This is a genomic window from Collimonas sp. GW821-FHT07E08, assembly GCF_059418905.1.
Map to the genome: position 1 here is coordinate 1 of NZ_JBWKQR010000025.1, position 41,391 is coordinate 41,391.

The following is a 41,391-nucleotide window of genomic DNA, read 5'->3' on the forward strand; positions in this document are numbered from 1 at the left end:
TTTTGCGCTTGCTTGTACGTCATCTCGCCTTTTTCTACTTGCTCGACAACGCTCAATTTAAAAGCCAGGCTGTAATCCCGTTGGCTACGCCGTATCGCTTGCTCCATCTGACACTCCTTCTCTTCATCGAAAAAGTGTCAACCTAATTCAGGACGGGTCATGACCCAAAAAAAAGCCTTGGTAAAAACCAAGGCTTTTTGCATACCACCGCTACTGCTTATTTTTTGGTTAAACCACCCAGCAAGCCGCTCAGCAGCCCTGAGGTTTGGCCGCTGCCTGTGGTGCTGGCAGCGCCGGAGGACACCGTCGTGGTCAAGCCGGCGACCAGGTTGGTCACTGGCGCCAGCAGGTTGCCAGTGCTGCCGCCGGTGCCGGCCACGCCGCTCGCGCTGCCGAGCAGGCCGGTTACCGGAGCCAAGGGATTGCTGCTGCCGCCGGCGCCGCTCACAGCGCCGGTCAAGCTGCCCAACAGGCCGGTGACAGGCGCGAGAGGTCCGCTACCGCCGGCTGCGCTGCCCAGGCCGCCGGTCAGGCTGCCAGTCAGGCCGTTGACCACGCCGACCACTGGAGCCAATGGCCCGGCAATGGCGCCAATCAGCGCATTGTCAGCCGGCTGCAAGACGCCGCCGGTCTGGTTGCCCAGCAACGGCTGGCCGGTGGTGGTTATGCCGTTGACAGCAAGGCTGCCCACCAGGTTGCCGGCGTTGTTCACGACCGGGCCGACATTGCTGACGACAGGCACGCCCGAGTTGGTCAAACCGCTGCCGACGCTGGCGACAGTGCCGCCCACCACGCCCAGCAGCAGATTGGCCGGCTGGTTCAAAGCAGTCGCGTTACCCGCGGTCTGGAGCAAGGTCGCCGCAGTGTTGGTCAATGGCACGATCGCGGTACTCACCGCTTGCGTGACTTGCTGTACCGGGCCGGTGGTCAATGCGGTAGTCAGCGTTGGCGCTACGGTGCCGGAAATGGTGTTGCCGATGGTGCTGACCAGGCCGCCGACCGGTGCTGTCACCGGCGCCAGGGCGCTAAGCGGGCCGCTGCTGCCGAGGCTGGTGACTACCTGGCCGGCGCTGTTGACGGTAGCACCGACCTGGGCCACCACTCCGCCAGCGCTGCCGGCCGTGATGCCGATCGGATTCTGCGCCGTGCCGATTTGGCCCAGGCCATTCGCCAAGCCGCCGCCGAGCACGGTGACAATGCCGCTGGCATTGTCAACCACGCCGTTCAATGCAGTCTTGGTGGCAGGTGTGACCAGCGGCAGCTGGTTGATCAGCGTGCTGCCGACACCGTCTACCGCTGTACCTACGCTTGATACGGTGGTGCCCAGGTTCGAAACCAGATTGGATGAACTGGCAGCCGGCGTGACTGGCGTAACTGGATTGGTAGGCGTACCGCTGCCATCAGGGCTACTGCCTGCGGGCGTCGCGGTATGGCTAAGCGAACCGTCGCTGGTGCCGCAACCTGCCAACAATGCCGTCAGCAATATGGATGCTGCAAGCACCCCGTTCTTTTTCAATGCTTTCATGATCTATCTCCCTTTTTGATGAATCGGATAAAGCTCTGCCTACTGTCTTTTCGCAAAGAGCGTGCCAGCCAGAAATACCCTCGAAACAGCTGTCCGCGCAGCTCATCCAATTTCACAAATCGAAAATAAATATCTTTAAAATCAATGACTAACAGCGATTTCCAATAACCTTCCAGGAAAATGCCGGCCGTTACTGCGGAGGCCTTTGACACGTTACATGTAACGTAACAGCAGGGAACATGCCGCCTTCAACACGGCAAGAATCATTGCAAAAAACACCACCAGACAAACTCGGCCTTGCTGCCCCGTCGGTGCCTAAGCAAGCGCCTATAATGAGCGCTCCCGCTACATCCTTAAGACCACCGCCCATGCCGCAGTCCTTAGATAATTTGCTGGTGATCGGGATTTCATCCCGCGCGCTATTTGACCTGGAGACCGAAGAGGCCATCTTTCGCCAGCATGGCCTGGAAGAATATCGCCGCCACCAGCTGCTCAACGAAAATGAAATCCTCAAGCCGGGAGCCGGGTTCGCCCTGGTCAAAGCGCTGCTGAAACTGAACCGCCTGACTGGCCAGCGTTTTGTCGAAGTGGTCGTGATGTCGCGCAATTCCAGCGAGACCTCGATGCGCATCTTCAATTCGATCAAGCATTACGGCCTCGACATCACGCGCGCCGTATTGTCCGGCGGCGCTTCGCTGGCGCCCTACCTGCAGGCTTTCAATGTCAGCCTGTTCTTGTCCTTGCATGAAGATGACGTGCAGGCAGCCGTCAACTCCGGCGTGGCGGCGGCCTTGCTGTACCAAAAGCCGGAGAACGCGCTGGAAGAGCTGGAACAGATCCGTATCGCTTTCGACGGCGACGCCGTGATCTTTTCGGATGAGTCGGAAAGGATTTACCAGACCGAGGGGATTGAAGCCTTTGAAAAACACGAGCGCGAAAACGCCTTGCTGCCGCTGCCGCAAGGTCCGTTTGCGCGGCTGCTGCTGGCGCTGTCCTATATCCAGAATAATTTCAAGAATCCGGACGGACATGCGGCGCCTATCCGCACAGCACTGGTCACGGCGCGCTCTTCGCCGGCCCATGAACGGGTGATCCGCACCCTGCGCGCCTGGAATGTAGCGATCGACGAAACCTTTTTCATGGGCGGCATCGTCAAATCGGATGTGCTGTCCGCCTTCAAGCCGCACATGTTTTTTGACGACCATCCCGATCATTGCGATCGCGCCGCCAACAAGGTACAGACCGGACGCGTGCCATGGAAACAGGCGGGAGAATTTGAATAAACCCGCCGGCGCCAGGCGTCAGGCGGTTGGCAAGACATATCCTTTGAACTGTTCCCGCAATTTGTTTTTCAGCAGCTTGCCGGTGGCGCCCAGCGGCAAGGCGTCGACAAACGCCACATCGTCTGGCGTCCACCATTTGGCGACCTTGCCCTCGAAAAATTTGAGCAGCTGCGCGCTGTCCACTTCCATGCCCGGCTTCCGGACCACCACCAGCAATGGCCGCTCATCCCACTTCGGATGAAAGATGCCGATGCAAGCGGCCATCTGTACTGCCGGATGCGCCATCACGATGTTTTCCAGGTCTATGCTGCTGATCCACTCGCCGCCTGACTTGATGACGTCCTTGCTGCGGTCGGTGATCTGCATGTAGCCGTCGGCGTCGATGGTCGCCACGTCGCCGGTAGCGAACCAGCCATCCTGCAGCACCGCCCCGCCCTCATTCTTGAAATAGGTATCGATGATCCACGGCCCCTTGACCAGCAGATTGCCGTAGGTTTCGCCATCCCACGGCAGTTCCTTGCCGGCGTCGTCGACAATCTTCATGTCGACCCCGTAGATCACATGGCCCTGCTTTTGCAGCAGCAATTCCTGCTGTTCGACCGGCAGCGACAGATGCCTGGTCTGCAGGCAGCAGGAGGTGCCCAATGGCGACATCTCCGTCATGCCCCAGGCGTGCACCACCTCGACGCCATGACGATGGCGCAAAGCCTGCATCATCGCCGGCGGACAGGCGGAGCCGCCGATGATGGTGCGCTTGAAACTGGAAAATTTCAGCTGGTTCTGGTCCATGTAATTCAGCAGGCCGAGCCAGACAGTCGGCACGCCGGCGGAGATCGTCACCTGCTCCTGCTCGAACAGTTCATACAGCGATTTGCCATCCAGCGCGGCGCCCGGAAACACCATCTTCGCGCCGGTAATCGGCACCGCGTACGGCAAACCCCAGGCATTGACATGGAACATCGGCACCACCGGCAACACGGCGTCGCGCCCCGAAATGTTCATGGTGTCGGGCATGATCGACGCCAGCGAATGCAATACCGTTGAACGATGCGAGTACAGGGCGCCCTTGGGGTTGCCGGTGGTGCCGGAGGTATAGCACAGGCTGGAAGCTGAATTCTCGTCAAACAGGGGCCAGTCGTAGTCGTCCGAACCGGCCTCCAGCAGCGCTTCATAGCACAGCAGGTTGGGCAGCTTGCTCTCCGGCGGCATGTGTTCAGCAGCACACAAGGCTATGTAGCCCTTGATGGTCTTGGCCAGCGGCGCGGCCGCCTCGACCAGCGGCAGGAAGCAGATATCGAACAGCAGGTACTGGTCTTCGGCGTGGTTGGCGATATAGCCGATCAGGTCGGGGTGCAGGCGCGGATTGATGGTGTGCAGCACCGCTCCCGACCCGGACACCGCGTAGTACGCTTCCATGTGCCGGTAGCCGTTCCAGGCCAGCGTAGCGACCCGCTCGCCCATGCCCACGCCAAGCGCGGCCAAGGCATTGGCGAGCTTGCGCGCGCGCCGGTGGCAATCGCTATAGGTATAACGGTGGAGATCACCTTCGACCCGCCGCGACACGATTTCATTGCGGCCGAAATAGCGGTCGGCGTGCTGGATAATGCTGGAGATGAGCAATGGCTGGCTCATCATCTGCCCCATCAGCGGGCTCTTGGGATATTGGGGCATCGCATCTCCTGGCGCGTATCTTTTAACATGGGAATGCCACTGTTTTTATTGCAATTTACACGTTTTATCCGCGCCGGAGATGTATGGCACAAAAAAAAAGACCCAGCTTTGCCGCCGGTCACTTGGCGGTAAAGCTGGGTCCTTCTATTCCTGCCGATGTTTTATTGCTGTTCCTGGCTTAGCGCGCGGAAATCGCATCCACCACGCACAACGCAGTCATGTTGACGATGCGGCGCACGGTGGCCGACGGCGTCAGGATATGGACCGGCTTGGCGCAGCCGAGCAGGATAGGACCAACCGCAACGCCGTTGCCGCAAGTATTCTTGAGCAGGTTGTAGGCGATGTTGGCGGCGTCGATGTTAGGCATCACCAGCAGGTTGGCGTCGCCTTTCAGGGCCGAATCCGGCATCACTTTGCGCAGCAGCTCGGTATCCAGCGCGGTGTCGCCGTGCATTTCACCGTCCACTTCCAGATCCGGCGCCTGCTCCTTGATGATGGCCAAGGCATTCCGCATTTTTTGCGCCGAAGCGCTGTTGCTGGTGCCGAAGTTGGAGTGAGACAGCAAGGCAGCGCGCGGCTTGATGCCGAAACGCAGCATTTCTTCCGCGGCCAGGATCGTGATTTCCGCCAGCTGCTCGGCAGTCGGATCTTCGTTGACATGGGTATCGACCAGCACCAGCTGCCGGCTCGGCAGGATCAGCGCATTCATGGCGGCGTAGACATTGACGCCATCGCGGCGGCCCAGCACCTTGTCGATATAGTTCAAATGCAGGCTGGTAGTGCCGTAGGTGCCGCAGATCATGCCGTCGGCATGGCCCTTGTGGATCGCCATCGAACCGATCAGCGTATGGCGGCGGCGCATTTCGAGCTTGGCGTATTGTTCGGTCACGCCCTGGCGCTTGGTCATCGCCAGGAAAGTCTGCCAGTAGTCGCGATAGCGTTCGTCGAAATCAGGATTGATGACTTCAAAATCGACATCCGCTTTCAGGCGCAGGCCAAAACGCTCGATGCGCTGCTGCAGCACCGCCGGCCGGCCGACCAGGATCGGACGCGCCAGGTTTTCGTCAACCACCACCTGCACTGCGCGCAGTACGCGCTCCTCTTCGCCTTCGGCGTACACGATGCGCTTTTTCTCGGCCGACGTCTTCTTGGCGGCCTGGAACAGCGGCCGCATGAACGTGCCGCTGCGGTAAACGAACTGCTGCAGCTTGTCGATGTAGGCTTCCATGTCCTTGATCGGACGGCTGGCGACGCCGGATGCCTCGGCAGCCTTGGCCACCGCCGGCGCGATCTTGATCATCAGGCGCGGATCGAACGGCTTTGGAATGATGTACTCGGGGCCGAACGACAGGTTGGTGATGCCATACGTCGTTGCGACGATGTCCGACTGCTCGGCTTGCGCCAGCTCGGCGATCGCATGCACCACCGCGATTTCCATTTCACGGGTGATGGTGGTGGCGCCGCAATCGAGGGCGCCGCGGAAAATGTACGGGAAACACAGCACGTTGTTGACCTGGTTCGGATAGTCCGAACGGCCGGTCGCCATGACGGCGTCGTCGCGCACCGCCTTGACATCTTCCGGCAGGATTTCAGGCGTCGGGTTGGCCAGCGCCAGCACCAGCGGCCGTGCCGCCATCGCCTTCACCATGTCTTGCTTGAGCACGCCGCCGGCCGACAGGCCGAGGAAAATGTCGGCGCCGGGAATCAGTTCGGCCAGGGTGCGCGCATCGGTCTCGCGGGCGAAACGTTCCTTGTCCGGATCCATCAGCTCGACCCGGCCTTTGTAGACCACGCCGGCCAGGTCGGTGACGAAAATATTTTCGATCGGGAAGCCAAGGTCGACGATCAGGTCCAGGCAGGCCAGCGCCGCGGCGCCCGCGCCCGACACCACCAGCTTGCAGCTCTTGATGTCTTTGCCCACGACTTTCAGGCCGTTCAGGATCGCGGCGCCGACGATGATGGCGGTGCCGTGCTGGTCGTCATGGAATACCGGGATCTTCATGCGGTCGCGCAGCTTGCGTTCGATCTCGAAGCATTCCGGCGCCTTGATGTCTTCCAGGTTGATGCCGCCGAAGGTCGGCTCCAGCGAAGCGATGATGTCGCACAGCTTTTCCGGATTGGTTTCGTTGATTTCAATATCGAAGACATCGATGCCGGCGAATTTCTTGAACAGCACGCCCTTGCCTTCCATCACCGGCTTCGACGCCAGCGGCCCGATGTTGCCCAGGCCAAGCACGGCGGTACCGTTGGTGATCACGGCGACCAGGTTGCCGCGCGCGGTGTAGCGGAAAGCATTGGCCGGATCGGCCACGATTTCTTCGCAAGCGGCCGCCACGCCTGGCGAATACGCCAGCGCCAGGTCGCGCTGGTTGGTCAATAGCTTGGTCGGGGTAACGCTGATTTTCCCCGGGGTCGGAAACTCGTGGTACTCAAGCGCCGCCTGACGCAATTGTTGACGAAGTTCTTCTTTTTTATCGATCATCGAATCCATATGCGTCTGTCCCCAAGCGTAACAAGTGAAAGTCATTGATTTTATCAGACTGGTCGCGGCCGACCATGTGAATTTCGCATGGTGAATGGCTATTTCATAGGGCGATTTATAAAAACTATTTGATTATAGAAATTTAATCTTAAAAACTATCAGCCCTATATAGATAATCAATTTTCCATATTAATAAATAAAAACTATCATTAACTCTCGATCAATTGCAAAACACTTCCTTCCCGGGATCAACTGAGAGATCATCATGGCAAACCAAGGCAACAGCAATAAATCAGTCACCATCGAAAACCTGGAAGCAGCCTTCGCCGGCGAGTCCATGGCCCATATCAAATACCGCTATTTCGCCAAGCTGGCGCGCGAAGCCGGCGCCGACGACGTCGCCAGGATTTTTGAAGATACCGCCGACCAGGAAGTCATGCATGCTTTCGGCCATCTCGACCTGCTGTATCCAAAAGCGCAGCTGACCCCGGCCAAGTCGCTGGAAATCGCGATCGAAGGCGAGACTTACGAATATACCGAGATGTATCCGAAATTCCGCCACCTGGCGATAGAAGAAGGCAACCAGGCCGCCGTCGCCGAATACGACGAGCAGATCGCCGAATCCAGGGAACATGCGGAAAACTTCAAGCGCACCCTGGAAAAGGCCGCCAAGCGTTTCGCCGCGCTGGCCAAAGTGGAAGAACGCCACGCCAATCATTACCAGAACGCGCTCGACGCCCTGCGTGCAGCATAATCACGGCAAACATCTGGCGGCCGCCGCATTGCAATACCATTGCGCCGCCAAGCCTCATCATATTTCGACACTCACAGGAACAAAATGAAGACTTACCAATGCATCGTTTGCGGACTGATCTATGACGAAGCCGCGGGCTGGCCCGAAGACGGCATCGCTGCCGGCACCAAATGGGAAGACGTGCCCGCCGGCTGGGAATGCCCGGATTGCGGTGTCGCCAAGGCTGATTTTGAAATGGTTGAAATCTGAGCGCGTGTTGTAAAATTAGCCGCCGCACACGTTGCGGCGGCCGGCACCACGCATCGCGCTCGTCACTATCCCAACCATCGTTCAGGACATTCATGAAACCCATCATCATCATCGGCGCCGGCATGGCTGCATATTCTCTGGCGCGCGAGGTGCGCAAGCTGGACAAGGCGGCCGCGCTGCTGATCATTACTGCCGACGATGGCGGTTTCTATTCCAAGCCGATGCTGTCCAACGCTTTCGCGCAAAAGAAACTGGCGGCGCAGCTGATCTCGCAAAGCGCGGTGCAGATGGCGGAACAGATCGGCGCCAACATCATGACCAAGACCCGCGTCAACGGCATCGACACCGCGGCCAAGGTGGTCGATACCAGCATGGGCGCTTTCGAATACGCGCATCTGGTGATTGCGGTGGGCGCCCAGCCTATCCGGCTGAACATCGCCGGCGACGCCGCCGACCGCGTGCTGTCGGTCAATCACATCGAAGACTACGCCACCTTCCGCGCCAAGCTGCTGCCTGACCAGCAGGCAACGGCGCGCGTGGCGATCCTTGGCGCCGGCCTGATCGGCTGCGAATTCGCCGACGACCTCGCCGCGCATGGCCACACGGTGACGCTGATCGATCCCAATTCGCTGCCGTTGGCTGCGCTGGCGGCGCCGGCTTTATCGGAAGGTTTGCATGCCGCGCTGACTGCGCGCGGCATCGCCCTCCAGCTCGGAACCACCGCCGCCAGCATCGACCACGCCGACGGCGCGATCAAGCTCACCTTGTCGAACGGCGAAGTGGTGATTGCCGATGTGGTCCTGTCCGCAGTCGGCCTGCGTCCTGACCTGGCGCTGGCGCAAGCAGCCAAATTGGCTACCGGCCGCGGCATCATGATTGACAGCCATGGCCGCACCAGCGCCGCCGACGTGTATGCGCTTGGAGATTGCGCCGAGTACCGCGTCGACAGCGAAGGCCGCACCAGTCCCCTGCCCTACATCGCGCCGATCCTTACCGCGGCGCGCGCGATAGCCAAGACCCTGACGGGCGAAGATACCGCGATCGACCTGAAACATTCGCCGGTGATCGTCAAGACCCCGAGCTATCCGCTGGCGCTGGTGCCGCCGCCGTCGCACGCAGTGGCGGCCGGCCGCTGGGAAACCGAACTGGATGGCGCGACTACCATTTGCCGCTTCTTTGATGCACAGGGCGTCATGGTGGGTTTTGGCGTAGCGCCGCAAGAAGCGAAAATCCGCCAAGCCTTGATGGCGGCCTTGGGCACTACGGTGTAAGGAATTGGGCGGCGCTGCTGTCGAGCGCCGCCGAGACGTCAGGCAAATTCGGCGATCAGCTCAACGATTTCCGCACCGTAGGTCTCCAGTTTTTTCTCGCCGACGCCGCTGACGCCGCGCAGGTCATCCAGCGACGACGGCTGCGCCTTGGCGATTTCGCGCATGGTGGCGTCGTGGAAGATGACGTAAGCGGGGACATTGTGCTTGCGCGCAGTCTCGACCCGCCACCAGCGCAGCTTCTCGAAAATCGCCTGCTCCAGCGTCGACAGGTCGGTTTCGACATAACCTTTTGGCTTGCTGCCGCTGCGCTTCTGCTTGACCGGTTTCTGGTACTCGCGCAACTGCACCTGCTGCTCGCCGCGCAATACCGGCCGCGCCGCATCGGTCAGCTTGAGGGCGCTGTATGCCTCATGGTCGACCGTGATCAGGCCCAGCGCAATCGACTGCCGCAGGATCGCCCGCCATTCGGCTTCGCTGCGGTCGCTGCCGATGCCAAAGGTGGAAAGCTGGTCATGGCGCCACTGCTTGATCTTGTCGGAATCTATGCCGCGCAACACATCCATCACATGCATCGCGCCGAAACGCTGGTCGACCCGGTAGATCGTCGACAGCAGCTTTTGCACCACCACGGTCGCATCGAACGATACCGGCGGGCTCATGCAGGTATCGCAATTGCCGCAGCGCTCGGAACCCTGGCCGAAATACTCCAGCAAACGCACGCGCCGGCAATGCAAGGTCTCGCACAGGCCGAGCATCGCATCCAGCTTGACGCCCAGCACCCGCTTGAAGATTTCGCCGGCCTCGGATTCGTCGATCATGCGCCGCTGCTGCACCACATCCTGCAAGCCGTACGCCATCCAGGCATTGGCAGGGGCGCCGTCGCGGCCGGCGCGGCCGGTTTCCTGGTAGTAGCCCTCTATGCTTTTCGGCAGATCCAGATGGGCGACAAAACGCACGTCCGGCTTGTCGATCCCCATGCCGAAGGCGATGGTGGCCACCATCACGATGCCGTCCTCGCGCAGGAAGCGGCCCTGGTTCTTGGTTCGTTGCGCATAGTCCATGCCGGCATGGTAGGGCAAGGCCCGGATCCCCTGCTGTTCCAGGAATTCAGCGGTTTCTTCCACCTTCTTGCGCGACAAGCAATACACGATGCCAGCGTCGCCCGCATGTTCGCTCTGGATGAAATCGAGCAGCTGCTTGCGGCCGTTGGCTTTCTCGACAATCTGGTAGCGGATATTGGGACGGTCAAAAGAGGAAACGAAACGCGCGCCCTGCTCCAGCTGCAAGCGCAGCGCGATTTCCTCTCGGGTCTGCTGGTCGGCGGTCGCCGTCAGCGCAATCCGCGGCACTTGCGGGAAGCGCTCATGCAGGATCGACAGCTTGATGTATTCGGGACGGAAATCATGGCCCCATTGCGATACGCAATGCGCCTCGTCGATGGCGAACAAGGCAATCTTGGACGACTCCAGCAGGTCCAGGCAGCGCGGAGTCAGCAAGCGCTCCGGCGCCACATACACCAGGTCGAGATCGCCGCTGCGCACGCGGCGCTCGATCTGCGAAGCTTCTTCGTAGGTTTGCGTCGAATTCAGGAAAGCGGCGCGCACCCCGACTTCGGCCAACGCATCGACCTGGTCCTGCATCAGCGCGATCAGCGGCGACACCACCACGCCGACGCCGTCCCGCAGCAGGGCCGGGATCTGGTAGCACAGCGACTTGCCGCCGCCGGTCGGCATCAATACCAGCGCATCGCCGCCGTTGGCTACATGGCTGACAATCTCAGCCTGCTGGCCACGGAAAGAGGGATAACCGAATACCGTTTGCAGTATATGGAGTGCTTGCGGGTCGGAACCGGCGGATGCATCTGAATGTGGCATTAAATACTTGGCGAAGTTTTCTTTTAATTAAGGAAGCCGTTGTGTACCGCCGCCAGGAGGAAAATCCCCAAAGCGATGCGATACACGATAAACGGCCAGGTCGAGAAGCGTTCCAGGAATTTCATCAAGCCCCAGATCGCGCCGAACGCCGAGACGCTGGCGACCACCAGGCCGAAAATCAGCAGCATCCAGGTTTCCGCCGGCATATGCAGGTGGAACAGCACCAGCAGCTCTTTCAAGCCGGCCAGGGCGATCGCCGGCAGGCCGAGCAGGAAAGAAAAGCGGGCGGCTTCTTCGCGCTTGAAATTGAGGAACAAGGCGGCGGTCAAGGTGGAGCCGGAACGCGACACGCCCGGGATCAGCGCGCCCACCTGCGCCAGGCCGACAATCAGCGCGTCGCGCAGGCGCATCTCGCCGACCGTACGGCGATGGCGGCAACTCAATTCCGCAATCGCCAGCAATACGCCCATGGCGATACAGGCGTAGCCGATCACGCTCAGGCTGCGCAGCGGCGAGCCGCAGGCGTTCAGCACCGGCGCCAGCGCCAGGCCGGCAATCCCGATCGGGATCGTCGCCAGGACGATCGCCACCCCGAGCCGGAACGAAGGGCTGCTGAAATTGCGCTCACGCACCGCCGTGATGCTGCCGACCGTCACCTCGCGCACGTCGCGCCAGAAGTAGCTGACGACGGCAGCCAGCGCAGCCAGCTGCATCGCCGCGGAAAATGCCGAGCCTGGATCGTGCCAGCCCAGTATGGCCGGGACGATGCGCATGTGCGCAGTGGAAGAAATCGGTAATAGCTCAGAGATGCCCTGAATTACGCCAAGGATCGCGACCTGCACGTAATCCAGCGATGCAAACCCGATATCGGTACCAGCGGAACATACACCTGCCACAACACTCTCCTGTTCAGGATCAAATAACGGCCGTTTTTAAAATCCGGCCAACTTTTCTGCGGAAGCCCGGTTCAATGCGTCCAATTCACCCAGCCTGTGTAGCCGGTCACTATCACCACCAGGCCAAACACGATCCGGTACCACGCAAACACGGTGAAATCATGGCTGCTGATATAACGCAGCAGCCAGCGCACGCACAGGAATGCCGAAACAAACGCGGCAACGGTACCGATCGAAAACAGCGGGATGTCGGCGGCCGACAGCAGCGCGCGGTCCTTGTACAGGGAATAGATGGTGGCGGCAAACAGGGTGGGAATCGCCAGGAAGAACGAAAACTCGGTCGCGGCCTTGCGCGACAGGCCGAACATCATGCCGCCGATGATCGTGGCGCCGGAACGGCTGGTGCCGGGGATCAGCGCAAATGCCTGGGCAATCCCGATCTTCAATGCATCGAGCGCGCTCATGTCGTCCACCGACTCGACCCGGGCGACACGGTCGCCGCCCTTGTTGCGGCGCTCGACCCACAGGATGATGAAGCCGCCGACGATCAGCGCAATCGCCACCGGCAAAGGCGCAAACAGTTTTTCCTTGATCATCTTGCTGAAAAACAGGCCCAGCAGCGCTGCCGGCACGAACGCGATGACCAGGTTGACGACCAGCTTGCGCGCCTTGGGGTCGCTGGCGAGACCGCGCAGGACCGCGCCGATGCGGGCCCGGTATTCCCAGCACACTGCGAAAATCGCGCCGGCCTGGATGGCAATCTCGAACACTTCGGCTTTTTCCCGCGTGATGTCGGCGGTGAAATCCAGCAAGCTGCCGGCCAGGATCAGGTGGCCGGTCGACGAGATAGGCAGGAATTCGGTGAATCCCTCGACCAGGCCCATGATGAGCACTTTTAACGCAAGAATAATATCCATGTAGTGTGGGAGTTGTAAGAGAAAGGAAATCAAGCGCCGGGCGAATGATACCGCCCTGGCAGTCGTATTGTTGCGAGTGTTTTCTTAAAACCTGCCGGCTATTTTACCGGTTCAAACGTGACCACCAGATTTTCTGCCCGGGTGCCGATCCTGGTCGGCATGAAAGCGACGCCGGCATAACGCAAATCCTCCGGCTTGAAGGTGTACAGCGGCAGGTTGGTCAGCAGCTGGCGCGCCAGCAGGTTGCCGATCTGCGTAACTTGGGCAGCGTAGGTATTGTCCAGGCCGTCAAGCACCAGGCTGTCCAGCCTTGCCTCCTGCAATGTCACCGCGTTATGCGGGTTATCCAGGAACAGCACGCCCGAGATCGCCATCTTGCCGTTCCACGACTTGCCCAGCAGCGGCATGGTCAGGACCACGTCGGTTGTCATGGCCAGGCGGTTCTGTTCGGGCGGCAAGCTGAGCCGGGCCTTGTCGGCGGTTATTTCGAACAGGCCCAGGTAACGCTGGGAGAACGGCAAGCGCTTGTCAACCGATTGCTGCAGTTTGGTCAATGGGAATTCGACATCGCGCGGTCCGATCAGGGCCGCACAGGAAGACAGCAACAGCGTCGCCAGCAAAACCAGCAGCGCCGGCATTTTCGTAACAGGCATGTAATTTTTCATTTGCATTCGGATTTTCCCTATTCTGTCTCCAGACAGACCCTACATCGCAGTCAATCGTTCCAGCATCGCCAGATAATGCATGGCGTGCGTGCGGGAATTGCCGCACATGTCCAGCGCCGGCTTAAGGCTGGCGCATACCGCGGGACGATCGGGACTGCCGAAAATCCGGCATAGGTTGGCCTGGTCCAGCTGGATGCAGCGCACGCCGGCCGGCTTGCCGCCGGGCATGCCGGGGATCGGCGACGAGATCGACGGCGCCGTGCAGCAGGCGCCGCAATCGGGACGGCAAGCGATGCTTTGCGCGCTCATGCCCTGCCCTCGCCAATCCATGTATTTTTTGCAAACATCCGAAACCTGTGACAATGCCGATTTAACCGAAGGCCAGATTCTACCGGCAATCGCCGCGCATCCTTCAAGTTCCAGTGCAGACGCCAACCTTTCTTGACACTCCAGCGGTTGCCGCTTACATTACTGACTCTTAAGTCAGTAACGAGTAGGCAACTGAGGAAACCAAGGATTCATGAACTGCCCTTTCAGCTCCAAACCCCGCTGGGCAAGACGCAAGGAAGCACGTCCGCAGGAACTGCTGGCGGCCGCGCTGGACCTGTTCGTCGAACGCGGATTCGCCGCCACCAGGCTGGGCGACGTCGCTGCCCTGGCCGGCGTCTCCAAGGGCACTTTGTACCTGTATTTCGAGAGCAAGGAAGATTTGTTCAAGGCGGTGGTGCGTGAAAACATACTGCCGGCGCTGGCTGAAGCGGAAGACATCATCGACGGCTACCAGGGGCCCAGCGCCGACCTGTTCCGCGAAATCCTGCTGGGCTGGTGGGAGCACATCGGCGCCACCAAGCTGGCTGGCATCACCAAGCTGCTGATGGCCGAATCGGGCAATTTCCCTGAGCTGGCGGCCTTTCACCGTGAAGAAGTCAGCGAACGCGGCGAGGCGATGATCGTGCGCATGCTGCAGCGTGGCATCGAGCGCGGCGAATTCCGTGCGATTGACGTGCGCCAGACCGCCAACGTGCTGATCGCGCCGGTGATCATGCTGATGATGTGGCAACAACCGCTCAACCCTTGCCACGTGGAGCCTGTGGATGCCGGCAGTTACCTGGACAGTTTTATCGACCTTTGCCTGCACGGTCTGCTCAGCAAACCGTAGCGCGTCGTGGCTTCAGGACTTACGCAAAACCGTTCCAGCAACGGGCTTGCGAACCCCTGACGACGAAGACGGTACGGCGCAAGGCTGGGAGGAGTAACGCCGCTGGGACAGTTTTGCGGGAGTCCTAAGGTTTTGAGGGTGGCCTTTGATAGAATGAGCCCTTTATTTTCACTACCGAGCCTTAACCATGAATATCGAACAAGCCCGCTTCAATATGATCGAACAGCAAATTCGCCCTTGGAACGTGCTGGAACTGGACGTGCTGGAATTGCTGACGGTAGTTCGGCGCGAGGAATTCGTTCCTGCCGCCTACAAGAGCCTGGCGTTTTCCGATACCGAGATCCCGCTGCCGGGCCCGAACGGCGAAAGCATGCTGGCGCCCAAGGTCGAAGCGCGCCTGCTGCAGCAAGCTGCCGTGAAGAAACATGAGCAAGTGCTGGAAATCGGCGCCGGCTCGGGTTATATGGCGGCCCTGCTGTGCTACAAGGCAAGGCATGTGACGACGGTTGAAATCGATCCTGAACTGAAAGCGCTGGCTGAAAGAAACCTGGCTGCCTATGGCATCACCAATGTCGAGGTAATGCTTGGCAACGGCGCCCAGGGCTGGGACCAGGGCGCAAGCAAGACTTACGACGTGATCGTGATTTCCGGCTCGCTGTCGACGCTGCCGGACGCCTTCCTCAAGCAGCTCAACGTCGGCGGCCGGATTGTCGCCATCCTGGGCGAAGCGCCGGTGATGTCGGCACAAATCATTACCCGCACTTCGGACAGCAACTACAGCACGGTCCACTTGTTTGAAACCAACGTCAAGCCGCTGCGCGAAGCTGCCGTTCATTCCCACTTCAAATTCTGAGCCCGCCCATGCAACATCTCACTGCTTCAGAACTGGCCGCCTGGATCGCCGACCCGCAACGGCCGGCGCCGCTGCTGCTCGACGTGCGCGAGCCATGGGAATACGAAACCTGCCACATCGCCGCGGCGCAGCTGATGCCGATGCAGACAGTGCCGGCGCGCCTGAACGACCTGGAAGAAGACCAGGCGATCGTCTGCATCTGCCACCATGGCGCGCGCAGCATGCAGGTCGCCGCATTTCTCGAGCGTCACGGATTTTCCGCGGTCAGCAACCTGACCGGCGGCGTCCACGCCTGGGCGCAGCAGGTCGATCCGGCCATGCCGACCTACTAGGGCCTGGACCCTACCGAACCAGACCGACCACACCTGCCTGCCGCCACCGTTCCGGAGAGTGTAATGCGCAATACCCTTATGGCTTCGTTGATCGCAAGTGCATTGCTGGCTGCAAATGCACATGCGGTCGATCTGGTACAGACGTATCAGCAAGCGTTGGCCAACGATCCGGTATACACCAGCGCACGTTACGCGCTCAGCGCCAGCAATGAAAGCAGCATCCAGGGCCGCGCCGCCCTGCTGCCGGTGGTCGGCTTCGGCGGCAACTACAGCCGCGCCGGGGAATCCTGGAAAACCATCACCAACAACTACAGCCTGCAGCTCACCCAGCCGCTGTTCCGTCCGGCGTACTGGCAGCAGTACCAGGAAAGCAAGCTGTCGGTCGCTGCCGGCGAAGTGAAGTTTGCCCAGGCGGTGCAGGACCTGATGCTGCGCGTCAGCCAGGCTTACTTTGACACGCTGACGGCGCAGGACGTGCTGGCTACTTTGCAAGCCCAGAAAAGCGCGATTGCCGAGCAGCTGGCCTCCGCCAAGCGCAACTTTGAAGTCGGCACCGCCACCATCACCGACACCAACGAAGCCCAGGCCAGCTACGACCTGGTGATTGCGCAGGAAATCGCCGCCAGCAATAACCTGGAAGTCGCCCGCAACGTGCTGCAGCAGATCATCGGCAAGCCGCCGGCGCCGCTGGCGACCCTGCGTCCCGGCGTCCAGCTGAGCGCGCCGCAGCCGGCGGCGATCGAGAGCTGGGTCAGCAGCGCCGAGGAGCAGAATTTCGGCGTGGTAAGCCAGCAAATTGCGCTCGATAGCGCCAAATACGAAATCAAGAAAAACCGTGCCGGCCATCTGCCGACAGTCGACCTGGTGGCCAGCCGCGCGCACTCCGATGTCAGCGGCAGCCCGATTCCTTTTTATAACATTTCGCAGATGAACAACTCGATCGGCGTGCAGTGGACCATCCCGCTGTATGCCGGCGGCGCGGTCAACAGCAGCGTGCGGCAAGCGGTGGCATTGGAAGACAAGGCGCGCTCGGACCTGGAGAGCGCGCGCCGGAACGCAGCGTTGAACGCACGCCAGGCTTACCTGGGGGTCAACAGCGGCCTGGCCCAGATCAAGGCGTATGAAGCGGCGGAGATTTCCAGCCAGTCGTCGCTGGACTCCAACCGGCTGGGTTACCAGGTTGGCGTCCGCATCAATATCGATGTGCTGAACGCGCAGCAGCAACTGTTCTCTACCCGCAGGGATTTGGCCAAGGCGCGTTACGATACGCTGATGAACAGCCTGAAACTCAAGTCAGCGGTCGGCACCTTGAAAGAAGAAGACCTGCAGCAGATCAACGCATTATTGACGCCGGCTGTATATTGAATGGATTCTTGAGGGGCCCGGGAACTGCGCACCGGGATCAGGCATCGTTGTTTTTCAGCATGAACGGCGATGTCTTGAACATGTGGATGCAGTTGTCGACTACCTTTGAAACATTGTCGGCGAGATCAAAGCTGTGCGGACTGAAGGTCCAGTTGCTCAGGATGCCGAACAGCAGTCCTTGCACCATGACCGCGGCCATCACCGGATCCAGCTCACGCGGCAGCTGACCTTTTGCAATCGCGAACCGCAGCAAGCGTTCTATGTCGGTACGGCCCTGCAAGAAACATTCATGCTGGCGGATATAGATAGGATCTTCCGGATCCACCAGCTCGCACTTGTGCAGGACAATTTCAAAAATCTTGCGCGACTGCGGATTGAGCGTCGCTTCCTGCAAAGTGAATAAACACCTGTTGCGAAACTGGTTCAGGGGATCATGCGCATTTTCGTCGGCGGTCTTTTCGATCATCGCTTCCATCGGCAGGCGCACCCGCTCACACATGGCATCGAATAAATCGCTCTTGTTCTTGAAGTGCCAATAGATAGCTCCGCGCGTCACGTCAGCGGCGCTGGCGACGTCGGCCAGCGTGGTGCGCGCTACGCCGTGCTGGTGAAACACCTCCGCTGCCGCATCCAGGATGCGGCTCCGCGTTTCCAGTGCTTCTTCTTTTGTACTTCTAGCCATTTTAAGCCGACCTCCAAACTGTTACGATATTTTGTGCGCTCGCAGCAAATAATTTATTAGCAATACAGACATAACACATACATTCGTGAATGTATGTATAATAGCAGGATTCCGGCTGTTCCACCCGCTTTCTGGCAAGGCATCCGGTGCAACAAAGCAATTACTTATATATCCTATGTCAATTCCAGAAATAGAGTCACCTGTCAGATCTGCAGTCTTTCCTCAATTACCGTGCGAGAATTTTATGAATTCAGTTAGCTCTATCAGTCGTCTCACGCGTATCACCCTGGCTATCGCGCTCCTGTCCGCAGTTGCCGCCTGCGGCAAGAAGCCGGAGGCCCAAGCGCAACCGCCAGCCGGTGTTTCATTCGTCACCATCGCCCCAGAACGCCTTGCTCTCACCACGGAATTGCCAGGTCGGCTGGAAGCAACCCGCATCGCCCAGATCGGCGCGCGGGCAGCCGGCATCGTGCTCAAGCGGAATTTCCGCGAAGGCAGCGACGTAAAGGCAGGCCAGACCCTGTACCAGATCGATCCGGCGCCGCTGCAAGCCGCTTACGACAGTGCGCAGGCGACCTTGGCCAAGGCCGAAGCAAACCTGACTACCGCGACCCTGAAGGCACAGCGCTACAAGCCGCTGGTGGACGTCAATGCCGTCAGCAAGCAGGATTACGACGACACTGTCGCCACCCAGAAGCAAGCTGCCGCTGACGTTGCATCCGCCAAGGCAGCACGCCAGACCGCCAGCCTCAACCTCGGCTACGCCACCGTGACCTCGCCAATTTCCGGCCGCATCGGCAAGGCGCTGGTGACCGAAGGCGCACTGGTCGGCCAGGGTGAAGTGACCCAGCTGGCAGTGGTGCAGCAGATCGATCCGATCTACGTCAACCTGACCCAGTCCAGCACCGACATCCTCAAATTGCAGCAGGCAATGAAGAGCGGCCAGCTGGAAAGCGCCGGCGCCGGCCAAGCCAAGGTCACCCTGGTGACTGAAGACGGCCGCACCTACCCGCAAACCGGTAAGCTGCTGTTTTCCGACCTGACGGTCGACGCCAACACCGGTTCGGTCACCCTGCGCGCTGAATTCCCTAACCCGGACCGCAGCCTGTTGCCTGGCATGTATGTACGCGCCAGGCTCGAGCAGGCAGTCAACGCCTCCGCCCTGACCGTGCCGCAACAGGCAGTCCAGCGCGACCTCAACGGCGCTTCGGTGTTCGTGATCGGTGCTGACAATAAAGTGGCCGTACGGCCGGTAACCGCCGATGTCGCGCAAGGCGACAAATGGATCGTTACCGAAGGCCTGAAAGCCGGCGACAAGGTAATCGTTGATGGCTTGCAAAAGGTAAAACCAGGCGCGCCGGTCAATCCGTCGCCATGGAAGCCTAATGCTGCTCCGGCAGCTACAGCCGCACCCGCTGCAGCTGCCGGCGCCAGCGCCAGCACCGCAGCTGCTGCCTCGGCTGCTACATCTACCGCTAAATAAGGAGCCTATTAATGGGCAAGTTTTTCATCGACCGCCCCGTATTTGCGTGGGTGCTCGCCATCTTCATCCTGCTCGGGGGTGCTTTGGCGATCACGCAATTGCCGGTGGCGCAGTATCCTTCGATTGCACCGCCAACGATTGTCGTTAGCGCCTCGTATCCCGGCGCGACCGCGCAAACCATTGATGATAGCGTCACCAGCCTGATCGAACAGGAAATGAACGGCGCCGACGGCTTGCAGTACATCGAGTCGCAAAGCCAGGCCGACGGTTCGGTATCCATCACCGTTACCTTTACCCCGGAAACCAACGCCGACCTGGCAGCGGTGGACGTACAGAACCGCTTGAAGCGGGTTGAAGCGCGGCTGCCTGCGGTGGTTACGCAGAATGGTGTGCAAGTCACCAAATCGCGCAGCAACTTCCTGATGTTCATCGGCTTGTCATCGACCGACGGCAAGCTCGATCCGATCGCGCTGGGCGATTACCTGTCGCGTAACGTGCTCAACGAAATCAAGCGGGTGCCAGGCGTCGGCCAGGCGCAGCTGTTCGGTACCGAACGCGCCATGCGGATCTGGATCGACCCGGTCAAGCTGGTTGGCCTGAGCCTGACGCCAGCCGACGTGACAGCCGCGATCAACGCGCAAAACGCGCTGGTCGCCGGCGGTACGCTGGGCGATTTGCCTAGCCCTGGTACACAGCAGATTTCCGCGACCGTGGTAGCAACCGGCCAGCTGAATACCGTTGAACAGTTCGGCAATATCCAGCTGCGCGCCAATTCGGACGGCTCGATCGTGCGCCTGCGCGATGTCGCTCGCATCGAAATCGGCGGCCAGTCGTATGCAACTGCCGGCCGTCTCGACGGCAAGCCGACATCGTTCGTCGGCGTGCAGCTGTCGCCGACCGCCAATGCGCTGGGCACTGCCACCGCAGTCCACGCCAAGATGGCAGAGCTGTCCAAGTACTTCCCGGCCGGCGTCAAATACACGATCCCTTACGACACCTCGAAATTCGTCAAGATTTCGATTGAAGAAGTGGTCAAGACCCTGGTGGAAGCGATCATCCTGGTGTTCCTGGTGATGTACCTGTTCCTGCAAAACATCCGCTACACCCTGATCCCGACCGTAGTCGTGCCGGTGGCCCTGATGGGTACTTTCGCCACGCTGCTGCTGTTCGGCTTCTCGATCAACGTCCTGACCATGTTCGGCATGGTGCTGGCGATCGGTATCCTGATCGACGATGCGATCGTGGTGGTGGAAAACGTCGAGCGCATCATGAGCGAAGAAGGCTTGTCGCCGCGCGATGCAACCCGCAAGGCGATGGGCCAGATCACCGGCGCGTTGATCGGTATCACCCTGGTGCTGATCGCGGTATTCATCCCGATGGCGTTCTTCAGCGGCGCGGTTGGCGCGATTTACCGCCAGTTCTCGCTGTCGATGGTCGCTTCGATGGTGTTCTCGGTGCTGATGGCATTCACGCTGACGCCAGCGCTGTGCGCCACCATCCTGAAGCCGGTGGAAGCTGGACATCACCACGAGAAGAAGGGTTTCTTCGGCTGGTTCAACCGCAAATTCAACGCGACCACCAACGGCTACCAGGGCGTGATCGCCAAGATGCTGACCAAGACCGGCCGTTACCTGCTCGTTTATGCAGCCATCCTGGTGTGCGTGGGCGTGCTGTACATGCGCTTGCCGGCTTCGTTCCTGCCGGCCGAAGACCAAGGCTACATCATCACGAACGTGCAATTGCCTGCCGGCGCCAGCAGCAACCGTACATTGGAAGTCATCAAGCAGATCGAAAAGTATTACGCGAGCCTGCCTGCCGTGGCCAATGTGGTGGCAATCACCGGCTTCAGCTTCTCCGGCAACGGCCAGAATGCCGGCCTGGTGTTTACGCCGCTGAAGGACTGGAGCGAACGTGGTCCGGCTGAATCTGCCGACGCGATCGCCGGCAAGGCGTTCGGCGTGTTCTCGCAGATCAAGGACGCCATCGTCTATCCGCTGAACCCGCCACCGATCCCGGAACTGGGTAACGCCACCGGCTTTACCTTCCGCCTGCAAGACCGTTCGGGCCAAGGCCACGCTGCGCTGACCGCGGCGCGTAACCAGATCCTGGGCATGGCTTCGCAAAGCAAGATCCTGGCTGGCGTCCGTCCGGAAGGCCTGGAAGATTCGCCGCAGGTGCAACTGGATATCGACCGCGACAAGGCCAATGCCCTGGGCGTATCGTTCAGCGCCATCAACAGCACGCTGTCGACCGCGCTCGGTTCCTCCTATGTGAACGACTTCCCGAACCAGGGCCGTCAGCAGCGGGTGATCGTGCAAGCCGACGCGCCGCAGCGGCTGCAACAGGAAGACCTGGCCAGGCTGTATGTCAAGAACACGCAAGGAACCATGGTGCCGTTCTCGTCATTCACCACCTCGCACTGGATCAAGGGCCCGGTACAGCTGTCGCGCTATAACGGTTATCCGGCGATGAAGATTTCCGGTGGTGCGGCGCCTGGCCATAGCACCGGCGAAGCGATGGATGAAATGGAAGCGCTGACTGCCAAATTGCCTCCTGGCTTCGGCTTCGAGTGGACCGGCCAGTCGCTGGAAGAAAAGACATCCGGTTCGCAAGCGCCGATGCTGTACCTGCTGTCGCTGATCGCCGTATTCCTGGTGCTGGCGGCATTGTATGAAAGCACTTCGATCCCGCTGGCTGTGATGCTGGTGGTGCCGCTCGGTATCCTCGGCGCGCTGCTGGGCGTTACCTTGCGCGCCATGCCGAACGACGTGTACTTCAAGGTCGGGATGATTACCGTGGTCGGCTTGTCGGCGAAGAATGCGATTCTGATTATCGAATTCGCGAAAGACCTGCAGGCTGAAGGCAAGGGCCTGATTGAAGCAACGCTGGAAGCGGTGCACCTGCGGTTCCGTCCGATCCTGATGACTTCATTCGCGTTCATCCTCGGCGTGCTGCCGCTGGCAATCAAGACCGGCGCCGGTTCCGGCAGCCAGCGTGCGATCGGTACCGGCGTCATGGGCGGCATGATCACAGCGACTGTGCTGGCGGTGTTCCTGGTGCCGGTGTTCTTCGTGGTGGTGCGCAAATTTTTCAAAGGCAGCGAACGCCAACGGAAATTGCATGCGGCCAACAAGAAAATAGATGTGGAGAATCAGCATGTTTAATTTATTACCCAAGCAACTGACGGGCGCCCTGCTGCTGGCAGGGGCCTTGTCCGGCTGCACCATGGCGCCGACTTATGTACGGCCGGAAGCGCCGGTGGCCGGCAGCTATCCGGCTGCCGCCGACGGCCAGGCGCAGCTGGATGCGGTGGCGCTCGGCTGGCGCCAGTTTTTCCCGGACCAGCGGCTGCAAGCGCTGATCGCCTCGGCGCTTGAAAACAACCGTGACCTGCGCACTGCTGCCTTGAACATCGAGCAGGCGCGCGCGCAGTACGACATCACGGCGGCCGACGCCTTGCCTCACTTCGACGGCAATTTCAGCCGCACCCGCGGCCGTACCGCCACGTACCAGCTGGTGCCAGGCCAGAATGCGGTTGGCAACGTCTACCAGGTTGGCTTGAACATGACCTCGTTCGAGCTGGACTTTTTCGGCCGCGTGCGCAGCTTGAAAGATGCCGCCCTGGCGAGCTACCTGGCGACCGAAGAAGCACGCCAGGCGGCGCAGATCAGCCTGATCTCGCAAGTTGCCCAGGCTTACCTGACCGAGCAGTCGTATGCCGAGCAGCAAAGGCTGGCGCAGCAGACCCTGGACAGCCGCCTGGACGACTACAAGCTGGACAAGATGCGTTTTGATGTCGGCGCCTCGTCGGAACTCGACCTGCGCAACTCCGAAACGCTGGTGCAGTCTGCCCGCGTATCGCTGACAACGCTGGTGCGCCAGCGCGGCCAGGCTACCAACGCCTTGGTTCTCCTGGTCGGCAAGCCGTTAGGCGACTTGCCCGCGCCGCAATCGCTGTCGGATGAGCAAATCGTCACCGAGATCCCGGCCGGCTTGCCTTCCGATCTGTTGAACCGCCGTCCCGATATCCGTGAAGCGGAGCAGCAGCTGCGTTCCGCCAACGCCAATATCGGTGCAGCGCGCGCCGCCTTCTTCCCGACCATCTCATTGACGGCGGGAATCGGCAATGCGAGCACATCGCTGGGCAGCCTGTTCTCGGCCGGCAGCCGCACCTGGTCGTTCGTGCCGCAGCTGACGCTGCCGATTTTCGAGGGCGGCCGCAACCGCGCCAACCTGTCGCTGAGCGAGATCCGCAAGAACCTGGCGATTGCCAGCTACGAGAAAACCATCCAAAGCGCATTCCGGGAAGTAGCCGATGCGCTGGTTGCCCGCGGCACGCTGGAAGAACAGCTGGCAGCCCAGGATGCCTTCCTCAAGGCGCAGGAACAGCGGGTGAAGTTGACCGAACTGCGCTACAAGAACGGCATCGCCAGTTCGACCGACCGCCTGAATGCGCAGCGCGACCTGTTCTCGGCGCAGCAGTCCCTGATCCAGACGCGGCAGCTGCGCCTGAACAATGCGATCGACCTGTACCGGTCGCTGGGTGGCGGTTTGAATGAAAATACCGTGGTGGCGGCGACGAAATAACCGTCCCAGGCTGGAGTTACGCAAAACGCCGCACTTGTGCGGCGTTTTTTTTACCATTACAGTTTGTGTCTGCCCCCAATATGGATTGAAATAGATTCCCCATGAAGAAAACCATCATCCTGACCGGAGCCACCGGATATATTGGCTCTCATACCTGGTGCGCCCTGCTTGAGGCCGGGTATAACGTGATCGGCCTGGATAATTTCTGCAACAGCAGCATGGAAGTGATTGGGCGCATTTCTGCGATTACCCAGTCAACACTGAATTTTATTGAAGGCGACGTACGGGATGAATCCCTGCTCGACTCCATTTTCCGGCAGCATAAAATCGACGCAGCCATTCATTTTGCCGCATTGAAGGCAGTGGGAGAATCGGTAGCAAAGCCATTGACCTACTACGACACCAATTTGAACGGCTTGTTGAATTTATGTTCGGTGATGGCACGGCATAGCGTGAAAACCCTGGTATTCAGCTCATCGGCCACGGTCTACGGCGACCCCGATTCAGTACCGATCAAAGAGGACGCGCCTTTACGGACGACCAGCCCATATGGCCAGACAAAATTGATGGGCGAGCAAATCCTGCGAGATCTCGAACATTCGGATCGTGACTGGAAAATAGGATATTTGCGCTATTTCAACCCGGTCGGCGCACACAAGAGCGGGTTGATCGGTGAAAATCCGCGCGGCGTTCCAAACAATTTAATGCCTTATGTTGCGCAGGTTGCGGTGGGAAAACGGGAGAAATTACGCATATACGGCGGCGATTACCCTACTCCGGACGGCACCGGCGTGCGCGACTATATCCATGTAATGGACCTGGCCGAGGGGCATGTATCGGCGGTATCGCATCTGCTTGATGACGATGCTTCCGGCAATGGATCGTTCACCGTGAATCTTGGCGCTGGGCATGGGATCAGCGTCCTTGAGGTAATTCATGCCTATGAAAAAGCATGCGGACGCCCGATTCCCTATGAAATTGTGCCAAGACGCTCGGGTGACGTTGCCGCCTACTACGCAGATCCGTCTTTAGCCTCGGACATCCTCGACTGGCGGGCCACACGAGGGCTGGATGTCATATGCAGCGACTCATGGCGCTGGCAAAACATGAATCCAGACGGTATATGAATCCGGGCAGATTAAGGTAGCTGCCCCTCCGCCAGGATTTTTTTACGCTTGATGATATACGTCAGGAAAAATGCAATGCTCAAGGCATAGTAAGGATAGATTTCCCACCATAAAAATATAACATCCACCAGCCCCAGGACAATAAAACCAAGGCAGAGCGCTACTCCCATCCCGGCCGTATATCGAACCTCATGGTCATCATTGCGTATATCGCGTAAAAAATAATATGCCGGCACAAAATATAATGCCAATAATGCAAACAGCCCGAACAATCCCAGCCGGGACATCATGAATAATATTTCATTATGTGAATGCGGAAAGCCTGCTGCGACCGGCGTAATGACATTTCTCTCCGACAATTCTTCCAACGCTTTCGGGAATCCTTCTACCCCGACTCCGAAAATTGGATGTTCTCTAAACAGCACCCAGGATCCTCGCCATAGCTGAAGACGGATGCCAAGAGAAGTGTCGACATTTTCACCCCCGGAATACTGGGTCATATCGCTTTCAGCAACAGATACCCGCTCTTTTACAATTTGGCCATAGTGGGAAACGGCGCCAATTAATATTACAAAAAAAACTATGACAGATAATTTATAACTGGTGCGGATGTTTTTGGTTACCAGGCAGGCAAGCGCAATAAAAACCGGTATCGTAAGCCAGACCCCGCGCGATTGCGATAGATAGGCGACATACAAACCGGTACACAGCGCTGCAATTTTGAATAATATGGCCAGCTTATTGCCAGGCTTGTTCCACGCGATCGAAAATACCGAGAATACCCCCAGCAACAGGGCCATTTCGGAAAAAATTATGATGGGAATGAAATCCGTTCCGTAACGCGTGGCTCCGCCGTCCGTAAGGATATAGATTTTGACAACCGCCAGAAATGCGCCTATGACCAGGGCCCATTGCACATGTTTCATGTACCTGATCGGCAAGAACGAGAGAATCCAGAAAATCAAGGCAAACACCGCAAGCCGAAGTAGCGGGTCATAAGTCCTGCCCGCGAAGTGACCGGATGCAAGCTGGTTAGCAAATACCGCAACTAAAGGAGCGCACATTGCCAGGCAAAGCGGCCAATAGCCTTTCATCACCTGGCCAAATGATTTATCGTCCGGATATCTTCTGGAGGCAAGCAAAATCAGGCTGCATAATAACAATAAGGCAAAAAGCACACCGGCCGCACGATCTACAACCAATGCCAATGTATAAAAAGCTATGACGATGGAAGCAATCAACAATTTCACGTAACGCAAGTATTTCTCCGATTTGCAAATGTTATAGCGCTTAGAAATAAATACATCGCCATATTATTCCGACAACTGAAATTTAGATCCGGTTTCAAATTAATGCTATTTTAGTTTCCTAAAAACACGCATGAAGGCACAAACAGGATATTTATGGTCAAGTGTATTTTTTTACATTATTCATGAATCTTAGCCATAGATATTTTGCGTGCCATCCGATTCCCTCAACGATCCTGTGCTGCTTGATCAGGAATTTCGAGAACAACTTTAATTCCCTGACACTTTTCGGCGGGTCCAGCGGCATGTCGGCCCAGGAAGACATTGACTGGTATTCGACGAATATCGACCTGGCTTCGTGCAGGCACCAGGATTGCCAAGGCTTTACCGGGCCTGTGAAATGCATGAACACAAACGGCTTGGTCACATTCAAGCGCGTGCCGCCCTTGCTGAGAAAATCCACCAGGTGATAGCGGTAATTCCATTTGTCATCAATGTATTTTGCACGTCCATTGAGCACGACATTCAACGCATCCTGGTCGGCGAAACGCAATTCTTGGGTTGAAAGAACCGTGAGCGCCTTGTTTTGCGTATCGTTCGCAGCCCAATTATTGACGTCAATGTACATTACGCCAGCATTGAAATATTCATGATGCTGCAGATGTAATGCCGCAACCTGCGTCTTCACCGTAGTTTCAAGCTCATCGTGTACGACTGCGGCAATGCAGTCGTTCATTTCAACCTGCAATAACTCGTCAATTTTCCCCATGCACAAGATGTCCGCGTCAAGATACAGGACCTTGCCGGCTATCCCTTGCATTAGATTGGGGATCAAAATCCGGATAAATGTACCAAGCGGGTGTTGCGAAAAACAGGGGAATTGAGAGAATTCGGACAATATATCCGTGTGCAGGATATGAATTACTATGGAAATATTGTGGCTGGTTTCCAATTCCTGCAACCGGCGCCGGCTGTCGTCGGTAATCGAAAAAGCAAAGACATGGAAAATGAAAACCACATCAGGATTGTTTTTAACAATAGAGGTAATATTGACACCCATGCCTCGAAAATAATTAGTGTCAACACCAAAGGCCACATGCACGGCATTGGTATTGAGAACATTATCTGAAACAGAGTTACAAGATGTGTTGATACTCAATTGCAATCCTTACTGACTTATAATATAGGCATCATCAAGCTTCAAGGATAGAAACTCAATCGAGCGGAATTTGTAAAAAAGCACATGTTGGAACGCAGGCTCTTGAGGCTGCTTTTTTCGCGAAATAGCGAAGGATAGCAAACTTGAGTTCGTCATGTCATTAAAACGCCCTATATAAATCAATAACTTACAAATCGGTACAAACCCTTACAAATCCGATTGCTTTTCCAAAATTTGAGCTGGTGCGAGGTTGCACAGTTCCGATTTGCCCGGAAAAATCCTGCCCTTCCCTACCAAAACAACCCCAGCCATTCGTGCAACGCATATCCGCTGTAACGCATGCCTTCACCAGACGGCAAGAAACTTAGCAGGGTAAATCGGTCCCGGCTGAGGAATACGGTTGGGGCTGCAACCACCTGCAGTCCCGTTTGAGCAAACAACAATTGAGCGCGGGGCATATGCACGGCATCAGTCACCAGAATGATCTTTTGGACTTTCGCTTGCCGTAAAATCTCGGCGGAGAATTTTGCATTTTGCTTGGTGTCGTCAGATGCCTCTTCAAGCCATTTTACCGGCGTCGCAAAATCGTCCCTCAGGCTTTTGGCCATGACGGCCGCCTCCGACATCCTGGAGCCGTCAGGCGTACCGCCCGACAGCAGTATCGGCAGCCCGGTCTGGCGCTGCAATTTGGCGCCGTAACGCAAGCGCGCCAGGGTCCAATAGTTTGGCGTATCGCCGCCATCGTATTCCGGCGCATTTGCCAGCCTGCCCCCACCCAGTATGACGATGGCCTGCGCGCCGTCGGCTGCGCCCGCCGCCAGCGGCAAAGCACGCTGCTCCAGCGGCGCCACCAGCAACAAAGCCCCGGTCTTGCTGCTGAGCACTGCCAGCAACAGCAATGACCCCAGGCTGACCGCCATGCCGATGCGCGGGAAAGCGCGCCGCAGCAGCATGCCCGCAATACACAGCAAGATCAGGTTGGTTGGCAGGAGCAGCAGCGCGCTGACCACTTTGATGACGATAAAAGATGCATGCATGGTGGCAGGCAAGGTCAGATAAACGGCGCCAGCAAAGCCATGGTGCGCGCGGTGGCGCCTCGATGCAGCTGCGCGAAATGGATGGCTCGTTCGCCCATCGCCTGGCGTTGCGGGCCGGCCTGCAATAATTGCAAGGCGGTGTCCAGCATCTGGCCGACGTCGCTCACCCGTTGCGCTGCGCCGGCGGCAATAGCCTGCTCGGTGATGTCTGAAAAATTGAAAGTATGGGGTCCGATCAAGACCGGCTTGCCGACCGCAAATGCCTCGATCAGGTTTTGCCCGCCCATCGGCAACAGGCTGCCGCCGATGAACGCCACGTCGCAAGCTGCGTAATAGGCGAACATTTCTCCCATCGAATCGCCGACCAGCACCTTCACCTGCGGCGGCACCGGCTGCGCGCCGAGGCGGGTGCGGCGCAGCGGCGGCAAGCCCTTCGCTGTGGCCATGGCGGCCACTTCGTCGAAACGCTGCGGATGGCGCGGGACGATGATGGCCAGCAAATCGGCATAGGCAGCGTCCTGGCTCCGCTTGTACAAGGCTTCCAGGATCAGTTCCTCTTCGCCGTCGCGTGTGCTGGCGCACAGCAGCACCGGGCGGCTGCCGATCTGCTCCCGCATTGCGGCGCCGACAGCCAGCAAGGCCGGAGCCGGCGTGACGTCGAATTTCAGGTTGCCGGTCACCTGCACATTGTCGCCGCCGAGTTGCCGCAAGCGTGCGGCATCCGCTTCGGTCTGCGCACCGACACAAGACATGCCGCTGGCAGCTTCGGTCATCAAGGTGGAAAAGCGCTTGCCGCGGCGCAGGGAGCGCTCCGACAGGCGCGCATTGGCCAGCACCACCGGCACCTTGCGGCGCGCGCACTGGACGATCAGGTTCGGCCACACTTCGGTTTCCATCAGCACGCACACTACCGGCGAAAAATGGCGCAGGAAACGCCCGGCCATCCAGCCGGTATCGTAAGGAAGAAAACATTGCAGCACACGCGGCGATTTGCCGAACAAGGCTTGTCCTGTGGCGCGGCCGGTCGCGGTCATGTGCGTCAGCAGGACCGCATGTTCCGGATAGGCATCGAGCAGCGCCGCAATCAAGGGTTCGGCAGCGCGCGTTTCACCTACCGAGACCGCATGCACCCAAAGAAATTTGCGCGACGCCAGCGCCGGCGCGACGGGCGGGTAAAAGCCGATGCGCTCCGCCACGTGCTGGCGGTAGCCCGGCTCCTTGCTGCCGCGGCGCCATAAACGCAGCAATACCAGGGGCATTGCCAGCCACCATACCGCAGAATAAAGCAGGCGGATACGCCAGGCCCGCCCCGCGTCAAAACCCGATGCAGCCTTCATTCGGTCAGCGCACGGCCAGTCAGGCGGCGCAGGATCGCCAGCGGGCTGGCGCCGGGATCGTATTGCTTGGCTGCCGGCAGGTGCAAGGTCTGCTCCATCATGTATTGGCCAGCCATCACCGCATGCGGCGTCTGGTCGGAAAAACATACCCATACCGAGCCGGCGGCAAACGGCTGCGTCACCTGCGGGCCGTCTTTCTGATAGGCCGGATCCGACTTCATGGCGTCATGCAGCTGCAGCATCAGGTGATCGTATTCGCTGCGCAGCGACTTGGTGACATGCAAGGCATTCAACACCTGCGCTTGCCAGCGCGAATAAGCTTTTACCTTAGGCAAAAAACGTTGCGCCACATCTTCAAAAGGCTCGCCGACACGCCATATGCGCGGCACGCCGTCCGGATTGACGTTGGCGAATACGCGCAAGATGCGCTCACCGTAATTAGGGCGCGACGGAAAGGCGTCGACGTGCAGGCGGCGGTCATCGGCACGCCACGACTGCGCGCGGGTTTCCACCTGCATCGGCCGATAGCTGGTGGGCGCCATGCGCAATTCGCTGCGGCTGTCGGCATAGGCCGGCAGCAAAGAGTGGATCAGCTGCTGCGCTTGCGCCCGGAAACGTCCGATCATGCTGGCCAATGCCTCTTGATCGGCGGCGTCGCCCAGCGCTCCCTTCAGCTTGCCGTTGGCGTCCAGGCTGATATTGCGGCTCTTGGGATCGCGGATCGCCGGCGTCAGGAAGCGCCGTTCGTCGGCCGTGAAGCTGAAGCTGAGATGAGGGAAATACAGGACTTTTCCGGCCTCAAGCGCGGAAATCCAGGCCGAGTTCGGGGTGCTGACCTGCCAGTCGGCGATGTCGATTTCGAGAATTTGTTGTTCCATGGCCGTATTATGCCGTGTTGCCATGGCGGCGTGAACTGCAGGCTTGCCTGACTTTCTCTAGAGTTATTAATTAAGCAACAAGCGAAGTATCCGGCCAGATGAAGAATTTGCGAGGATAGCGGAGCCGCAACATTTTCCTTCTGTTGGCAAACAATAATCCATCCTATAATAAAACTGCATGCTCCGACGCGATTTGGCATTAATGCACAAAGAGAGGTCTACCCATGGTTCACATGTCAAGACGCCAGTTCCTAAAGACGACTGGCGCTACCCTGGCAGGTTCGAGCCTGGCGCTGATGGGATTTTCGCCGGCGCCGGCATTGGCGGAGGTACGCAGCTACAAGCTGGCTCGCACTACCGAAACCCGTAACACCTGCCCCTACTGCTCAGTCAGCTGCGGGGTCCTGATGTACAGCCTCGGCGACGGCGCAAAAAATGCCAAGGCCAGCATCATCCACATCGAGGGCGATCCGGACCATCCGGTCAACCGCGGCACGCTCTGTCCCAAAGGCGCGGCCCTGCTCGATTTCATCCACAGTCCCAGCCGCCTGCAATATCCCGAATACCGGGCGCCCGGTTCCAAGGAATGGAAACGGATGTCATGGGACGATGCCTTAACCCGCATCGCGACCCTGATGAAACAGGACCGGGACGCCAATTTTGTCGAAAAGACGCCGCAGGGACTGACCGTCAACCGCTGGCTGACCACAGGCATGCTGGCGGCATCGGCCAGCAGCAATGAAGTTGGCTACCTGACGCATAAAACCATGCGCAGCCTCGGGCTGCTGGCGTTCGACAACCAGGCGCGTGTCTGACACGGTCCGACGGTGGCAGGTCTTGCCCCGACGTTTGGCCGTGGAGCGATGACGAATCATTGGGTCGACATCAAGAATGCGGATGTAATACTGATCATGGGCGGCAATGCCGCCGAAGCCCATCCCTGCGGTTTCAAGTGGGTGACGGAAGCCAAGGCGCATAACAAGGCGAAGCTGATCGTGGTCGATCCGCGCTTTACGCGTTCGGCCTCGGTGGCGGATTTCTACGCGCCGATCCGCACCGGCACGGACATCATTTTCCTCGGCGGGGTCATCCGCTACCTGCTGGAAAAAGACCAGATCCAGCACGAGTACGTCAAGAACTACACCGACTTCACGTTTATCGTGCGCGAAGACTTTACCTTCGAGGATGGCATTTTCTCCGGCTATAACGCGGAAAAGCATAATTACGCCAAGACCACCTGGGACTACGAGCTGGGCGACGACGGTTTTGTCAAGACCGATCCGACCCTGGCCCATCCGCGCTGCGTCTTCAACCTGATGAAAAAGCATTACGAGCGCTATACGCCGGAAATGGTGGAAAGCGTCTGCGGCACGCCCAAGGAGAAATTCCTGAAGGTCTGCGAAATGCTGGCATCCACCGCCTCGCCGACGCGCGCCGGCACCGTCCTGTACGCGCTCGGCTGGACCCAGCATTCGATCGGATCGCAAATCATCCGCACCGGCGCCATGGTGCAGCTGCTGCTCGGCAATATCGGCATTTCCGGCGGCGGCATGAATGCGCTGCGCGGCCACTCGAACATCCAGGGCCTGACCGACCTCGGCTTGATGACGAACCTGCTGCCGGGCTACATGACGCTGCCTTCCGAATCCGAACAGGATTACGGCAAGTACATCGCCGCCCGCGCCAGCAAGCCGCTGCGCCCGAACCAGCTGAGCTACTGGCAGAACTACGGGAAATTCCACGTCAGCCTGATGAAATCATGGTGGGGCGACGCCGCCAAGGCCGACAACAACTGGGCCTTCGACTACCTGCCCAAGCTGGACAAGCCGTACGACATGCTGCAGGTGTTCGAGCTGATGAAGCAAGGCAAGGTCAACGGCTACATCGCACAGGGCTTCAACCCGCTGGCGGCGGCGCCGGACAAGGGCAAGATCGGCGCCAGCCTGGCCAAGCTGAAGTTCCTGGTCATCATGGATCCGCTGGCCACCGAGACTTCCGAGTTCTGGAAAAACCATGGCGAATTCAACGACGTCGACCCGGGCCAGATACAGACCGAGGTATTCCGCCTGCCGACCACCTGCTTTGCCGAAGAAGACGGTTCGCTGGTCAATTCCGGCCGCTGGCTGCAATGGCACTGGAAAGGCGCCGAACCTCCGGGCGAGGCGCGCAGCGACCTGGAAATCATGTCGGAACTGTTCCTGAAGATCCGCAAGATGTATGTGAAGGACGGCGGCAAATATCCAGACCCTATCGTCAACCTGGCCTGGCCCTACGCCAATCCGGAGAGTCCGACCGCGGACGAGCTGGCCAAGGAATACAACGGCCGCGCGCTGAGCGACCTGGCCGATCCCAAGGATCCGACCAAGATCGTACGCAAGAAAAACGAACAGGTGGCGGGTTTTGCCGAGCTGCGCGACGACGGCAGCACCGCCTGCGGCTGCTGGATTTTCGCCGGCTGCTGGACCGAAGCCGGCAACCAGATGGCGCGCCGCGACAACTCGGATCCGACCGGCATCGGCCAGACCCTGAACTGGTCATGGGCGTGGCCGGCCAACCGGCGCATCCTGTATAACCGCGCGTCATGCGACCTCAACGGCAAGCCGTTCGACGCCAAACGCAAGCTGATCGGCTGGAACGGCCAGAAATGGGGCGGCGTCGATGTCCCCGATTTCAAGGTGGATGAAGCTCCTGCCGGCGGCATGGGACCGTTCATCATGAACCCGGAAGGCGTAGCGCGTTTCTTCGCCCGCGCCGGCATGGCCGAAGGGCCGTTCCCGGTGCATTACGAACCGTTCGAGACGCCGGTCGGCTATAACCCGCTGTTCCCTAAAAATCCGGCCGCGACCAGCAATCCCGGAGCCCGGGTGTTCCCTGACGACCGCGCCATGTTCGGCAAGGCCGACGCCTTTCCGCATGTCGGCACCACTTACCGGCTCACCGAACATTTCCATTACTGGACCAAGCATGCGCGCCTCAACGCCATCCTGCAGCCCGAGCAGTTTGTCGAGATCGGCGAAGAACTGGCGAAAGAAGTCGGCGTGGTCGCCGGCGAGCGCGTCAGGGTCAGCTCCAAGCGCGGCCATATCGTCGCCGTGGCGGTGGTGACCAAGCGCATCAAGAAAATGATGATTGAAGGTAAACCTGTGCACCACGTCGGCATCCCGATCCACTGGGGTTTCAAGGGCGTGGCGAAACCGGGCTACCTTGCCAACACACTGACGCCCGGTGTGGGGGACGGCAATTCGCAAACACCGGAATTCAAGTCGTTCCTGGTCAAGGTCGAGAAAGCATAGGAGAAGCCATGGCACTGCAATCATTAGATATCAAGCGGGTGTCCGCCACCACCACGCCGCCGCCCGGCGTGCGCGAGCCGGTGACGGGCACCGTCGCCAAGCTGATCGACGTCACCAAGTGCATAGGCTGCAAGGCTTGCCAGACCGCATGCATGGAGTGGAACGATTTGCGCGATGAGGTCGGCGTCAATGTCGGCGTGCTGGATAATCCGCCCGACATGACCGAGCATTCATGGACCGTCATGCGCTTCTCGGAATATGAAAACCCGGACGGCAATCTCGAATGGCTGATCCGCAAGGACGGCTGCATGCACTGCGAAGACCCGGGCTGCCTCAAGGCTTGCCCTTCGCCTGGCGCAATCGTCCAGTACAACAACGGCATCGTCGATTTCCATGAAGAGAACTGCATCGGCTGCGGTTATTGCGTAACCGGCTGCCCGTTCGACGTGCCGCGCATTTCAAAGAAGGACAACAAAGCCTATAAATGCACGCTGTGCTCGGACCGCGTGGCCGTGGGCCAGGAGCCGGCCTGCGTCAAGACCTGCCCTACCGGCGCCATCGTGTTCGGCACCAAGGAAGACATGAAGGAACATGCGGCAGAGCGCATCGTCGACCTCAAGGAACGCGGTTTCGACAAGGCCGGGCTGTACGATCCGCCAGGCGTGGGCGGCACCCATGTCATGTACGTGCTGCACCACGCCGACAAGCCATCGCTCTATCACGGTTTGCCGGACAATCCACGCATCAGCCCGCTGGTCGGCTTGTGGAAAGGCGCCGCCAAGCCGCTGGCGCTGGCAGGCATCGCGCTGACTGCGCTGGCAGGGTTTTTCCACTATATCAAGGTCGGACCGAACGAAGTCTCGGCGGAAGACGAGGCGGCGGAACGGGAAGAAACCGATGCCGCTCGGCGCGGCGCGCAACTGCCGGCGCCGCCCGGCAGCAACGTCACCTCGCAGGATCTGCCGCCATGAACAATTCCGAACGAGACGTAGAGCAAGACAAGATCCAGCGCTACAACGCCAAGGAACGCATCAACCACTGGATCGTCGCCATCACGTTTGTCATCCTGGCGCTGTCCGGGCTGGCGCTGTTCCACCCCGCCATGTTCTGGCTCAGCTTTGTGCTGGGCGGCGGACCGTGGACGCGGATCCTGCATCCCTTCATCGGATTGGTGATGTTCATTTGCTTTGCGATATTGGCCCTGGGGTTCTGGCGGCACAACCTGATCGAAAAAAACGACATTGCCTGGCTGAAAGGCATACGCGACGTAGTCAACAACCGCGAAGAAAGCCTGCCGCCGGTAGGCCGCTACAACGGCGGCCAGAAATTGCTGTTCTGGATGATGATCGGTTGTATGATTGGCTTGCTGCTGTCCGGCATCGTCATCTGGCGCGCCTGGTTTTCCTGGATGTTCCCGGTACTCGTCATCCGGGCGGCGGTTGTGCTGCATGCGCTATGCGGTTTCCTGCTGATCGTCGGCATCGTCGTGCATATCTATGCCGCGCTGTGGATCAAGGGAACGGTGGGCGCCATGACGCGCGGCACCGTCAGCCGCGCCTGGGCGCGCAAGCATCACCCGGCGTGGTACCGGAAAATGACAGGCGAATGAAGGGATTACCTTGCAGCGCATTCTCGAACCGGGCGAAATTGAAGCACTTGATCACAACGCCATTCCACGCATCCGGCTGCCGGAGCGCGCCAGCGTATTCAGCAACCGCGCGCAACGCCTGAAACAGCTTGCTCCGGGAAACGCCATCGGCGAATACCTGAACCTGATGGCGGTGCTGGTGGACGCGCAGCAGCTGGCCCTCGACAAGCTGGCCGGCGAGCCGAACGACCACGCCCGGGACCAGGCCCGCATCAACCTCGCACACACGCATTTGATGCCGCTGATCCTGGCGGCAGACCAGGTGCGCAGCCCGCATTGGCAGGCCGTCCTGGACCAGCTGCTGGAACGCGTCGCAACAACCGGCGGCATCCCGGCGGCCGCGGCGCAATTGATAGCGCGCATCCAGAAAAACAGCGCGAACGAACGCGACAGCCAGGCCGAAGCCATCCTGCGCGGCAACGATGAAATCGTCGATCCGGCCACTGCGCCGTTCTACACAGCAGCCCTGCAGGTAGCGTGCTGCGACCTGGTAACCCGCTTCAGCGAACGCGACGTGCCGCTGCTCGATACGCCCGGCCTGTGCCCATGCTGCGGTTCGCTGCCGGTCGCCAGCGTGGTGCGGATGGATGGACAGTCGCAGGGCCATCGTTATTTGCAATGCAGCATGTGCGCCGCCGAATGGCATATGGTGCGCATCAAGTGCAGCCATTGCGATTCCACGAAAGGCATTGCTTACCAGGTCATAGAAGACGGCCCGACAGCCATCAAGGCAGAAACCTGCGACGAATGCCATAGCTGGCTTAAAATCTTCTACCAGGAGAAAGATCCCTATATCGAACCGCTGGCCGATGACCTTGCCAGCGTAACCCTGGACCTGCTGATGGGTGAAACTGCTTACGCACGCCGGCGCGGCAATCCCTTGCTCTGGCAATCCATGGAGAATTGAATGGCTGCAGCAACCACGCCGGCCGCGACAGGAGCAGCCCCACAGGCTTCCGCCAGCGACATTCCCTCGGTGGACCGCGTCCTGAACCTGGCAGACATCAAACCGCTGCTTGCGCTGTACGGGCGGACCCAGCTGACCGCAGCACTGCGCAAACACCTGGACAAACTGAGAGCCGATGCCCTGGCCGGCAAACTGATACCTGCAGACGTCGATGATTCACAGCTCATCGACATCCTTGAGAAACAATTGGCAGCTGCCAGCCGGCTGCACCTGCGCGCACTGTTCAACCTGACAGGCACCGTACTGCACACCAACCTCGGCCGCGCCCTGCTGCCGGACGAAGCGGTGCAGGCAGTGGTCAGTGCCCTGACCTGTCCCGGCAATCTTGAATTCGACCTGGAAACCGGCGGCCGCGGCGACCGCGACAGCCTGGTTGAAGATGTCCTGTGCGAACTGACCGGCGCCGAGGCGGCCACCGTCGTCAACAACAATGCCGCCGCGGTGCTGCTGATGCTCAACGCGCTGGCGCAGAAAAAGGAAGTGATTGTGTCGCGCGGCGAACTGGTCGAGATCGGCGGCGCATTCCGCATTCCCGACATCATGCAGCGCGCGGGCGCAAAACTGGTGGAAATCGGCAGCACCAACCGCACCCACCCTGCCGATTACGCCAATGCCATCACGGCACGCACGGCGATGCTGATGAAGGTCCATTGCAGCAATTACGCCATCAGCGGCTTCACCCGCAGCGTGGAAGTGAGCACGCTGGCGGAACTGGCGCAGCCGCACGGACTGCCGGTGACGGTCGACCTTGGCAGCGGCACCCTGGTCGACCTGACACAGTGGGGCCTGCCCGGAGAAACCACGGTACGGGAAACCATCCGCCAGGGCGCCGACCTGGTCACCTTCAGCGGCGACAAGCTGCTGGGCGGCCCGCAAGCAGGGCTGATCGTCGGCCGCGCCGACCTGATACGCCGCATCAAGAAAAACCCGCTGAAACGCGCGCTGCGCGTTGGCAAGCTCACCCTGGCTGCGCTGGAGCCCGTACTACGGCTGTATCTGGCCCCGGAATTCCTGGCGGAGCGCCTGACCACGCTACGCCTGCTTACCCGCAGCCAGACGGCGATAAAAGCGCAGTCCGAACGCCTGCTGCCCGTTCTGCAGAATGCGCTGGGAACACACTACGCCGTCACCGCCGAAGCGATGTCCAGCCAGATCGGCAGCGGCGCCCTGCCGGTAGATCAGTTGCCTAGCCATGGCCTGGTGATTCGCGCGGGCAATGCTGCCAACGGCGGCAAGCGCCATGGCCGCGCGCTCGACAAGCTGGAGAAAGCCTTGCGCCAGCTGCCGCGTCCTGTCATAGGACGGATCGCCAACGACGCGCTGTGGCTGGATTGCCGCTGCCTGGAGCAACATGACGAAGCCCTGTTCAGCTCGCAGCTGCAAGGCCTGTCGATATGATCGTCGGCACCGCCGGGCATATCGATCACGGCAAGACCACACTCATCAAGGCGCTGACCGGCGTCAACACCGACCGTCTCAAGGAAGAACAGGCGCGCGGCATTTCGATCGAACTTGGCTACGCCTACACGCCGCTGGCGAACGGCGAGGTGCTCGGGTTCATCGATGTGCCCGGCCATGAACGCCTGGTGCACACGATGGTGGCCGGCGCTTCCGGTATCGACTTCGCATTGCTGGTCATCGCCGCCGATGACGGCGTCATGCCGCAAACCCGCGAGCACCTGGAAATCCTGCAATGGCTGGGTATCGGAGCCGGTGCGGTGGCCTTGACCAAGACCGACCGGGTCGATGCGGCGCGCATTGCGGAAGTCACCAGCGAAATCCATCAATTGCTGGCATCCACCCGATTGGCGGACGCGCCGATCTTTGCCGTCGCCGCGCATCATGCGCAAGATGCCGGAACCGCGGCCCTGCAGCAGCACTTGCACGAAGCCGCGCAACGCATGCCGCCGCGCCGCGATGACGGCCTGTTCAGGCTGGCCATCGATCGCGTATTTACCCTTGCAGGACACGGTACCGTGGTGACCGGAACCGTTTTCTCCGGCCAGGTCCGGGTTGGCGACCACCTGGCGTTGATGCCGGCCGGCGATACCGTGCGTGTGCGCAGCCTGCATGTGCAAAACCGTCCCGCCGCCAGCGGCCACGCCGGCCAGCGTTGCGCGCTCAACCTGAGCGGCATCGACAAGGATGCGGTCAAGCGCGGCGACTGGGTGGCCGCTCCGTCGGCAATGACTGCGTCGACACGGATCGATGTCGAACTTCAGCTGTCGGCCCAGGCCGGCGTCACGCTGCGCAACCGTTCGCCGCTGCATGTTCACCTGGGCACCTTGCATCAGGTCGCCCAGGTCGCGCTGCTGGAGGGAAATGCGCTGGCTGCCGGCAGCCGCGGCAGGGTGCAGCTGATATTCGCATTTCCCGTCTGCGCCATTCCTGGCGATCGATTCATCGTCCGCAATGCGCAGGCAAACATGACGATAGGCGGCGGCTACGTGCTGGATCCGCTCGCCCCGGCGCGCAAACGGCGCGCGCCAGAACGCCAGGCCTGGCTCGACGCCTTGCAACAGATGCTGGACGGCGCCGGCATCAGTGCGTTGCTGCAAGCCGCATCGCCTGGAGGCATGCGTCTGTCCATGCTGATGCAGCTGAGCGGACTGCCATCCGCCGCATTGCAATTGCCCGAAGGCGCGCAATCCGTTGCGACCAATTCGCAGGAACCGGACAATTTTGTGATGCTGGCTGCACAGTGGCAGTCGCTAAGGACGCTGGCGGTCACTGCCCTCACGGATTTCCATGCGCGCTTTCCCGATGAACAGGGCGTGGACGCTGCACGCCTGCGGCGGATGGCGCTGCCGGCCCTGGACAGCGCGCTGTGGCAGGCAGTCATCGGCTCCCTCATCGGCGATGCGACGATCCAGCGCAGCGGCCCCTGGCTGCATCTGCCGCAGCATGCGGTATCGCTCTCAGACAGCGAACAGGCGCTGGCGCAACAGCTGCTGCCGACGCTGGCCGCAGGAGGATTTGACCCGCCCTGGTTGCGCGAGCTGGCGCAGGCGCACAAGATTCCCGAGGAACAGCTGCGGCAACTGCTGCGTAAATTGCTGCGCCAAGGACTGGTCTACCAGATCGAGCGCGACCTGTTTTACCACCGTGACCGTGTGCGCGAATTGGCTGCACTGGTGGCGAGCCTGGCAGCGGAGCAGAGCCCAGGCCAAGGCGCAGCGGCGGGAGTAAGCGCCGCCCGCTGGCGCGACGCTACCGGCCTGGGACGCAAGCGCGCCATCCAGATCCTGGAATTTTTTGATCGTGTGGGTTATACCCGTCGTGTGCGCGACACGCATCTGTTGCGCGACAGCGAAATCGACTGGTTCGGATGGCAAGAAAACCCTGAATCGGGATAAGATAGGGTGCCACGACAACGGAAGGCACACGTATCCGGTGATGCGGCCGGGCTTCAAACCCGGTGGGGGGCGCCAGCCGCTCCCGGGTAGGTTCGACTCCTGCTGCCTTCCGCCAACTGCCTTATATCGCCAGTCGATCAATCGCCAGCGCAACCTGTTCCACGGTCGGCGGCGCTCCAAGCTCTCCCAGGTTGATGATTTGCGGCGACCAGTTGCCTTCGGTTTTCCAGCGGGGCGAATCGCAATACAACTCGATGGTTGGACGATTGAAGGCAGCGGCAATGTGGGTCAGGCCGGTATCGACCCCGATCACCAGCGCCGCCCGCTGCGCCAGCAATACCGCTTCCATCAGCGGCAACCTGGGAAGCACCTTCGCATTGCGCATCTGGCTCGCCAGCTGCTCCGCATTGCTCTTTTCCGCATCGCTGCCCCAGGGCAGCAGCACCGGCAGCCCGCGCCTGGCAAGCGCCGCCGCAATGCTTATCCAGCTGCTGTTCGGCCACTGTTTGGCAGCGCGCGCCGTACCATGGAAAAAAACCGCATAGGGAGTTTCCGGCAGCCATGCAGGCCGCTCTGCGAGCGCCATGGCGGGCGGATGCATATTGAATTCGGCGACGCCCTCGACGCTGTAGCCAAGCGCCTTTGCCGCTACTTCCCGGGCGCGCAATACAGCATGCGTATGCAGGCCGACGCCGACGCTCCTGGTATGAAACAGGCGCGACAAAGGCTCGTAACCGGATCCTTCCGTCGCGTTCGCCAATCCGACCCGGTGGCCGTCCGGCGCAAGCCGCGCCATCCGCATGACCACGCTGGTTTTCAACAAGCCTTGCGTGTCGAACACCACATCATAGGCATCGCGTTTGAGCTCCTGCCTGAAATGCGAGATTTCCGCCCGTGTGGCGGCAGACAGCAAGCTCTTGCGCCAGCGCCGCAGGGCAATCGGAATGATGCGGCGCACGTCGGGATTCATGCGCACCAGTCCAACATAACCCTCTTCGACCACCCAGTCGATATTCGCACCGGGGTAATGGCGCCGGATATCCGACACCATCGGCATGTTGTGGACCACGTCTCCCAGCGAGGAGACGCGGACGATCAGGATATTCAAACCGGGACCATTTCGTGGAGCCGGTTAAAAGGGCAGCGCCGCATCAGGCTTGGCCGCCAGGATGACACGCTTGAATTCCGACTGGATCCGCGCCAGCGCCTGCTCCGACTCCGCTTCGAAACGCATCACGACCACCGGCGTGGTATTGGATGAACGCGCCAGGCCGAAACCGTCCGGATATTCGAC

The 41,391-nt window shown here is 59.7% G+C and carries 33 protein-coding genes, 1 tRNA gene and 1 pseudogene; 19 read left to right on the forward strand and 16 right to left on the reverse strand.

The window, feature by feature from the left end; all coding sequences use genetic code 11:
- Nucleotides 1-217 precede the first annotated feature (217 nt).
- Entirely contained in the window at nucleotides 218-1,525 is a 1,308-nt protein-coding gene (locus tag AC07RZ_RS22845) for a collagen-like triple helix repeat-containing protein (RefSeq protein WP_494669702.1), read from the reverse strand.
- Between the two features lie 368 nt (nucleotides 1,526-1,893).
- Here AC07RZ_RS22845 and AC07RZ_RS22850 point away from each other — a divergent pair, with 368 nt between their 5' ends.
- A complete protein-coding gene (locus AC07RZ_RS22850; protein WP_092396814.1) occupies nucleotides 1,894-2,808 on the forward strand; it encodes a 5'-nucleotidase in 915 nt (304 codons plus the stop codon).
- A gap of 18 nt (nucleotides 2,809-2,826) precedes the next feature.
- Here the strand turns inward: AC07RZ_RS22850 and AC07RZ_RS22855 are convergent, their stop codons facing one another.
- Entirely contained in the window at nucleotides 2,827-4,479 is a 1,653-nt protein-coding gene (locus AC07RZ_RS22855; RefSeq protein WP_494669703.1) for a 3-(methylthio)propionyl-CoA ligase, read from the reverse strand.
- 178 nt (nucleotides 4,480-4,657) lie between these two features.
- Nucleotides 4,658-6,970, reverse strand: coding sequence for an NADP-dependent malic enzyme (locus AC07RZ_RS22860; protein WP_092396810.1), 2,313 nt, complete (start codon nucleotides 6,968-6,970; stop codon nucleotides 4,658-4,660).
- Nucleotides 6,971-7,226: 256 nt separating this feature from the next.
- On the opposite strand from AC07RZ_RS22860, the gene AC07RZ_RS22865 reads away from it, so the two are divergent.
- The 3 genes from AC07RZ_RS22865 to AC07RZ_RS22875 all read left to right on the forward strand — a co-directional run bounded on the left by AC07RZ_RS22865 (nucleotide 7,227) and on the right by AC07RZ_RS22875 (nucleotide 9,235).
- Nucleotides 7,227-7,715: a rubrerythrin family protein gene (locus AC07RZ_RS22865; RefSeq protein WP_144742382.1), complete on the forward strand. Its 489-nt coding sequence runs from the start codon at nucleotides 7,227-7,229 to the stop codon at nucleotides 7,713-7,715.
- 84 nt (nucleotides 7,716-7,799) lie between these two features.
- Entirely contained in the window at nucleotides 7,800-7,964 is a 165-nt protein-coding gene (locus AC07RZ_RS22870) for a rubredoxin (RefSeq protein ID WP_494669704.1), read from the forward strand.
- Between the two features lie 92 nt (nucleotides 7,965-8,056).
- Entirely contained in the window at nucleotides 8,057-9,235 is a 1,179-nt protein-coding gene (locus AC07RZ_RS22875; RefSeq protein WP_494669705.1) for an FAD-dependent oxidoreductase, read from the forward strand.
- Nucleotides 9,236-9,273: 38 nt separating this feature from the next.
- Here the strand turns inward: AC07RZ_RS22875 and recQ are convergent, their stop codons facing one another.
- From recQ to AC07RZ_RS22900, 5 genes are all read right to left on the reverse strand, one after another.
- Nucleotides 9,274-11,109 (reverse strand): DNA helicase RecQ, encoded by a 1,836-nt coding sequence (gene recQ, locus AC07RZ_RS22880; protein WP_144742379.1) that lies wholly within the window; start codon nucleotides 11,107-11,109, stop codon nucleotides 9,274-9,276.
- A 23-nt stretch (nucleotides 11,110-11,132) separates the two neighbouring features.
- On the reverse strand, nucleotides 11,133-12,005 hold the full coding sequence (locus AC07RZ_RS22885; protein WP_494669706.1) for an undecaprenyl-diphosphate phosphatase: 873 nt from the start codon (nucleotides 12,003-12,005) through the stop codon (nucleotides 11,133-11,135).
- Between the two features lie 71 nt (nucleotides 12,006-12,076).
- Nucleotides 12,077-12,922 carry an undecaprenyl-diphosphate phosphatase gene (locus tag AC07RZ_RS22890; protein ID WP_494669707.1) on the reverse strand — a complete coding sequence of 282 codons (846 nt, stop codon included), beginning with the start codon at nucleotides 12,920-12,922 and terminating at the stop codon, nucleotides 12,077-12,079.
- A 98-nt stretch (nucleotides 12,923-13,020) separates the two neighbouring features.
- Nucleotides 13,021-13,575: a DUF1439 domain-containing protein gene (locus AC07RZ_RS22895; protein ID WP_494669708.1), complete on the reverse strand. Its 555-nt coding sequence runs from the start codon at nucleotides 13,573-13,575 to the stop codon at nucleotides 13,021-13,023.
- 51 nt (nucleotides 13,576-13,626) lie between these two features.
- Nucleotides 13,627-13,896: a YkgJ family cysteine cluster protein gene (locus AC07RZ_RS22900; RefSeq protein ID WP_494669709.1), complete on the reverse strand. Its 270-nt coding sequence runs from the start codon at nucleotides 13,894-13,896 to the stop codon at nucleotides 13,627-13,629.
- A gap of 211 nt (nucleotides 13,897-14,107) precedes the next feature.
- Between AC07RZ_RS22900 and AC07RZ_RS22905 the strand changes: the two genes are divergently transcribed.
- From AC07RZ_RS22905 to AC07RZ_RS22920, 4 genes are all read left to right on the forward strand, one after another.
- A complete protein-coding gene (locus AC07RZ_RS22905) occupies nucleotides 14,108-14,746 on the forward strand; it encodes a TetR/AcrR family transcriptional regulator (protein ID WP_494669710.1) in 639 nt (212 codons plus the stop codon).
- 187 nt (nucleotides 14,747-14,933) lie between these two features.
- Nucleotides 14,934-15,599: a protein-L-isoaspartate O-methyltransferase family protein gene (locus tag AC07RZ_RS22910; protein ID WP_494669711.1), complete on the forward strand. Its 666-nt coding sequence runs from the start codon at nucleotides 14,934-14,936 to the stop codon at nucleotides 15,597-15,599.
- Nucleotides 15,600-15,607: 8 nt separating this feature from the next.
- The gene (locus tag AC07RZ_RS22915; RefSeq protein ID WP_092396794.1) at nucleotides 15,608-15,931 is read left to right on the forward strand and encodes a rhodanese-like domain-containing protein; all 324 of its coding nucleotides are present in this window, start codon (nucleotides 15,608-15,610) and stop codon (nucleotides 15,929-15,931) included.
- Between the two features lie 63 nt (nucleotides 15,932-15,994).
- Nucleotides 15,995-17,296: a TolC family outer membrane protein gene (locus tag AC07RZ_RS22920; protein WP_494669712.1), complete on the forward strand. Its 1,302-nt coding sequence runs from the start codon at nucleotides 15,995-15,997 to the stop codon at nucleotides 17,294-17,296.
- Between the two features lie 37 nt (nucleotides 17,297-17,333).
- Here the strand turns inward: AC07RZ_RS22920 and AC07RZ_RS22925 are convergent, their stop codons facing one another.
- Nucleotides 17,334-17,978 carry a TetR family transcriptional regulator gene (locus AC07RZ_RS22925; protein WP_092396790.1) on the reverse strand — a complete coding sequence of 215 codons (645 nt, stop codon included), beginning with the start codon at nucleotides 17,976-17,978 and terminating at the stop codon, nucleotides 17,334-17,336.
- A gap of 244 nt (nucleotides 17,979-18,222) precedes the next feature.
- Between AC07RZ_RS22925 and AC07RZ_RS22930 the strand changes: the two genes are divergently transcribed.
- The 4 genes from AC07RZ_RS22930 to galE all read left to right on the forward strand — a co-directional run bounded on the left by AC07RZ_RS22930 (nucleotide 18,223) and on the right by galE (nucleotide 25,175).
- Complete coding sequence (locus tag AC07RZ_RS22930; RefSeq protein ID WP_494669713.1) at nucleotides 18,223-19,461, forward strand: efflux RND transporter periplasmic adaptor subunit; 1,239 nt, start codon at nucleotides 18,223-18,225, stop codon at nucleotides 19,459-19,461.
- An 11-nt stretch (nucleotides 19,462-19,472) separates the two neighbouring features.
- Nucleotides 19,473-22,625, forward strand: a complete 3,153-nt coding sequence (locus AC07RZ_RS22935; protein WP_494669714.1) for an efflux RND transporter permease subunit — start codon at nucleotides 19,473-19,475, stop codon at nucleotides 22,623-22,625.
- Entirely contained in the window at nucleotides 22,618-24,048 is a 1,431-nt protein-coding gene (locus AC07RZ_RS22940) for an efflux transporter outer membrane subunit (RefSeq protein ID WP_494669715.1), read from the forward strand. Before AC07RZ_RS22935 ends, AC07RZ_RS22940 begins: the two co-directional genes overlap by 8 nt.
- A gap of 101 nt (nucleotides 24,049-24,149) precedes the next feature.
- Complete coding sequence (galE, locus tag AC07RZ_RS22945) at nucleotides 24,150-25,175, forward strand: UDP-glucose 4-epimerase GalE (protein WP_494669716.1); 1,026 nt, start codon at nucleotides 24,150-24,152, stop codon at nucleotides 25,173-25,175.
- An 11-nt stretch (nucleotides 25,176-25,186) separates the two neighbouring features.
- Here the strand turns inward: galE and AC07RZ_RS22950 are convergent, their stop codons facing one another.
- From AC07RZ_RS22950 to kdoO, 5 genes are all read right to left on the reverse strand, one after another.
- The gene (locus AC07RZ_RS22950; RefSeq protein ID WP_494669726.1) at nucleotides 25,187-26,425 is read right to left on the reverse strand and encodes an O-antigen ligase family protein; all 1,239 of its coding nucleotides are present in this window, start codon (nucleotides 26,423-26,425) and stop codon (nucleotides 25,187-25,189) included.
- Nucleotides 26,426-26,582: 157 nt separating this feature from the next.
- Entirely contained in the window at nucleotides 26,583-27,581 is a 999-nt protein-coding gene (locus tag AC07RZ_RS22955) for a glycosyltransferase family 8 protein (RefSeq protein WP_494669717.1), read from the reverse strand.
- 290 nt (nucleotides 27,582-27,871) lie between these two features.
- Nucleotides 27,872-28,618, reverse strand: coding sequence for a YdcF family protein (locus AC07RZ_RS22960; protein ID WP_494669718.1), 747 nt, complete (start codon nucleotides 28,616-28,618; stop codon nucleotides 27,872-27,874).
- Nucleotides 28,619-28,632: 14 nt separating this feature from the next.
- Nucleotides 28,633-29,913 carry a lipid IV(A) 3-deoxy-D-manno-octulosonic acid transferase gene (waaA, locus tag AC07RZ_RS22965; RefSeq protein WP_494669727.1) on the reverse strand — a complete coding sequence of 427 codons (1,281 nt, stop codon included), beginning with the start codon at nucleotides 29,911-29,913 and terminating at the stop codon, nucleotides 28,633-28,635.
- A 38-nt stretch (nucleotides 29,914-29,951) separates the two neighbouring features.
- Nucleotides 29,952-30,833 carry a Kdo hydroxylase KdoO gene (gene kdoO, locus AC07RZ_RS22970; protein ID WP_494669719.1) on the reverse strand — a complete coding sequence of 294 codons (882 nt, stop codon included), beginning with the start codon at nucleotides 30,831-30,833 and terminating at the stop codon, nucleotides 29,952-29,954.
- A 224-nt stretch (nucleotides 30,834-31,057) separates the two neighbouring features.
- On the opposite strand from kdoO, the gene fdnG reads away from it, so the two are divergent.
- From fdnG to AC07RZ_RS23005, 7 genes are all read left to right on the forward strand, one after another.
- The gene (gene fdnG, locus AC07RZ_RS22975) at nucleotides 31,058-34,126 is read left to right on the forward strand and encodes a formate dehydrogenase-N subunit alpha (protein WP_494669720.1); all 3,069 of its coding nucleotides are present in this window, start codon (nucleotides 31,058-31,060) and stop codon (nucleotides 34,124-34,126) included.
- An 8-nt stretch (nucleotides 34,127-34,134) separates the two neighbouring features.
- Nucleotides 34,135-35,097, forward strand: a complete 963-nt coding sequence (gene fdxH / locus AC07RZ_RS22980) for a formate dehydrogenase subunit beta (protein ID WP_494669721.1) — start codon at nucleotides 34,135-34,137, stop codon at nucleotides 35,095-35,097.
- Complete coding sequence (locus tag AC07RZ_RS22985; RefSeq protein WP_144742357.1) at nucleotides 35,094-35,735, forward strand: formate dehydrogenase subunit gamma; 642 nt, start codon at nucleotides 35,094-35,096, stop codon at nucleotides 35,733-35,735. The genes fdxH and AC07RZ_RS22985 overlap by 4 nt, the downstream gene beginning before the upstream one ends.
- Nucleotides 35,736-35,745: 10 nt before the next feature.
- Nucleotides 35,746-36,681 (forward strand): formate dehydrogenase accessory protein FdhE, encoded by a 936-nt coding sequence (gene fdhE / locus AC07RZ_RS22990; protein WP_494669722.1) that lies wholly within the window; start codon nucleotides 35,746-35,748, stop codon nucleotides 36,679-36,681.
- Complete coding sequence (selA, locus tag AC07RZ_RS22995; protein WP_494669723.1) at nucleotides 36,682-38,139, forward strand: L-seryl-tRNA(Sec) selenium transferase; 1,458 nt, start codon at nucleotides 36,682-36,684, stop codon at nucleotides 38,137-38,139.
- Nucleotides 38,136-40,097: a selenocysteine-specific translation elongation factor gene (gene selB, locus AC07RZ_RS23000; protein WP_494669724.1), complete on the forward strand. Its 1,962-nt coding sequence runs from the start codon at nucleotides 38,136-38,138 to the stop codon at nucleotides 40,095-40,097. Before selA ends, selB begins: the two co-directional genes overlap by 4 nt.
- A 19-nt stretch (nucleotides 40,098-40,116) precedes the next feature.
- Nucleotides 40,117-40,212 (forward strand) — tRNA-Sec (locus AC07RZ_RS23005).
- Between the two features lie 6 nt (nucleotides 40,213-40,218).
- Here AC07RZ_RS23005 and waaC read toward each other — a convergent pair.
- Nucleotides 40,219-41,205: a lipopolysaccharide heptosyltransferase I gene (gene waaC / locus AC07RZ_RS23010; RefSeq protein ID WP_494669725.1), complete on the reverse strand. Its 987-nt coding sequence runs from the start codon at nucleotides 41,203-41,205 to the stop codon at nucleotides 40,219-40,221.
- A gap of 24 nt (nucleotides 41,206-41,229) precedes the next feature.
- Nucleotides 41,230-41,391, reverse strand: a pseudogene (locus AC07RZ_RS23015) (phosphomannomutase/phosphoglucomutase); the annotation flags it as partial.

Excerpts from the sequence above, each read along its gene's own strand:
- AC07RZ_RS22930 (WP_494669713.1), top strand. The coding sequence starts at position 18,223 with ATGAATTCAGTTAGCTCTATCAGTCGTCTCACGCGTATCACCCTGGCT.
- AC07RZ_RS22940 (WP_494669715.1), top strand. The coding sequence starts at position 22,618 with ATGTTTAATTTATTACCCAAGCAACTGACGGGCGCCCTGCTGCTGGCA.
- AC07RZ_RS22870 (WP_494669704.1), top strand. The coding sequence starts at position 7,800 with ATGAAGACTTACCAATGCATCGTTTGCGGACTGATCTATGACGAAGCC.
- AC07RZ_RS22905 (WP_494669710.1), top strand. The coding sequence starts at position 14,108 with ATGAACTGCCCTTTCAGCTCCAAACCCCGCTGGGCAAGACGCAAGGAA.
- selB (WP_494669724.1), top strand. The coding sequence starts at position 38,136 with ATGATCGTCGGCACCGCCGGGCATATCGATCACGGCAAGACCACACTC.
- AC07RZ_RS22860 (WP_092396810.1), bottom strand. The coding sequence starts at position 6,970 with ATGGATTCGATGATCGATAAAAAAGAAGAACTTCGTCAACAATTGCGT.
- AC07RZ_RS22850 (WP_092396814.1), top strand. The coding sequence starts at position 1,894 with ATGCCGCAGTCCTTAGATAATTTGCTGGTGATCGGGATTTCATCCCGC.
- kdoO (WP_494669719.1), bottom strand. The coding sequence starts at position 30,833 with ATGGAACAACAAATTCTCGAAATCGACATCGCCGACTGGCAGGTCAGC.
- AC07RZ_RS22920 (WP_494669712.1), top strand. The coding sequence starts at position 15,995 with ATGCGCAATACCCTTATGGCTTCGTTGATCGCAAGTGCATTGCTGGCT.
- AC07RZ_RS22845 (WP_494669702.1), bottom strand. The coding sequence starts at position 1,525 with ATGAAAGCATTGAAAAAGAACGGGGTGCTTGCAGCATCCATATTGCTG.
- AC07RZ_RS22985 (WP_144742357.1), top strand. The coding sequence starts at position 35,094 with ATGAACAATTCCGAACGAGACGTAGAGCAAGACAAGATCCAGCGCTAC.
- selA (WP_494669723.1), top strand. The coding sequence starts at position 36,682 with ATGGCTGCAGCAACCACGCCGGCCGCGACAGGAGCAGCCCCACAGGCT.
- fdxH (WP_494669721.1), top strand. The coding sequence starts at position 34,135 with ATGGCACTGCAATCATTAGATATCAAGCGGGTGTCCGCCACCACCACG.
- AC07RZ_RS22875 (WP_494669705.1), top strand. The coding sequence starts at position 8,057 with ATGAAACCCATCATCATCATCGGCGCCGGCATGGCTGCATATTCTCTG.
- AC07RZ_RS22890 (WP_494669707.1), bottom strand. The coding sequence starts at position 12,922 with ATGGATATTATTCTTGCGTTAAAAGTGCTCATCATGGGCCTGGTCGAG.
- AC07RZ_RS22900 (WP_494669709.1), bottom strand. The coding sequence starts at position 13,896 with ATGAGCGCGCAAAGCATCGCTTGCCGTCCCGATTGCGGCGCCTGCTGC.
- AC07RZ_RS22910 (WP_494669711.1), top strand. The coding sequence starts at position 14,934 with ATGAATATCGAACAAGCCCGCTTCAATATGATCGAACAGCAAATTCGC.
- AC07RZ_RS22865 (WP_144742382.1), top strand. The coding sequence starts at position 7,227 with ATGGCAAACCAAGGCAACAGCAATAAATCAGTCACCATCGAAAACCTG.
- AC07RZ_RS22925 (WP_092396790.1), bottom strand. The coding sequence starts at position 17,978 with ATGGCTAGAAGTACAAAAGAAGAAGCACTGGAAACGCGGAGCCGCATC.
- recQ (WP_144742379.1), bottom strand. The coding sequence starts at position 11,109 with ATGCCACATTCAGATGCATCCGCCGGTTCCGACCCGCAAGCACTCCAT.
- AC07RZ_RS22895 (WP_494669708.1), bottom strand. The coding sequence starts at position 13,575 with ATGCCTGTTACGAAAATGCCGGCGCTGCTGGTTTTGCTGGCGACGCTG.
- AC07RZ_RS22915 (WP_092396794.1), top strand. The coding sequence starts at position 15,608 with ATGCAACATCTCACTGCTTCAGAACTGGCCGCCTGGATCGCCGACCCG.
- galE (WP_494669716.1), top strand. The coding sequence starts at position 24,150 with ATGAAGAAAACCATCATCCTGACCGGAGCCACCGGATATATTGGCTCT.
- AC07RZ_RS22935 (WP_494669714.1), top strand. The coding sequence starts at position 19,473 with ATGGGCAAGTTTTTCATCGACCGCCCCGTATTTGCGTGGGTGCTCGCC.
- AC07RZ_RS22855 (WP_494669703.1), bottom strand. The coding sequence starts at position 4,479 with ATGCCCCAATATCCCAAGAGCCCGCTGATGGGGCAGATGATGAGCCAG.
- AC07RZ_RS22960 (WP_494669718.1), bottom strand. The coding sequence starts at position 28,618 with ATGCATGCATCTTTTATCGTCATCAAAGTGGTCAGCGCGCTGCTGCTC.